Annotated in this window: 37 protein-coding genes and 3 pseudogenes (1 of these 40 only partly in view); 24 read left to right on the plus strand and 16 right to left on the minus strand. The window is 70.0% G+C overall.

Going from position 1 to position 40,668, the window contains the following annotated elements; all coding sequences use genetic code 11:
• The 4 genes in view from ACZ6KF_RS27085 to ACZ6KF_RS27100 are tightly spaced (at most 17 nt apart) and all read right to left on the minus strand, a layout consistent with a single transcriptional unit that may run on beyond the window.
• On the minus strand, window positions 1–4,524 hold the 5' portion of the coding sequence (locus ACZ6KF_RS27085) for an amino acid adenylation domain-containing protein (protein ID WP_469240753.1). The gene continues 579 nt to the left of window position 1, outside the view; the window shows 4,524 of its 5,103 coding nt (coding positions 1–4,524); it begins with the start codon at window positions 4,522–4,524; the stop codon falls past the left edge of the window.
• Window positions 4,521–5,432 (minus strand): sugar phosphate isomerase/epimerase family protein, encoded by a 912-nt coding sequence (locus tag ACZ6KF_RS27090; protein WP_356634855.1) that lies wholly within the window; start codon window positions 5,430–5,432, stop codon window positions 4,521–4,523. The genes ACZ6KF_RS27085 and ACZ6KF_RS27090 overlap by 4 nt, the downstream gene beginning before the upstream one ends.
• Complete coding sequence (locus ACZ6KF_RS27095; protein WP_469240755.1) at window positions 5,429–6,862, minus strand: condensation domain-containing protein; 1,434 nt, start codon at window positions 6,860–6,862, stop codon at window positions 5,429–5,431. Before ACZ6KF_RS27095 ends, ACZ6KF_RS27090 begins: the two co-directional genes overlap by 4 nt.
• 17 nt (window positions 6,863–6,879) lie before the next feature.
• Entirely contained in the window at window positions 6,880–8,673 is a 1,794-nt protein-coding gene (locus ACZ6KF_RS27100; RefSeq protein WP_469240758.1) for a non-ribosomal peptide synthetase, read from the minus strand.
• Between the two features lie 613 nt (window positions 8,674–9,286).
• Here ACZ6KF_RS27100 and ACZ6KF_RS27105 point away from each other — a divergent pair.
• Both ACZ6KF_RS27105 and ACZ6KF_RS27110 read left to right on the plus strand, forming a co-directional pair.
• Window positions 9,287–9,493, plus strand: coding sequence for a hypothetical protein (locus tag ACZ6KF_RS27105; RefSeq protein ID WP_469240760.1), 207 nt, complete (start codon window positions 9,287–9,289; stop codon window positions 9,491–9,493).
• 535 nt (window positions 9,494–10,028) lie between these two features.
• Window positions 10,029–11,279 carry an ATP-binding protein gene (locus ACZ6KF_RS27110; RefSeq protein ID WP_469240797.1) on the plus strand — a complete coding sequence of 417 codons (1,251 nt, stop codon included), beginning with the start codon at window positions 10,029–10,031 and terminating at the stop codon, window positions 11,277–11,279.
• Window positions 11,280–11,694: 415 nt separating this feature from the next.
• Here the strand turns inward: ACZ6KF_RS27110 and ACZ6KF_RS27115 are convergent.
• Both ACZ6KF_RS27115 and ACZ6KF_RS27120 read right to left on the minus strand, forming a co-directional pair.
• Window positions 11,695–11,796, minus strand: a pseudogene (locus ACZ6KF_RS27115) (IS21-like element helper ATPase IstB); the annotation flags it as partial.
• Between the two features lie 36 nt (window positions 11,797–11,832).
• Window positions 11,833–12,399, minus strand: coding sequence for a DUF6492 family protein (locus ACZ6KF_RS27120; RefSeq protein WP_469240762.1), 567 nt, complete (start codon window positions 12,397–12,399; stop codon window positions 11,833–11,835).
• A gap of 162 nt (window positions 12,400–12,561) precedes the next feature.
• On the opposite strand from ACZ6KF_RS27120, the gene ACZ6KF_RS27125 reads away from it, so the two are divergent.
• Both ACZ6KF_RS27125 and ACZ6KF_RS27130 read left to right on the plus strand, forming a co-directional pair.
• The gene (locus ACZ6KF_RS27125; RefSeq protein WP_356634843.1) at window positions 12,562–13,326 is read left to right on the plus strand and encodes a polysaccharide pyruvyl transferase family protein; all 765 of its coding nucleotides are present in this window, start codon (window positions 12,562–12,564) and stop codon (window positions 13,324–13,326) included.
• Window positions 13,311–14,120 (plus strand): aspartyl/asparaginyl beta-hydroxylase domain-containing protein, encoded by an 810-nt coding sequence (locus ACZ6KF_RS27130; protein WP_469240764.1) that lies wholly within the window; start codon window positions 13,311–13,313, stop codon window positions 14,118–14,120. Before ACZ6KF_RS27125 ends, ACZ6KF_RS27130 begins: the two co-directional genes overlap by 16 nt.
• 3 nt (window positions 14,121–14,123) lie before the next feature.
• Here ACZ6KF_RS27130 and ACZ6KF_RS27135 read toward each other — a convergent pair whose 3' ends face one another.
• Together ACZ6KF_RS27135 and ACZ6KF_RS27140 are read right to left on the minus strand one after the other, a co-directional pair.
• The gene (locus ACZ6KF_RS27135) at window positions 14,124–16,307 is read right to left on the minus strand and encodes a sulfotransferase family protein (RefSeq protein ID WP_469240766.1); all 2,184 of its coding nucleotides are present in this window, start codon (window positions 16,305–16,307) and stop codon (window positions 14,124–14,126) included.
• On the minus strand, window positions 16,289–17,650 hold the full coding sequence (locus ACZ6KF_RS27140; RefSeq protein WP_469240768.1) for a 2OG-Fe(II) oxygenase: 1,362 nt from the start codon (window positions 17,648–17,650) through the stop codon (window positions 16,289–16,291). The genes ACZ6KF_RS27135 and ACZ6KF_RS27140 overlap by 19 nt, the downstream gene beginning before the upstream one ends.
• Before the next feature lie 93 nt (window positions 17,651–17,743).
• Between ACZ6KF_RS27140 and ACZ6KF_RS27145 the strand changes: the two genes are divergently transcribed.
• Window positions 17,744–18,637, plus strand: coding sequence for a glycosyltransferase family protein (locus tag ACZ6KF_RS27145; protein WP_469240770.1), 894 nt, complete (start codon window positions 17,744–17,746; stop codon window positions 18,635–18,637).
• Here the strand turns inward: ACZ6KF_RS27145 and ACZ6KF_RS27150 are convergent.
• Window positions 18,588–19,379: a hypothetical protein gene (locus ACZ6KF_RS27150; RefSeq protein ID WP_356634833.1), complete on the minus strand. Its 792-nt coding sequence runs from the start codon at window positions 19,377–19,379 to the stop codon at window positions 18,588–18,590. The genes ACZ6KF_RS27145 and ACZ6KF_RS27150 overlap by 50 nt on opposite strands.
• Window positions 19,380–19,666: 287 nt before the next feature.
• Between ACZ6KF_RS27150 and ACZ6KF_RS27155 the strand changes: the two genes are divergently transcribed.
• From ACZ6KF_RS27155 to ACZ6KF_RS27165, 3 genes are all read left to right on the plus strand, one after another.
• The gene (locus tag ACZ6KF_RS27155) at window positions 19,667–20,008 is read left to right on the plus strand and encodes an Os1348 family NHLP clan protein (protein ID WP_356634831.1); all 342 of its coding nucleotides are present in this window, start codon (window positions 19,667–19,669) and stop codon (window positions 20,006–20,008) included.
• A gap of 20 nt (window positions 20,009–20,028) precedes the next feature.
• Window positions 20,029–20,889, plus strand: coding sequence for an SAM-dependent methyltransferase (locus ACZ6KF_RS27160; protein WP_356634829.1), 861 nt, complete (start codon window positions 20,029–20,031; stop codon window positions 20,887–20,889).
• 167 nt (window positions 20,890–21,056) lie between these two features.
• Window positions 21,057–21,647, plus strand: coding sequence for a DUF6924 domain-containing protein (locus ACZ6KF_RS27165; RefSeq protein ID WP_469240772.1), 591 nt, complete (start codon window positions 21,057–21,059; stop codon window positions 21,645–21,647).
• Here ACZ6KF_RS27165 and ACZ6KF_RS27170 read toward each other — a convergent pair.
• Complete coding sequence (locus tag ACZ6KF_RS27170) at window positions 21,593–22,651, minus strand: helix-turn-helix domain-containing protein (RefSeq protein ID WP_469240774.1); 1,059 nt, start codon at window positions 22,649–22,651, stop codon at window positions 21,593–21,595. The genes ACZ6KF_RS27165 and ACZ6KF_RS27170 overlap by 55 nt on opposite strands.
• 471 nt (window positions 22,652–23,122) lie before the next feature.
• Here ACZ6KF_RS27170 and ACZ6KF_RS27175 point away from each other — a divergent pair, with 471 nt between their 5' ends.
• The 7 genes from ACZ6KF_RS27175 (at window position 23,123) to ACZ6KF_RS27205 (ending at window position 29,147) form a co-directional block, all read left to right on the plus strand.
• Window positions 23,123–23,857: a response regulator transcription factor gene (locus ACZ6KF_RS27175; RefSeq protein WP_469178446.1), complete on the plus strand. Its 735-nt coding sequence runs from the start codon at window positions 23,123–23,125 to the stop codon at window positions 23,855–23,857.
• Between the two features lie 167 nt (window positions 23,858–24,024).
• Entirely contained in the window at window positions 24,025–24,387 is a 363-nt protein-coding gene (locus ACZ6KF_RS27180; RefSeq protein ID WP_469178444.1) for a hypothetical protein, read from the plus strand.
• Window positions 24,388–24,438: 51 nt separating this feature from the next.
• Window positions 24,439–24,930 (plus strand): hypothetical protein, encoded by a 492-nt coding sequence (locus tag ACZ6KF_RS27185; protein WP_469178442.1) that lies wholly within the window; start codon window positions 24,439–24,441, stop codon window positions 24,928–24,930.
• Between the two features lie 188 nt (window positions 24,931–25,118).
• Complete coding sequence (locus tag ACZ6KF_RS27190) at window positions 25,119–25,910, plus strand: hypothetical protein (protein ID WP_469178440.1); 792 nt, start codon at window positions 25,119–25,121, stop codon at window positions 25,908–25,910.
• 71 nt (window positions 25,911–25,981) lie between these two features.
• Window positions 25,982–27,205, plus strand: coding sequence for a peptidoglycan-binding protein (locus ACZ6KF_RS27195; protein WP_469240776.1), 1,224 nt, complete (start codon window positions 25,982–25,984; stop codon window positions 27,203–27,205).
• On the plus strand, window positions 27,202–27,897 hold the full coding sequence (locus ACZ6KF_RS27200; protein WP_469240778.1) for an ABC transporter ATP-binding protein: 696 nt from the start codon (window positions 27,202–27,204) through the stop codon (window positions 27,895–27,897). Before ACZ6KF_RS27195 ends, ACZ6KF_RS27200 begins: the two co-directional genes overlap by 4 nt.
• Window positions 27,894–29,147 carry an ABC transporter permease gene (locus tag ACZ6KF_RS27205; protein WP_469240799.1) on the plus strand — a complete coding sequence of 418 codons (1,254 nt, stop codon included), beginning with the start codon at window positions 27,894–27,896 and terminating at the stop codon, window positions 29,145–29,147. Before ACZ6KF_RS27200 ends, ACZ6KF_RS27205 begins: the two co-directional genes overlap by 4 nt.
• A gap of 262 nt (window positions 29,148–29,409) precedes the next feature.
• Here ACZ6KF_RS27205 and ACZ6KF_RS27210 read toward each other — a convergent pair whose 3' ends face one another.
• The 3 genes from ACZ6KF_RS27210 to ACZ6KF_RS27220 form a co-directional block, all read right to left on the minus strand.
• The gene (locus ACZ6KF_RS27210; protein WP_469178432.1) at window positions 29,410–29,871 is read right to left on the minus strand and encodes a hypothetical protein; all 462 of its coding nucleotides are present in this window, start codon (window positions 29,869–29,871) and stop codon (window positions 29,410–29,412) included.
• Between the two features lie 980 nt (window positions 29,872–30,851).
• Window positions 30,852–31,031: a hypothetical protein gene (locus ACZ6KF_RS27215; protein ID WP_469240780.1), complete on the minus strand. Its 180-nt coding sequence runs from the start codon at window positions 31,029–31,031 to the stop codon at window positions 30,852–30,854.
• Window positions 31,032–31,726: 695 nt separating this feature from the next.
• Window positions 31,727–32,152 carry a CBS domain-containing protein gene (locus tag ACZ6KF_RS27220; protein WP_469178428.1) on the minus strand — a complete coding sequence of 142 codons (426 nt, stop codon included), beginning with the start codon at window positions 32,150–32,152 and terminating at the stop codon, window positions 31,727–31,729.
• Window positions 32,153–32,280: 128 nt separating this feature from the next.
• Here ACZ6KF_RS27220 and ACZ6KF_RS27225 point away from each other — a divergent pair.
• Window positions 32,281–32,520 (plus strand): annotated as a pseudogene (locus tag ACZ6KF_RS27225) (IS982 family transposase); the annotation flags it as partial.
• 292 nt (window positions 32,521–32,812) lie between these two features.
• Complete coding sequence (locus tag ACZ6KF_RS27230; RefSeq protein ID WP_356634823.1) at window positions 32,813–33,646, plus strand: PIG-L family deacetylase; 834 nt, start codon at window positions 32,813–32,815, stop codon at window positions 33,644–33,646.
• 89 nt (window positions 33,647–33,735) lie between these two features.
• On the opposite strand, the gene ACZ6KF_RS27235 is transcribed toward ACZ6KF_RS27230, so the two are convergent.
• Window positions 33,736–34,395 carry a gamma carbonic anhydrase family protein gene (locus ACZ6KF_RS27235; protein ID WP_469240783.1) on the minus strand — a complete coding sequence of 220 codons (660 nt, stop codon included), beginning with the start codon at window positions 34,393–34,395 and terminating at the stop codon, window positions 33,736–33,738.
• A gap of 213 nt (window positions 34,396–34,608) precedes the next feature.
• Between ACZ6KF_RS27235 and ACZ6KF_RS27240 the strand changes: the two genes are divergently transcribed.
• Window positions 34,609–35,910 carry a hypothetical protein gene (locus tag ACZ6KF_RS27240; protein WP_469240785.1) on the plus strand — a complete coding sequence of 434 codons (1,302 nt, stop codon included), beginning with the start codon at window positions 34,609–34,611 and terminating at the stop codon, window positions 35,908–35,910.
• A 208-nt stretch (window positions 35,911–36,118) separates the two neighbouring features.
• Here ACZ6KF_RS27240 and ACZ6KF_RS27245 read toward each other — a convergent pair whose 3' ends face one another.
• On the minus strand, window positions 36,119–36,781 hold the full coding sequence (locus ACZ6KF_RS27245) for a pyridoxine/pyridoxamine 5'-phosphate oxidase (protein WP_469240787.1): 663 nt from the start codon (window positions 36,779–36,781) through the stop codon (window positions 36,119–36,121).
• Between the two features lie 445 nt (window positions 36,782–37,226).
• Between ACZ6KF_RS27245 and ACZ6KF_RS27250 the strand changes: the two genes are divergently transcribed.
• From ACZ6KF_RS27250 to ACZ6KF_RS27265, 4 genes are all read left to right on the plus strand, one after another.
• Window positions 37,227–38,429 (plus strand): cytochrome P450 family protein, encoded by a 1,203-nt coding sequence (locus tag ACZ6KF_RS27250; RefSeq protein WP_469240789.1) that lies wholly within the window; start codon window positions 37,227–37,229, stop codon window positions 38,427–38,429.
• Window positions 38,430–38,555: 126 nt separating this feature from the next.
• Window positions 38,556–38,738, plus strand: a complete 183-nt coding sequence (locus ACZ6KF_RS27255; RefSeq protein WP_469240791.1) for a hypothetical protein — start codon at window positions 38,556–38,558, stop codon at window positions 38,736–38,738.
• 114 nt (window positions 38,739–38,852) lie between these two features.
• Window positions 38,853–39,155 (plus strand): hypothetical protein, encoded by a 303-nt coding sequence (locus ACZ6KF_RS27260; protein WP_469240793.1) that lies wholly within the window; start codon window positions 38,853–38,855, stop codon window positions 39,153–39,155.
• The gene (locus ACZ6KF_RS27265) at window positions 39,145–39,276 is read left to right on the plus strand and encodes a hypothetical protein (RefSeq protein WP_469178414.1); all 132 of its coding nucleotides are present in this window, start codon (window positions 39,145–39,147) and stop codon (window positions 39,274–39,276) included. The genes ACZ6KF_RS27260 and ACZ6KF_RS27265 overlap by 11 nt, the downstream gene beginning before the upstream one ends.
• Window positions 39,277–39,432: 156 nt before the next feature.
• Here the strand turns inward: ACZ6KF_RS27265 and ACZ6KF_RS27270 are convergent, their stop codons facing one another.
• A complete protein-coding gene (locus ACZ6KF_RS27270; RefSeq protein ID WP_469178586.1) occupies window positions 39,433–39,684 on the minus strand; it encodes a hypothetical protein in 252 nt (83 codons plus the stop codon).
• Between ACZ6KF_RS27270 and ACZ6KF_RS27275 the strand changes: the two are divergent.
• Window positions 39,629–39,763 (plus strand): annotated as a pseudogene (locus ACZ6KF_RS27275) (cation transporting ATPase C-terminal domain-containing protein); the annotation flags it as partial. The gene ACZ6KF_RS27270 and the pseudogene ACZ6KF_RS27275 overlap by 56 nt on opposite strands.
• A gap of 123 nt (window positions 39,764–39,886) precedes the next feature.
• Window positions 39,887–40,387: a GNAT family N-acetyltransferase gene (locus ACZ6KF_RS27280; RefSeq protein WP_469178580.1), complete on the plus strand. Its 501-nt coding sequence runs from the start codon at window positions 39,887–39,889 to the stop codon at window positions 40,385–40,387.
• Window positions 40,388–40,668 lie beyond the last annotated feature (281 nt).

Below are 40,668 nucleotides of genomic sequence, written 5' to 3' on the forward strand. Positions count from 1 at the left end.
CTCGTTTCCCCCGCCGTCCATCACGGCGAAGGCGACGAGCCGGCCCTTGTGGGCGAACACTTCGGCCTGACGCACCTCGGGCAGGGCCAGCAACGCGGCGCGGACCTCGCCCAACTCGACCCTGAATCCCCGGATCTTGACCTGGTCGTCCATGCGTCCGTGCAAACGGATGGTGCCATCCGCCGACCGGACCGCCACGTCGCCGGTCCGGTACATGGGCCCGGCCCCGGGGTCGGCGGCCAGGAGGCGGTAGGCGCGCGCCGTCTCGGCGGGGCGGCGCAGGTAGCCGGCCGTCACCTGTGGGCCGCCGATCCAGAGCATCCCGGCTTCGCCGTCCGGCAGCGGGCGCAGGTCCTCGTCCAGGACCAGGACCCTGACGTCCGGCAGCGGCCGGCCCACCGGCGGCGTCCCGGGGACCCCCGCATCCAGCGCGTGGGTCACGGCGCCGATCGTGGTCTCGGTCGGGCCGTAGTGGTTGATCGTCAGCGTGCCCGGCGGGCGCGCCGCGGCAAGCTCCCCGACCAGAGCGGCGGTGATCGGCTCGCCGCCGAGCACCAGCACGTCGACATCGCGCAGCGCGGCGCCGAACGGGGTGCCGAGCAGCCGCGCCGCGTGCGACGGCGTGAGCTTGACGACCTCGATCCGGTGCCGGCGGATCAGCTCGGCCAGCAGACGGCCGTCGAGGCACTCGGCGTCGTCGGCGATGACCGTGGACCCGCCGGTGGCGACCGGGGCGAGTACAACGGTGCCGGAGAAGTCGGTGTCGGCGGTGCTGGCCAGCAGGTGCCGGGTGCCGACCAGGCCCGGGTACGTCCCGTGCAGGGCCGCGATGTACGAGGTCAGATTGCCGTGGGTGACCACGACGCCCTTGGGATTGCCGGTGGTGCCGGAGGTGAACAGGACCGCGGCCGGATCCGTCCCGGTGACCGGTGGCGGCGCGGTCGCCGGCCCGCTCAGGCCGGTGATGTCGATGGTCGCCAGGTCGTCGACGGCGGCGCGAGCCCCGTCGACGACGAGGACCACACGGGCTCGCACCTCCCGGGCGATGTACTCCAGCCGGGGCGGCGGGACGTCGGCGGAGACCGGCGTGTACGCGGCCCCGGCGCGCAGCACGCCCAGCCAGCCGGCCACCATTCCGGGGCCGCGGGCGGCCACGACCGGTACCACGTCGCCGGGACCGATGCCGGCCGCCCGCAGCCGCGTGGCCACGCCCCAGGCCCAGGCGTCGAGTTCGGCGCGGGTGAGCTCGGTGTCGCGGTGGATCAGCACCGTGCCGTCCGGGGCGCCGGGCAGCGCACCGAGCGCCACCGGCAGGGCCGGTCCGGTCTCGGGAAGCCCGAGCCCGGCGGCCGGGTCGGTGACCAGGTCGGTCAGCGCGCGGCCGAGGTCTGCGGCGATCCGGGCGCCGGTGGAGGCGTCGAACAGCGCGGTCACGTAGCCCAGAGCGAGGTCCAGCCCGGCGCCGGTGGTCTGGGCGTCGACGACGAGCTCGTACTTGGCCCGCGCGAACCCGGTGGGCAGCCAGCGGGCCACGACGTCGGCACCGAGGTCCATCGGCGGCAGGGCGCCGTCGGACAGGGAGATCTCGACCGGGGTCAGCGGCGGCCGGCTCAGGTCCCGCTCCGGTTGGAGCCGGGCCACCACGTCGTCGAACGGCACGTCGGCATGCCGGTACGCGGTCAGCGCCGCGATCCGAACACGGGCCAGGACGTCGGTCCAGGTCTGCGCGCCCCGCAGGTCCGCCCTGATGACCAGGGTGTTGACCAGCATCCCGATGACCTCGGCGCGGTCCGCGTCCTCCCGGCCGGCCCACGGCGAGGTGAGGAGGAAATCGCGTTGTCCGGAGCGGCGGGCCAGGGCGACCGCCACGGCCGCCGCCAGCACCATGAACACGCTCACGTCGTGGTCGGCGGCGAAGTCCGCGATCCGGGCCGCCACCGCGGCGTCCAGCGGCACCGGACAGGAGCAGGCGGCGGTGTCGGCGGTCTGCGGCCGCAGTCGGTCGTGCGGCAGCAGCACGTCGGTCGGCGCGCCGCGCAGCGACGCGACCAGGTCGTCGGTGCGCTCCTGGGTCGTCGTCGGCAGCGCCGGCAGCCGTGTGGGGGGCAGCGCCGCGTCCGGCGCGCCGGATCGACGGGCCCGGTACGTCGAGGCGATCTCGCCGAGCAGCAAGCGAAGCGACACCCCGTCCACGGCGATGTGGTGCGCGCACAGCACCAGGAGCACCCGCGTGCCGTGGGTGATCACCTCGGCCCGCACCGGAGCCTGGTTTTGGAGGTCGAATGGGTTGCCGCACAGGGCGTCGATGTGAGCGGCGAGCGCCGCGTCGTCCAGGCCTGCGGCATCGAGGCGGCCGACCTCGGGCGGGGGCCCGAGCCGGCCTTCGACACCGCGGCCGTCGGCGGCCAGACGGAAGCGGGCGCGCAGCATGGGATGCCGTTCCAGCACCCTCCGCACCACCGAGCACACCGTCTTTGGGTCCACCGGTCCGGTCAGCTCCAGCACACCGGGAATCAGATAGGCGGTCCGATAGGAGGGAACTTGGTTGAGGATCCAGAGCCGCCGCTGGGCGCTGTCGGCCGGGAACGTGTCACCGGCTCCGTCGGAGTGTCCGGCGTCCGAGGAAGCGATTAGGGACGATGTGGTGGTTCTCGACGCCGCGGCTTGCGGTGACGAGGACGCCGCAGCGGCCAGCGCCTTGGCGAACCCGCCGACCGTCGGGTCGGCGAGGAAGTCGCGCAGCGCCAGAGCGGGGTGGTCCGGGGTCTGAGCTTCGGTGATCATCCGTGCAGCGAGCATCGACGTGCCGCCGAGGGCGAAGAAGTCGGCGTCCGCCGCCAAGTCGGCGGTCTCCTCGTCCCGGCCCAGGGCTCGGGCGAAGAGACGCACGGACAGAGCGTGGTCGGCGGAGCGGGCCGCCGGGTCGGGACCGTTCTCATCCGCCGCGGCAGCCAGCTCCTGCCACGGGGCCGAGCGCAGCGCAGCGACGTCGAGCTTCCCGTGCGCGGAGCGGGGCATGGTCGCGACGACCCGGACCGACGTGGGGACGACGGCCGCGGGCAGCCAGCGGCGCAGGGCGGTGCGGACGTGCCCAGCGGTCGGCGGGGCGGACTCGTCGACTTCGACATAGCCGACGAGCCGGTCACGGTCGGCCTCGCGACCGGCGAGCACCGCCGCGCTTCGCACGCCCGGTACCGCCTCCAGGAGCGCTTGGACCTCGCCGAGTTCGACGCGGTTCCCGTTCACCTTGACCTGCTGGTCGGCCCGGCCACGGTATTCGAGGCCGCCGTCCGGCCGCAGGACCGCCAGGTCGCGCGAGGCGAACATGCGGGCGCCTGGGATCTGGGACCAGGGGTCGGGGAGAAAGCGCCGCGCTGTCAGGGAGGGACTGCCGAAGTATCCGCCGGCGACCCCGGCGCCGGCGATGTAGAGCTCGCCGACGGCTCCGTCCGGCACCGGTTCCAGGTTCGGGCCGAGCAGGTAGACCCGGGTGTTCGGGACCGGCGTCCCGATGCCGGGCAGCTCCGGATCCGTCTCCGGGTCGGCGGTGTGCGTCGTGGTGATCGCCGGGGCCTCGGTGACGCCCCAGACGTTGGTGACCCGGCAGCCGAGCTTGGCGCGAACCTCGCGTACCCGGCCGCCGGTGAGCACCTCGCCGCCCATGACGACGTGCCGCACCCGGCCGGTGCCGGGGGCGACCTCGGCCAGCGCGGCGTGCACGGCACTGGGGGTCCCGAAGAGCGCACTCACACCGGGCTCGGCGGTCAGCAGTGGAGCCAACAGCGCCGGGTCGCGGCGCTGCGCGTCGGTCGCCAGTATCAGGTCCGTGCCGGACACCAGCGCCGCGGCGATGTCGGCGTTGCCGGCGTCGAAGGACACGGAGGCAGCCGACAGGACGCGGTCGCCGCGCTCGAACGGGAACAGCCAGCACCAGCGCAGCGCCGCCTGGAGCAGCGTGCCGTGATCGATGACCACGCCCTTGGGCCGGCCGGTGCTGCCGGAGGTGTAGAGGACGCACGCCGGGTCGCTCTCGGTCAGCTCGGGACCGGCGGCCGACGCGCCGGCCGGTCCGGTGTCCGCGGCGGGATCCAGGCCCACGGACGGAACCGGCGTCGGCAGATCGTCGATGCTGAGCACTGCCACGCTGGAGTCGAACGCTGCCGTCGGCGCACCCGGAGATGCGTCGACCAGCGCCACCCGCGCCTTGCTGTCGGCGGCCAGGTAGGCGACGCGCTCGTCCGGCAGGTCGACGTCGATCGGCAGGTAGGCGGCCCCGGCGCGCAGCACGCCGAGCCAGCCGGCGACCATGGCGGCGCCCCGGCCGGACGCGACAGGCACGATGTCGCCGCGGCCGACGCCGACGCCTCGCAGAGCGTCGGCGACCTCCCAGGCCCAGGCGTCGATCCGGCTGTAGGGCGTGAAACGGCCGCCGCAGGTGACGCCCGCGGTCGCCGGGGCGGTCGCCAACTGCGCGACGACCAGGTCGAGGAGTTGTGTGCGGGAGTCCGGTGCGCCCGGCGTCACAGATCCGTCCCGCCGCCGGCCGGATCCAGGGGCACACCGAACAGCCGGCGGGTGGCGCCCACCGACGCGGCCACCTTCTCGTAGGCGTTCTCCGGGTCGGCGAACGGGCCGACCACCACCGCGACCAGAGCGTCGTCGGACTGCCGGGCGTTGCTCACTTCGGCGGCGAAGGCCGCCATGTCGCTCACCCCGGTGCCGGGCGGCAGGTGTTCGTGCCAGCGGCCGTTGGAGTCGGAGAAGTTGACGGTGTCCAGTCGGCCCTTCAGGAGCCTGATTCCACTCGGGTGGACCGCGCGGACCACGAGGTGGGAGGTGTCGACGTTCGCCGACAGTACCGGCGAGGCCACATCGTCCAGCAGCTGCACCAAGGAGTACGTGTCGTTGACGTACGCGTTCTCCAGCGCTTCCGGCTCAACGCTCACCATGATCGAGTGCTGCTCCGCGTAGTCGCACAGACGGCGCAGGTTCTCGACGACCAGCTGCCACTGCAGCTCGTTCGACCAGTTGCCCTTCCAGATCCACTCGCCCAGCAGGACCTTCACCCGGCGCGCGCCGACGCCCCGGGCGAAGTCCACCTGGGCCTTGGCCCATTCCAGGTTGAAGGCGCGGACCGCGTCGCGGGGGTCGGCCAGCCCGAAGGCGGGACAGGCGACCAGGTTGATCGGGATGCCGGCCTTGTCGGCGTCGTCGCGCAGCTGGTGGATCCTCTCCGCGGGGAGGTCGTACGCCTCCACGACGACGCTGAGCCACTCCGCGCCGGCCTCCGCAGCCGCGCGCCACGCGTCGACGCCGGTGTACGGCGAGCCCAGGTACGCCTGGTCGACGACCAGGCCCACGCTGGCCTTCCAGGGCTCGGCAATCACCTGGGGGGTTGTCTCGGCACTCTGGTCGGCGGTCTGCTCGGTCATCCGCGTCCTTCCTTCCCCGTGGCCGCCACGCGGCTACGGACCATGGTCACGAGATCCATCTGCGGCCCGATCAACGTTCCCTGTGATCCGCCGCCGGGGCGGGGAGACAGCGGCAGCCGGGACACCGGGACGCCCGGGTCGGCCAGGGCGGCAGCCAACAGGGTTGTGAAGTCGTCATGCAGCGCCGCGACCGTCTGCCGCGGATAGACGGCCGGGTCGAACTCGATCACCCCGGTCGGCCGGCCGCCGCCCGCGGCCACCAGCACGGTGAGGTCGAACGCCGCCTTGCCGAGCGGAGGGACGGGCAACTCTCGCCATGGGCCCACGGATTCGGTCGGCCCGGCCGGCAGCACGCTGAACGCGAGCTGCGTCAGCGGCCGGCCGGCACGGCTCACCGAAAGGCCCCGGACCAGGCGGTCGAACGGCGTCGCCTGGCACCGCATGCCCTCGGTGAACTCCTGGCGGACCACGCCGCAGAGCTCCGCGAAACTCGCGGACGCCCGGACGCGGCAGCGCAGCGGCACCGTATTGAGGAAGTAGCCGACGGTCCGGTCCAGCTCGGCGCCGGAGCGCTGGGTCAACGTGGTGCCGATCAGGAACCGCTCCTGACCGGACCAGCGCCGTACAGTCTCCTGGAAGGCCGCAAACGCCAGGAGGAACGGCGTCGCCCGCAGCTCCCGGGCCCGTCGCGGCAACAGTTCCCGGACGCTCTGAGGGAACATCAGGTCGAGCAGCCCGCGCTCGCTGTCCGGTCCGGCCTGCGCGGCGTCGCCGGGCGGCGCCGCGCCGAGCCGCAGCTGGTACGGGTAACCGCGCAGGTCCGCGATCCGCTGCGATTCCGTCAGGCGCGCCCGATCGGTGCCGAGCGCTTCCCTCTCCCAGGCCGCGAAGTCCGCGAACTGGAGCGGGACCTCGGGAAGCCGGACGTCGGTCCCGGCTTCGACGGCGTCGTAGGCCGTGGCCAGGTCCTCGACCAGAATCGCCAGGGACCACTGGTCGATGGCGATGTGGTGGACGCAGAGCAGTACCGCGTCGCCGGAGGCCAGTCCTTGCCATACGACACAGCGGAGCGGCGACGCGTCCTCCAGATCGAAGGCCGCGGCGGACCGGGCGCGGGCGTCGCGTACCACGAAGCTCTCGGCATCAGGGCGGTCTCGCACGTCGACCACCTCGACGTCGATCGGGCCGGGATCCCCGATCCGCTGTACCGGCCCGCCGTCCCGCACGGGGAAGGTGGTGCGGAGCATCTCGTGACGCACCGCGACCGCGGTCAGGGCGGCACGGAGGGTGCCGACGTCAATACCCCGCGGTCTCTGTAACAGCGTGGGTATGTGATAGGTCGTCGCCTCCGGATCGGCGGCCCGCAGGAACCACAGCGACTCCTGGGCCGACGACAGCGGCGCCGTCCTGGCCGCGCGACGCGTCGGCACCGGCCCGAACTCGCCCCTCACCGTACGGCGTCGGTCGGGTCGAGGAGGCTTCGGCTCAGGTCTCTGAGACTGTCCGCGAAAAGAATCTCCGCGGGGTTCAACAGGACGTCGGACATCAGCGCCTTGCGCAGCCGACTCGCCGCCTGCAGCGCCAGGATGGAGGTGCCGCCGAGGTCGAGGAAGTTGTCCTCGGGCCTCACCTGCGGGAGGTGGAGCACACTGGCCACGACCTCGCACAGGAGGGCGCAGAGTTCTGATTCCGGCTCGACGGAGTCTGTCGCGACGTCGGCGTCCGCGTCGACCGGGGCGGCGCTGCCGCTCGCGCCGTTCGCGACGTCGGCCGCGGTCGCGGACTCCGCCAGGCCGGCCAGCAGCCCGGTCCGGTCCACCTTCCCGTTGGAGCTGATCGGAAGCGTGGGGAAAAGCTGCCACCGGTGGGGGACCATGTACTCGGGCAGGGCCTGACGCAAAGCCCTGATGAGACCGGCGACCGGATCGGTGGGATCGGCCTCGGCGGTGGGGGCCGCGAAGCCCACCAGGTGCGCCTCCGGTCCCTCGCCCACCCGCTCCACCACCACGGCTGCCACGAGACCGGTGCGCAGCGCGGCCGCCTCGACCTCGCCCAGTTCCACCCGGAAGCCGCGCACCTTGACCTGGCGGTCCACGCGGCCCACGAAGTCGAAGGTGCCGTCCGGGAGCAGCCGACCCAGGTCACCGGTCCGGTAGATCCTCTCGCCGTCCGGCAGGACGACGAAGCGCTCCGCCGTCGGCCCGGGCAGGCCGAGGTAGCCCAGTGCGACCTGGGGCCCGCCGATGCAGATCTCGCCGACCTCGCCGGACGGCACCGGTCGCAGGTCCGCGTCGCGCAGCGACAGTGTCGTCGACTGGACCGCCTTGCCGATCGGGACCCGACGAGCGTCGCGCAGCTCCTCGCCTCGGCACACGTGCGAACTGGCGAAGGTGGCCGTCTCAGTCGGGCCGTAGACGTGTACGAGCTCGCGCGGCGGTTCGGCCGCGCAGATCGCACGCAGTGCGCCCGGGTCTACGACGTCGCCGCCGAAAAGCACCGTCCGCACCGAGGCGAAGGCGCCGGGATTCTCCAGGACGATCATCTCCAGCAGCGCCGTGGTCAGGAACAGCATGTCGATCCGCTCCCCGGCCAGCACCGCGGCCCAGTCCGCGATCGGGACGTCGACGGCGTCCGGCAGGATCACCACGGTCCCGCCGCCGGCCAGTGTGGTCCAGACCTCGAAAAGGATGATGTCGAACGCCGGGTTTCCCAGGCACGCGACCCGCAGGCCCGGTTGTAAGCGTACGTAGGTGGGTGCGGTGGCAAAGCGCTCGACGGCACGGTGCGGAATCATGACGCCCTTCGGCCGGCCCGTCGAGCCCGAGGTGAAGCCGATGTAGAAGACGGATTCCGCATCGGAGGCGGGATCCGGGAGCGGGGTGCCCGGGTCCCGGTCGGGCAGCCCGGTGACAACGCGTGTCCGTGTCGGCGGCAGAGCGGGCAACGGATTCGGCGCGGCCAGGATCACGGCGGGTTCGGCGTCCGCCAGGATGCCGTCCACCCGCTCGGGCGGGGCCATCGGGTCCAGCGGGATGTAGGCGGCCCCGGCACGGATCACGCCGAGCACCGCGACCACGAAATCGACCGAGCGCCCCAGGGCCAGCGCGACGCGGTCGCCGGCACCGATCCCGCGGCCGGCCAGCTCGGCGGCGAGCCACCCGGACCGCTCCCAGAGTTCGGCATAGCTGAGCGCCGCGCCCGCGGTGTCACAGACCGCCAAGGCGTCCGGGTGGGCAGCCACCCGCTCCTGGATCAGAGTACGGATTCCACGCGGAGACCAGAGATTTCCGGACAGGTCAGAAGCATAATCAGAAGTCATCGTTACCACTCCCCGTTACCACTTCCCGCGCTGTGGGCCGGCTCCGGCAACGCTGAGCAGCCCTCTGAGCGCGTCGAGGTTCAGTGATTCATCGCGAGGATCCTGATCCGACATCCTCCGTGAAGACGACGAGGTCGAATTCGCGGTTGTTGTCCATCCGACTGCCTCGCCTCCTCACCTGAGTCGCGTGGTTCACGATCATGCTCGCCCCGGCCGGGCGGCACCAGGCAACTCGGGCGGCAACTCGGCTGGCCGGAAGGCCGAAGGCCCGCCCGCGCCGCGTCGAACTTGCCTGTCAGTTGCCGTGTTCGTGTCTGGTCCACGCAATCCGGCACCGGACATCATCGAGCCGTATGGGGAACGAATCGCCGCTGAGGCGGCTGGTCTTCTCCAGCTCCTGCTCGAGGAATCGTGGCATCACGTCCGCAATCCCGGTCCGTGCGTTCCCGCGCCGGTTCTCGCGGAGGCGTGCTCACGGCTCCGTCCTGACGTGCTCGTCCTCGGGACCGTCAACGGTCACGGGACGGAGGACGCGTTGGCAGCCATCGAGCATCTGCGGGCGCCGGGCGCGCCAGTCGGGATGGCTGTCGTCATCGGCGGCGAGCTCAGTACCTCCGGCCGAGGACGACAGGATGTCGAGCGCCTTCTGTCCGCCGGGTTCGACGCGGTGTTCTCCGACAACCCGAGGGTGATCAGGGAATTCACCTCCGCCTTCTGCGCGCTGGTCGGCGGGAAGTCGTGATGGCCCGCGCCGGCCAGCCGTCCGCCCCGCCTTCATTCGGCGCGTACGTCGCGGCTGCACACGCCGCCGGTCGGCTCGTGGTCCAGCGGGACGCCCGCCGGGCCGGGCCAAGGGCAGACGCGCCGGCGCCGCAGGCGCGGCCGTGGCGGAGGTCGACCGGACGGTCGTCAAGCAGCGCCCGTGGCCGAACCGTCAAGCATCTTGAGACCCCACACGCCATATGATCTCTCATGTGATCAACATCACACAGGGATCCTCGGTTGTTGATTACGGAATGAAGTCATCCCTGACAGGAGAGTGTCGAGGGGGTGGCGGGCTGGCGCCAAACTTTGCTAATGCCCAGCGATCAAGGTTCGGCCAAGGGTTGACGCCTGGGTTGCAGACGGGAAGCCTTGGTAGCACGGTTGTTCGTCATCACTTCATTGAGGGTGGCGCGCCGGGGGCCTGTGAGTACTTCTGATTCTCGATGCTGGATGGATTGCTGCGCGAGTTGGTGTGTGCTCGATCTCAGGATTTGGGGCCGAAGGTCTGAATGATGGGACATGGCAATACCCTCGGGGGACTGCTTGCCCGGCAACGTATGGATGCGGGTTGGTCCCAGGAGGAACTTGCTGATCGCTCGGGAGTGAGTGTACGAACTGTCAGGAACATCGAGACCGGTGCGGTGCAGTCGCCCCGGAATTCGTCGCTGTCGCTCGTGGTGGCGGCTTTCCAGGCGGCGGGTCGCTTTGAGGCGGAGTATGTGCTTCGGGATTTCACCGATAGGAACGGGATAGAGATATCTGTAGCCCTGCCCGGTCGGTCGGCAGGGGTGTCGGCGTCGAACGGCGTGCGCGCCGGAGACGATCACGACTCGTTGGTTGGGCGGAAGAACGACATCTCCCGCATGTGCGAAAGTCTGCATCGAGACCGGTGGACCACCTTGGTCGGGCCTGGGGGAGTCGGCAAGACGAAGTTGGCGTTCGCCGTCGCGGACCGTTCACGAAGTCAGTTCGCAGGAGGCGTATCGGTCGTCGACCTCGGAGAGAAGTCCGAGGACCACGACGAGACGGCTATCTGGCGCGCGGTCTGCGAGGCTCTGCTGAGCGAGGGATCGCCGGGCGACGATTCCGAAGCGATGCGGCGGCTGGTGGTCATCGACAACATCGAGCATCTGCAGACGCCTGCGGTCCGGGCGTGCCAGCGGCTACTGGCGGAGTTCCCTGATTTATGGATCTTGATCACTTCTCGACATGCCGTGGCCGCAGCCGGGGTCAAGACCGTGGAGGTTCGACCGCTGTCCCCGGTCGATGCCGAGCGGCTGTTCCTCCACCGCGCGCAGGCCGCATGCCCGGACCTGGACCTGACCGGCCGCGGGTCCGCTGTCACGGAGATCTGCCGCAAGCTGGACGGACTGCCGTTCGCGCTGGAGGTGGCGGCGCTGCGGCTGCGCTCGTTATCGATCGACACATTACTCGAGGCACCGGTTCGCCAGATCGTCGCCCAACCGAGCGTTGCCGGCCTTCCCCATCAGCGAACCCTCGTCGAGAGCGTCACCTGGAGCTACGGGATGCTCGGGGAGGAGCAGCGCCGCCTTCTGCACTGGCTGTCGGCGTTCCTCGAAGCCTTCACGGTCAGGGATCTCCTCGGTCGCCCGGACCGGGAGGCCGTCGCCGACGACTTCCCGCATCTGTTCGACCTCGTCTCCGATCTCGTCGATCGATCCATGCTCCAGGTCTGCCGCGGAGCGGAGTACCGCTACTCCATGCTGGGGCACATCCGTGAAGTGATCGGCATTCTCCAGTGATCGGACGCGGCCCCGTCCGGGCGCGACGCCGCCATCACCCGTCGTCCGGCCAGTGGCTGCGCGGATGGACCACCGGGCGACGGCGAGCGCGATGCCGGCACTCTGTCCTCGCTCGGCGATGACCGGGTGGATGCCGCGCCGCCACCGCGGACGCCGGTACGTGTCATGGTCGTAGCCGCAGTCGGCCAGGAGGGCGTCGGGTCGGCGCCGGGCCCGACCGACGAGTCCGGCCACGGCCGGAACCTTGCCCAGCAGGGGTGGCGCGCCGCCCTCCGGCACGCGACCGCGCCGGCCAAACAGGCCGTCATCACGCCGGCCGCGCTCAGCCTGCTCTACCCATCCGATGGCATCGACGGGTACCACCGTGAAGCCTTCCTCGACGACCGCACCACCGAAGCCGAAGCAGTATCTGGACGGCGAGGTCGGGGATCCGGGAGCGGACGGTGGGCAGCCGGAGCATGCGGCATGCCTGGTCGACGGCGGTGGTGGCGGCCTGCTCGTCGAGTCTTCGCCGACGGACGTCTGCCTCGCCGTGCTCCCTGCCTGGCTGGCGTCAGTCCCGGTGGACCGTCCGGTCCAGTTCCCTGCGCAGGTCGGCATCGATGCCCGCTCTGCTCCAGTACCAGCGGCACAGTCGGGGCGCCTGGCCGCTGGTCGCCTCGTACCAGGTGAACGAGGCGGGGTGGGCGGTGTGGGCGTGGGCGCCCAGGACGTTGAACTCGGAGAAGCCCCGGGGGCGCTGTCCCATGACGTAGCGGTCGAGGGGCAGGCCGTGGCGTTCGACGCACAGGGCCCGCAGTTCGGGGTAGATCCAGCGCGGGTACGTGAACGGGGGCTGCTGCATGAAGTCGTGGGTGACGGGCTGGCCGAGGAAGGTCTCGGTGGGAGCGAGCCAGGGCCGGTGACGGCCGAGGTCGCTGACCGGGCGGCGGGCGATCCAGGGGCGGCCGTCGGCGAACAGGGCCGCCGGGGTGACGGGGCGGGTGAAGATGACGTCCGAGTCGACGTGGCAGATGAATTCCGACGCGGTGAAGTCGTCCGCGTACAGTTTGGTGACCTGCTGTCCCAGGTAGTCGTCGCGGTAGTCCGGGCAGACTTCGAGGCGGACGTCGCCGCTCACGGCGCGGCGTACGGCGGATGATCCGGTGCGCGGGGTGACGACAACGACTTCGGTGAAGCCCCGGCACCACGTCCGGATGGCGGTCAGCGCGTAGTGCAACCAGGCGACATCCCGGTGGTAGGTGCGGATCAGCAGCGTCGTACGGCGGTTAAGGTCGCCCGTGTGGTCGAGGCCGTACCCGCGTTCTGGTGCCGGGCGCCCAGCCAGGGCAATGTCGGTGACCGGCTCACTCCTTGGCTGATCCGGCGGATCTGCGGCGTCCCCGCGCGCTGGGTCGCACCGGGTTGGCCGGGGCGCAAGCATTTCGTCACGGGGAGCGTCATCAGCCTGGCGGGGCCGGGTGCCCTCGTGTGGGGAGCGGGTGTGATGGACGCCGGTGAGGTGGTCGATCCGCGGGCGGAGCTGATCGGCGTCCGCGGGCCGCTCACGCGTGAGGCCGCACTGCGCTCGGGTGCCGTCTGCCCGCCCGTGTACGGTGATCCCGCCCTGCTCGTGCCGCGTTTCCTTCCCTGTGCGGGGGGTTCGCGGGGCGGGCCTGTCGCACTGGTGCCGCACTTCTCGGACAAGGCACGCGCTCTGGCGGGAGTTCCGGACGGCTGGCGGTTCGTCGATGTGCAGCAGCCGGTGGAGGACGTCGTCGACCGGCTGTCGGGAGCCTCTCTGGTCGCTTCGTCCAGTCTGCACGGCATCATCCTGAGCCACGCGTACGGCATCCCGGCCGTGTGGATCACCTACGGGCCGCTTCCCGCGGGGGATGACAGCAAGTTCCACGACTACTTCCTCTCCGTCGGTGTGCCCGTCCCACCGCCATGCCCCGTGGGCCGTTTCGGTGCGGGGCTGGTTCCGGCCCGTCTCGCGGATTTCGCGACCCTGCCCGTCGAGCTGCCCGACCTCGATCTGCTCCTGGAGAGATGTCCGTTCCGGTGAACGACCACGGATTGCGCCGTGTCCTGGAAGGCATCCGGGACGCCAACTACCACCGCCCCGGTATCCGGTGCATGCGGCTGATGACCGCGGACGCGGCCACGGTCGCGGGCCTGTTGAGGGAGGTGGCTCGTCTTCGTGCCGGGCAGCGCCCGTCTCGTGCCGGGGCGGTCGGGCATGTGACCCGGTGGGCAGGGCCCACGGGGCGGGTCGAGCAGTTCAGTCTGCTCAACGCCTCGGGGCGGGCCGACGACTTCTCCCGCGACCATGATCTGTCCTGTTTCGGCAAACGCTTCCATCACGGGGAGCGGCTGCCGGTGCTGGCTTCCTTGATCGGTTCGCTTCCCCACCTGGTGAACTTCCGGGTCAACGTGCTGGGGCAAGGGGCCGCGCTGGCCCCGCACGAGGAGCACAGCGTGGTGCATTCGCGGGACGGCCAGGTGGGTGTGCGGGCCCGCTTCCATCTGCCGCTCGTGACGCATCCTGCGGCGGTGGTGGTCCTCGACGGTGAGGTGCACCACCTGGCGGCGGGGGCGGTCTACCTGGTCAACCACGGCTGTGTGCACGCCGCGGAGAACGGTGGGGCGGGTGAGCGGATTCATCTGGTGTGGGACATGCTCATGACGGCGGACGCCTGTGCGGCGATGTTCGGGCAGGGGCCGCCCCCGGCCGGCTTCACGCGTGCCCCGGCCGTCGCCGAACCGGTCGGCCGGCGTGCAGTCAGGCGGTGGGAGCGCATCGCTCCCGGTGTCCGCGAGGCCGAGGCCCGTCACATCGGGTTCCTGGACGTCCAGTAGCCGTCAGTACAGGGTTCCGCGGAACTCCGCGGGGACGTAGTGGAAGAGCAGTGAGGTGTGGGTGCTGCCGTCGGGCAGTGGTGGACGCCAGTGCGGTACCCGGGTTCCTCTGAACAGCACCGCCTCACCGGGCTGCTGGATGACCGAGACGCGGCCCTGCGGGGTGTCCAGCAACAGGGGCCAGCCTCCGTCGATGCCGGGACCCGACTCCCCGAGCAGCAGCGAGACGGTGTACTCGCACTGTTCGCGGTCGGTGTGCCGGTCGAGGACGGCACCGCCCCGGTAGGCGGAGACGTAGGAGTAGGACGGCCGTACGGGCCGTCCGGCAAGCCGGCTGACGAGGTCGCGGAACTGGTGGTGGAAGAAGCGGGAGAGTGATTCGTTGTGCCATCCGTAGCGTCCGCGCACCTGGGCGTCGCCCAGCGGCCGGGCGCCGGTGGAGATGAGCCGCTCGTAGTAGTCGAGGAGCGTGGTGCGGTGCGCGGGGTGGATGGCCCGGCCGATGCGGCACATGTCCGTGTGCGCGAAGTCCTCGGCGGCTCGGGACAGGGTGGAGTCGGCCGCTGCCCGCGTTCGGGCGCGGTGACCGGCCGGGCCCAGCGCCCCGGCCGCTGTCATGGCGGTCCTGAGCCGGTCGGGGAAGGCGGCCGGGAGGGGCTGCCCGGGTTCGAGGTCGCGCAGCAGCCACAGGTCCTCCGGGCGGACCCAGAACGGTGTCAGGGCGCCGGTGCGGGCGTCCTGCGTCCACAGGATCGGGCAGCCGGGCAGGAACCGGTCTCTGAACCGGGCGCGGCGGGTGAGGCCCAGCGGGATGGTGACGCCCGTCTGGAGCACGGCTGTCGGGTCGACCCGGGCAGTGTCGCACTCGTGCTCGGACGGGGAAGCGCCTTCAGCTTGGCCGGTGTCGTTCGGGAGGGCTTCTTGGCCGGTGTCGTTCGGGAGGGCTTCTTGGCCGGTGTCGTTCGGGAGGGCTTCGCTCAGCCAGCAGGCGTAGGCGGGCGGGCGGCGGGGCGGGGGCTGGGGAGGGGGCATGGGGGCGCGTCCGTTCTCGGGTGGGTGCCGGATCTGCTGGACGGCGTCGAGCGCTGCCGGGTCGAAGCCGGGAGTGCGGCGCCACTTGCCGGGGCGCGGCGGGCTGATGGTGCTGGCGGACAGCGGCAGGTCCCAGGCGTGGCGGGCGGGGGGCAGCCCGAGCGCCGCCTCCAGTCGGCGGATCGTCCTGGCGGGGGCGGCGCACAGTTCGGCGTAGTCGACGTCCAGCCAGCGCTCCGGCGGCAGCAGCGCCCGGGCGTGATGGGCCGCCTCCACGGCGGCGCCCCACTGCCGGACCGCGACGCGTGACAGGTCGTCGTCTCGCCATGCCTGCCAGCCCGGTGGCAGGAGCAGATGCCATGCGCGGCGGGGCCAGCCGGGCAGGTCCGGGATGTTGACGAACGCGGGATGGGTCCAGGCTCGCACCATGCTGGCCACGGTGTCGCGGGCGTCGCGATGCAGGTGGATGACCGTGGCGTCCGGGAACAGCCGGAGCAGGAACGGCAGGCGCAGGGTGTTCTCCGGTGTCTTCTCCAGCAGCCTCGGGCTGGGGAGGCGGGCGGCTGGCGGAGCGGGCCGGCGCGGTGCGGTGGTGTCCCGCAGGCCGGCCATGAACCCCGCCCGCACGGCTGCCCCGTGCTGGTCGGCGTCTTCGGCGCCCAGCGCGTGGGAGGCGTAGTGGCGGGCAGCGGGATGGAGTTGCGGCACCCCCTCGATCACGCCCTCGCTCTCGCTGCCTGTCGTGCACAGGCCGGGATGGCGGGCCAGGGCGTCGAACAGGGCGGTGCTGCCCGAGCGGGGCGGCGCGATGATGAGGACGGGCGCGGTGAGATCGGCCGCCGGGACCGCGCGGACGCGTCCTGTGCGGGGGGAACCGAACGGGCTGAGCGCGGTGTCGGTGCCCGCGTCGAAGGCCGCGGCGGCCGCCTCTGTCGCGAAGAGGTAGCGCACGCGCAGGCCGTGGGCGTCGGGTGTCACCGCACGGGCGAGCAGGTGCGGCGACGTGGGAAAGGGGGCGTGATGCACCAGGCGCGCCGCCTGCCGGGCGCGTGCGGGTGCCAACGCGGCGTGGACGCAGACGGTCCAGGCCACGTCGGCGTGCTCGGGCGCTCCTGGTGTCGGGGGCCGGGGGTCGCTCACTGCCGGTGGATCCATCCGGTGACGCTGAATCGGCTGTCGGGGAAGGCCTTGCTCGGCACCCGGACCGGGAGGACTTCGTGGTCGTGGCGGCTGGGGAAGAACACCGCCAGGTTGGCTCGGGGCACGATCGTCTGGCTGCGGTCGGTGGGCACGATCTGCCCGTTCTCGGTGACCGTCTCGAAGATGCGCAGCTCCCCGCCGGAGAACCGGCGGGGCTCGGGCGAGAAGAAGTAGACGAAGGTGAGCTCTCGCGTGTCCCCGTCGTCGCTGTCGCGGTGCATGCCGAAGAAGTCTCGGTCGCCGTTGGCCGCCAGCTGCAGTTCGATGCGGCCCAGCGGGAAGGCGGGATGGTTCAGACGGGCGCGGACGGTTTCCAGGTGCTCCTTGATGCGTTCGGTGAACAGCCGCTCGAAGTGCGCGAGGTCGTCGAGGATCAGCGTGCTGCGGACCCGCTCGTCGACCACCGCGGTGTTCGTGCCGCGCGGCTGGATGGCGGCGGGCGTGAAGTCGTCCTTCCTGCGCAGCGCGTACGCCAGCAGGTCGCTGTGTTCCGCTTCGGTGAGGAACTCCCTGACGCCCTGAGCCACCTCGGCGATCGTGCCCCTCTCGAAGCGTCCGGTGCCGGTGGGGACGCCGGCCGGTTTGCTGTAGTGGCCGCCGCGGACCAGACGGGCGATCTCGGAGGGGATCGAGACCCGGTCCACGACCCACTCGGCCCGCGAGGCGAGGTAGACGGTGCTGTGGAACGCGGCGTTAGTTTCGAACGCCGTGTCGTCGAGGGCGCCCGCGAGGACGTCGATGGTGTCCAGGTCGGCCAGGCCGAGGCTGGCCAGCAGTTCGCCGACCGGGGCGCGGTAGGTGAGGTAGCGGGCGGCCTCGGTGAGGAAGACGTCCTCGGTGCATTCGAAGCCGACACGGCGCAGTACGAGGTCGGCCAGCCGGGAGTCCTCGCCGAGGAGGTAGTGCACCTCCGCGGTGGGGTCGACCGACAGGGCCTCGAGGGCCTCCTTGTAGAGGGCCGCGATCAGGCCCACGTTCGTCAGGTCCTCGTCGGCCACCTGTACCGGGCTCAGTCCCCAGCAGCCGTCCGCCACGAGGTGGGTCTGGAGGACGGCGACGATATTGCGGGCTCCCAGTCCCCACGGCGGCCACGGCCTGTCGCGGACGGCGGCGAAGATCTGCGAGTCGCCGTCGCAGAAGAGGGGCACCACGACCTCGTCCATGAGGTGGTGCGCTCCCATGCGGCGGAAGAACACGTGCAGGGCGGCTTTGGCGGTGTCGCTGAGTTCGTCGAAGATCTCGATCCGCGTGCCGCCGTTGAGATCCGAGAAGAAGTCGCGTCTGATGGGCTGGGTCATGGCTCTCCTGCTGGTGCCGTTGTGCTGAGTGAAGGTGCCGTTTTGGCTGACGGACGACGGACGGATCCCGTAGCGGACACCCCGTTCCTACGGGTGACCACTCCCCGCGGGGGCGTGCTGCCCTGGGTGCTGGTCCGGGCCCCGGTGGTCACCCGGGCGCATCATGTGCGGCTGGGTGGCCTGGTGCGGGAGGGCTGCCGGTTCGCGGGCGTCACCAGCTATCTGGGCTTTCCCGGGGAGGGGTTCCGCGACGAACGCGACTACGGTCTGTTGTGCGAGGCGTGGCTGCACTGCTTCCGGGACCCGGATCGTTTCCTGCCTGGTGACGGGCCTCGTCGCCTGGTCAGCGAGTCCGACTTCACGGACCCGCTGCGAGTGGACCCGCGCCGGATGACGGCTGCCCTGCCGCGGGACCTGCGGGCGGACGTGGTGCACGTCTCGGGGCGGGACCCCTGGAAGCAGGAGGCCAAGAACTGGCCGCTGGCCGCGCGTTGCCTTCGCCGCCTGGCCCGGGAGACGGGGCTGCGGGTCCTGGTCATCGACGCGCCGTCCACGGCCCAGTCGGTCCCGGGCGTACGCCTGACCGGTCCCCTGCCCTGGCCGTTGCTCCTCGCGGTGCTCGGCGCTGCGCGCTGTCTGTTCGTACCGGCCGTGCTGGACCCCTCGCCCCGGGTGCTCGCGGAGGCGTTGTGCCTCGGTGTCCCCGTCGTGGTCAACCGGGCGGTCCTCGGCGGATGGCACTACGTGAACCCGTTCACCGGCGCCTTCTTCGACGGCGAGGACGACGTGGTGACAGTGGTCGAGGACGTGCTGGGCCGGAGTCACCGGCCTCGGGCCTGGTTCACCGCTCACCACGGGCCGGCGCGAGCCGGCGCGCGGGTGCACGCCCTGCTGCGGGGACTCGACGCCTCCCTGCCCGATCTCACGCACGTCCTGCTCACCGCCGACCGGGGCGAACCGCACGCGGGTCGGCCGGGGACACGTTGAGGACCAGCCGCTGCCCGCCGCGCATCGGGGAGCGGTGGATCCACGCGTCCCGGACCGGATGCGGCGACCAGTGGCGCCGGACGTCGATGTGCCGGAAGTAGACGGTGGCGTCCGAGGGCACCTGGCGGATCACCGCCCCCGGACGCAGGAACGACGGATCCGCGTCCATGGCCCGGAGTTCGTCGAGCGCCGCCTGCCGCGTCCGCTCCCCTCGTCGGGCGTCGGCGACCATCCGGGACAGGCGCTCCCTGCGGGCCAGGTAGGCGTAGAACTCGGCCGTCCCCCGCACGTCGTCGCCGTGCACGTACTGCGTCGTCGGGCCGTTGTAGACCCGGACGGCGCCCACGGTGGGCGCCTGGGGCGGCACGGTGTCCACGTGGAAGCCGCACCGGCACGTCGGAGCCTCGGTGAACACACGCACCATCACCCGGTTCCCGCGCGCCGCGCCCATGACCCGCCTCAGGATTTCGGTCATGTCGTCCAGGAGCGGCCCGGTGAGGGCGGGCGGCGCCTGGGCGAGGGCTTCACGCGTCCAACGCGTGAAGCCGTCCAGGTCGACCGAGTCCAGGGTGGTGCGGGCAATGACCAGCCGCCGCTCGGTCACGGCCGCGTCCAGCTCCGCCAGCCAGGGCGGACGCTCGGGCGGCACGACGACGACCGCGCTCCGTGCACGATCCGCCAGCAGCTCGATGTCGCCGTGCGCCGACCCGTGCACGACGTCGGACGGGCGAACCGATGTCATCCCGCGAGCCCGGGCGCGCCGCGACGCCCGCAGTTCTGGCACACGTTCACGCGGCAAGAGGAGGGGATCACGAACGGCAAGGTAGCCGGGCCTGCGCTCCCGGCCCTGCACGACGTGCAGGATCGGCGGCCCGACGAACCCATACGGCGTACAGGTCCGCCCGGTGCCTCCCTGTTCGGCGGCGTCGGGCAGGCGCACCCGCCCGCGGCGTGCCAAGGATGAGACGACAGGACCCGGCCTTCTGCCGACCGGAACATCCGGCGCCCGTCCGAGCCGAGGAGAGACGTATGTCCCGTACGGTCATGAAGGAGGTCCTTGACCGGGCGCTCCTGGACGAACAGTTCCGGGCCGACGTCGAGTCGGACCCTGACCATGCCCTGAAGGACTACGACCTGACCGGCGAGGAACGCGAGGTCCTGCTCTCGCGGGACCTCTCCCGGGTGGAAGCGCTCTTCCCCGGCTTCCTGCACGTCACCATCAGGTTCGCCCTGATCAACCACGACATCGTGGCGCTGGCTCCCTCCGATCACGCACGCAGGGCGGAGATCGAGCGTCTGGGCCGCCGGATCACCGAGTCGCCGGGGGACCGCTTCGAACAGCTCAAGCAACTGCTGCTTCTTTTCCGATGACGGCACGCAGGGAAACCGACATGACTTCGCGCACGGACCGCAGGGAGCCTGACGTCTACATCGTCGGGCTGGGCATCAAAGGCATCGAACACATCACCAGGGAGACGGAATCCGCCTGTCGGCGGTCACAGGAGATCCTGGCCGTTCCCACCCTGCCCGCGGGCATGACCTTCCTGCGCAGCCTCTGCGACCGGGTCACCGACCTTCACCCGGTCAGTTACAAGGAGGACGAGAACCGGCTCAACGCGTACGACACCATGAGCGCCATGGTGCTCGAGGCGGCACTCGATCATCCTCCGGTGACGTTCGCAACCTACGGCCACCCGCTGGTCTACGTGTATCCGACCCGTCAGATCCTCGACGCCGCACCGTACCTGGGACTGAACGTCAGGGTTCTCCCCGCTGTCTCCGCGCTGGACACGATGATCATCGATCTGGACTTCGATCCGGCCATCGACGGTCTTCAGATGTACGAGGCCACGGACCTGCTGGTCCGCCAGCGCCCGCTGCAAACCGACGTGCCCTGCATGCTGTGGCAGGTAGGGGCGGTGGAGTCGGTCCTGTACTCCAGCGCGCCCAACAGCCCCGAGCGGTTCTTCCGCATCAAGGACTACCTGCTCCGCTTCTACCCGCCGGAGCACGAGGTCGCCGCGGTCTACAGCAGCCCGCACCCGCTGTTCGAAGCCTCCGTCGTCAGGTTCACGCTGGGTGCCATGGAGCAGCATCACGACCAGCTGCACCAGGGGCTCACGCTCTACATCCCGCCGCTCACCAGACGCTCCGTGGCCGACACGGACCTGATCGAGAGAATCGAGTCGGTGGACCACCTCAGGGCCATCACGCACGACACCGCCGCACCAGGATCCGGTGCACGGGGATAGTCCCCGCCACCGCGCCCGGCTCCTGCACAGGCACAGGCCCCCACGGGACTGGCGCGGCGGCCGCCGGGGCGGATCCCCCGACGCCGGTAAGATCAGCGCTCTCATGGGGCGTGAGACGCGAACATCGGGACTGGGTGGCGAGGGGCAGAAGTACGCGCTGACCTTGGATGAGGACGACAGCGATTTCTGGGGCTTCACTCACTTTGCAAGCCCTCGTTGTGCGCAACGACTTCTCCGCAGACGGTGCGTGGGACGCTCTGCGGGCGTCGCTGTTATCGCCCAGCAAGGACGGTTTCTTGGCCAACGTCGCAGTCGTCGATGACCGGAGGTACGAGGGTTTGACATCCGATCAGGCCCTCGACCTGATCCCCGCGGAGTATCAGCATCCGCTTCTTGTCTTAGCGGACTCTCTAGCCCTCGCTTCGACTGAACCTCCGCTCCTCGTGTTGGACCTGCAGGGTAAGCGTGGGCGTGGTGTCCGCGTTGTGGCAGCCCAGCTGTGGAACATTGAGAACAACCTCTCGGGCGCGAACATGGACTTCGAGGAGTTCGCCCGCGCCGTCGATGAGGACGGCGCCGTCCAGGCGCGCCCCGTCCAGCCGCGGGTCCGGCCGTCGGGGCGGCAAGCGGTGTTACGAGGTGCGGCGTCTTGTTCGCCGACACCCTTGGGAGCGGCATCAGCCCAGCCAGGACGAACCGCACATCACACCGGCGGTTGCACACAGGGCGCAGGATACGAATGCTGTGTCACGACGTAAGGCAGGCACGCCTTCTTCTCGGGCGCGTACGCCATCAGATAGTCCCGCACCCGCTGCGTGTAAGGACGAATGCGGTTGGGGACGCCGTTTTCCTTGTGGACCACGAATGTGGCCGTCCGGTAGGCCGCGGCGAGGTTGAGTACTGGGTCGCCCGCCACGCCCTCAAGTTGGGGGGCCAGTGTACACAGCATCCGTCCCAAGGCCAGAATGGACTCCGTCGGGTCAAGAGGAGGTTCCGGTACTCGATGCTGCTGGTCGTCGGGTAGGTAATATCGAAGAACCCGCGGCGTCCAGCGCGCGATTCCGTACTCCTGCGCGGCCGGATCGTGCAGGTTGGCGTCGAAGTCGCTTTCCACCTTCAGCATGGCTGCGATCAGTGCCGGGGTCACCTGGGGTGCGGTGCACATTGTGCCGGCCTCGACGATCACGGACCGGTAGTGGTGCGGTATGTCCGCGGCGGGGTGTAACCAGGCGGAGAAGTCGACTCCCGCCCCGGTGGGTGCCTCGGGGGACTGGGACGCCGTGCCGGTGATCATGAGGAGTGCCACGGTAATCATGCTGAGAAGACGGTGGCGACGCCGCGAGCGTCTGTCGGCCGTCCGCACCGCTTCCCCCGGCGTGTGGCCGTCCGCTGTATCGGCTCTCTCCCGTTCGAGCCGGTCGGTCCGCGGCTGCTGTCGTACGGCATCCTCACCGCCAGGGTCGGCGGCCGTCGTCCTTGACGGCTCTTCCCGCGTGCCGAGCTGCGCGTGCGCCTGGAGCCGACGCTGCTCCCATTCCTCGGTGTCGCCTCCGCAGGCAGAGACGTACGCCGCGAGAACCATTGCGCTGGGAAGTCTCCTTCCCGAGGCGCAGGCGGCCAGTGTGGAGGCGGCGAAGTGTGTACGTCGTGCGAGTTCTTGGTATGACGGTGACCCGGCGGAGCGACGCAGCTCACGCAGGTCATGAGCGAATCGCGGCAGTGGTCCGCTGCGCGGGTCAAGAGGGCTCTCGCGCCGTCCCATGACTCATCCCTCGGCTGTGGAGGCCGCCGCCTGCTCTGGCGGGCCATGTCTGAGGATTGTCTATCGATTGTCTGTGGGGCGGCAAGCAGCGTCCCGCACGCCGTCCTTGCGGTTTCATGGGCTCGCCGCCGCTGGCGCAAAGCGATCCAGCGGCGAGCGGAGGTTCTCCATTCTTTGTCCACGGGGGAAGACGCGAAGTGACAGGACGGCGAAAGACGACGGGGAGAGCCACAGCCGTCGGGCCCTTGCGCACCGATCGGCCCACGGTGCCCGCTGCGTAGGGGGTTCGTGGAGCCCGACACAAGCCTGTGGGGCGGGCCACTGTCGACTCGGGCGCCGTCGCCGTCGGCATCCCTGTGAACGTGCCGCACGACCAGCAGTGAACTCCGATGCGGGGGCGTAGCCCCGTCGTACCGGCCAGTCCTTCCACGTCCTCTGCGGGCGTCTGAGGTTGTCGTTTTGGGGGGTTGCATGGACACACTCAATGCGCTGTCCGGAGTCCGGGCGGTCCGGTCCGATACCGGGCGTACGCGTGTCGCTTTCGGAATCCGGGACCGTGCCGTGCGGGAGAGGCTGCGGGCTGATCTCTGCGCGGACGCGGAGATCAGGGTGGTCGGAGCCGTGGGAGACCTGGGAGAACTGACGGCACTCCTGCGGGAGCGCGCCGCCGATGTCGTCGTCGCCGACATCGCGCTGCGATCCGGGAATTTCACCGGCTTGCTCGGCAAGCTTCGCGGGCTCACCGAAGTGCAGCCGACCGAACTGGCCCTGTTCAGCCTTCATGTCCCAGCGCTCGAGGTGGTGGAGTACGCGGCGGAAGCGGGGGTTCGCTCCTTCCTCTGCGGTGACGACCTGCGCTGCGACGCCACCGCGGTGATCAGGACGCTGCGGTCAGAAACCGGTTGGGTGAGCCCAGCGATCGGTGCTGTGCTTCTGCGCCATCGATCCGACTGCAAGACCGACCTGGCAACCGTCGATGAGAGCCGCTTCATCAAACTGACAACGCGTGAACAGACGATCCTGCCTTTGATCAACCTGGGGCTCACCGACGCTCAGATCGCACAGCGGCTCCAGCTGAGCGAGAGCACTGTCAAGTACCACGTCGGGAATCTGCTTTCCAAGTGGGGAGCCCGCAACCGCACGCACCTGGTCCATCTGGCCGGACAGTCGGCCAGGCGCAGCGCTGAGACCTGTTCGAACGACTAGTCGGAATCTGGCCGGTCGACCGGGGACATCTGAACGCCCGCGGACAAGACTGCCGATCGCAGCCCGACGGATTCGGGAACATGAGCCTCAGGGAGCGGCCCGTGAAAAGGACACAGGGAAGAGCAGCGGCGGTATTCGTCAGTTTCGGTGCCGTCATGGGGCTGGCCATGAGCATGGCGCCGGCCGCCTCCGCCGACCAGGGTGACGGATACGTCATCTGCAATCGCGGTGAGATCTGCTTCAAGGAGTGGGCGCACGACAGCGGTGGCCCCGGAAAGCGGCACTTCTACTGGAACGACGACAACCATCACAACGATGTGTGGCACAACGGCAAAGCGTTCTGGGACGACGCCACGTACATCCTGAACCGCGACACACAGTGCTCTGTCCGGGTGCACGAGCACGTCGGTTACGGCGGCTACTCGCAGACGTTCCTGCCGAAGCCGGGCAACGAGGACTACCCCGTGAACTACGAGCACTTCCTGCCGGGGCTGTACGAGAAGAACTCGGCACACCAGCGCATTTGCTGATCGGACGGGAACTTCCTCAAGCGCGTCTTCGGTCCTACTGAAAGGAATTCGATGAGCCTTTTCCTGAGAAAGGCGACCGCCGCTGTGGCGGCCGGTTTCGCATTCGCCGCCTTGCTGATCGGTGGGGCGGCACCCGCACAGGCCGACACTGGCAACGGCTGGCTGAACTGCGTTCCGGGAGAGATCTGTTACTCCTCGACCTGGAGCAATTACTGCTACGGATCAGGCGACTACGAGAACGTCTGGACCAAGGCGTGCGGACACCAGCGCCACTACTACTACGACGACTCCAGTCACCACGACGACCAGTGGAGCAGCGGTCAGGGCCACATCGGCACCTGTAGGGAGCTCAACAGGACGACCGGGTTCTGGGACTGCGCCGAGGCCATCGCCAACCGGGATACCGCGTGTTACGTGCGGGTGTACGCGGAGGTGGGCTACTGGGGGAACTCCGACTGGGTTGCCAACGACCCGAACAGCTACGGCGTTCGCAAGCTCATTGACGGAGTGTACGAGCAGAACTCCTCGCACAAGCGTTGCTGACGAGCCACACGGGGGTCGGCGGCACCGCCCGCCGGCCCCCTCACCTGGGAGAACAGATGCCACCTCGCCCACGTACTCCGAAGAGGCTGCTCATCGCCGGGGTCGTCGCCACCATCGTGGGGTCGACGGCGTGCGCCGCGGACGACGGCGGATCCGCTTCGCTGCCTGCCAGCCCGCCCGGATCGACCATGCCGTTCGACCTCTACCTCGGACAGGACGTCACGTTCATCCTGTATGCCGAGCGGCGTCTGCAGGCGATCTGCATGAAGGATGCGGGCTATCCCCAGTTCGTCGGCGTCGGGGACCGGCTCGGCGACAATATGTTCGGCGATCTGGTGAAGCCGCCGTACCGTCCCAGAACCGAGGACGAAGCCCGTGCGAACGGTTTTCACGGGCCCGTGTCCGGAGCGCCCGCACCGGTCGTCAGTTTCGATGCGGGCTTCGACCGGGCTCTCGATACCTGCCGAGCCCGGGGCGAGCGCACCCTGGGGACGAGCCGGGACCTTGTCGCCAACTACGTTGAGCAGCTCGGCAACTCCCTCAACCGGGAGATCTGGCAGAAGCTGCAGCCAGTGGAGGTCAAGAGCGCCGACCGTCTTCTGGACTGCCTGACCGCCAAGGGTTTCGAACCGGACAGCCGGGACGCGTACAAGAAGGACCCCAACCCGCACGAACGCTTCGGCGTTCCCCTCGGCGCCTACGAACCGGAGGCGCCGCAGTGGAAGCCGCCCCGGAAGCCGGGAACCGTCGCGGTCGGGCCGCCGGACCCAGACCGTCGGTACGTACCGACGAAAGAAGAGACACGCCTGGCAGTCGCCATGGTGCAGTGCCGCAAGGCGACGGGCTTCTTCACGGAGATCGACCGAGTCAATCATGAGGCGCAGCGGGCGATTGTCGAAGCCCACGCGGTCGAGTTCGCCGAACTCAATCCGAAGATCAAGGCGGCGGCCAAGCGTGCGGCGAAAGCGCTGGACCGATGACCGAGCCCTTGGGAAAGGACACGGCTCCGACCAGTCCTTCGGACTCCGCTCGTGCTCGTCGCCGGAAGTGGGTGGTCGCCGTCGTCGGGTTCACCACGGTGACACTGACGGCCGCCCTGACCGGCTTGATGACCGGTTCGGGTCTGAAGTCCCCCGAGCAGGCTGTGGCCGACGCACGGCCGCCCGAGGCGTCCTTTGTGACGGCCGAGGTGGAGCAGCGGGTGATCCATACCTCGGTGTTGCTCAGGGGGAAAGTGGAGCCCGGGCCCTCGGAGCCGGTGCGGGCGCCGGCCGAACTTCCGGGCGATCCGGCGGTGGTGACGGCGACCCCGCTGCGGCCGGGCTCCCGACTGGCGGAGGGCGCCGTCCTGCTGGAGGTTGCCGGTGAGCCGGTGTTCGCAGTGGTCACGAAATTCCCGATGTACCGGGACATCACCCCGGGCATGTCGGGGCCTGATGTACGGCAGGTCCAGGCGGTGCTGGCCAGACTGGGTTACGCGGTGCCCCGGGCAGGGGTGTTCGACCGGGACACCCAGGCTGCCGTGAGCCGCTTCTACGAGGACCGGGGCTATCCCGTTCCCGTGCTGGGCGCGCCGCAGGGTAGCGTCGCCGCCGGGAACGCGGACACGCAGAGCGGTGCGGGGGCCGACGCGGACAGCGGCAGCCCTGTGAACCCGCCCGCGGCCACCGCTGAACCATTCCTGCCGAAAAGACACCTCGCGCGCATCGACCGGGCCGGCCGCGCCGTATCCGCCGTACGAGTACGGGTGGGAGACACCGTCGACCGGCCGGGTGCGACCATCCTGTCGCTGGACGCCGGCCGGAACGTCGTCAAGGCGACCGTCCCGGCCGACCAGCTTGCCGACGTTCCGGTCGGCGCCACGGCCGAGGTGACCGACAAGGTTTCGGGCCAAGTGACCGCACGAGCGACGGTGAAGGCGGTGGGAGACAAGCCCGGTGACGGGGAGACTGGCGGGGGCTATCCCGTGCTGCTGAAGTTCACCGGCGCGACGCTGGCGGCCACGCCCCACCACACCGTGGAGATTTCCGTGGGGGGATCCTCCTCGCGAAAGAGGGTTCTCGCCGTACCGGAGACCGCCCTCTACGCGCGGCATGACGGACAGCGGTATGTCACGGTGCTGGACGGAAGAGCCACGTTCGACGTCGAGGTGCGCACCGGGGCGACGGGCGACGGATGGGTCGCCGTCACCCCCGTCGGAGGATCGCTGGCTGCCAGGACCAGGGTCGTCGTCGGCGTGGCCGGGGGAGCACCGAGGGAGAGGAACACACCGTGAGCACCGGGCGACCGGTACTGGAACTGACCGGCGTGAGCCGGACCTACGACGACGGCGTCCCCGTGCACGCCCTACGCCCTGTGGATCTGATCGTCCGGCACGGGGACTATGTGACGATCACCGGGCCCTCCGGAGCGGGAAAGTCGACCCTGCTGAACGTCCTCGGACTGCTAGACCGCCCATCTACAGGCAGCTACCGGGTGGCGGGCGTCGAGACCACCGTCGTGGACGAGCGAACACGCGTCACGATCCGCAGCCAGTTGTTCGGCTTCGTCTTCCAGGCATTCCACCTTTTGCCCGGCCGCTCGGCCAAGGAAAACGTCGAACTGAGCATGGTGTACGGCCCCTGGTCGGTCAGAGAACGCAGAAAGCGCGCGGCCGAGGCACTGGAGCGCATCGGGATGTCGGCACGCAGGGACGCCGATCCACGCACGCTTTCCGGGGGTGAGCGACAACGCGTCGCCATTGCCCGGGCGATAGCCGCGCGACCCGCCGTACTCTTCTGTGACGAGCCCACCGGAAATCTGGACTCCGTCAACACAGCCAATGTTCTGACGGTGTTGGACGAGCTTCACCACGAGGGGATAACCGTCGTCGTCGTGACGCATGACGACGATGTCGCCGCCCAGGGCACGCGCGGACTCGACGTCCGGGACGGAACCGTGTTGGAGGATCTGGCGTGCGGAAGGTGAAACCCGCGGCAACAGGGCTGGCGAAGGGCAGGTTCCGGCTGCGGGACCTGCTTACGGAGTCGTACCGCTCCGTCGCAGGACATCCGGTCCGCTCTCTGCTCACCACGGTGGGAACAGTCCTGGGCGCAGCGGCGTTCGTGGCGACCCTTGGTCTGTCGTCGACTCTTTCCCAGCAGGTCACGGCGACCTTCGATGTCAAGCGTGCGACCGAGGTCACGGTGACGTACCGCGACGACACCGCCCCGAAAACCCCCGCCCCGCCGAGCGGTGATGCCCGCGAGGGGGTGCCGGAGTGGCAGAGCGACCAGGCGCTGCGACGCCTCCTTCCGCTGGCCGGGGTGGATGCGGCGGGCCGTCGGCTCCTGCTGGAGGGGCGCACCATCGCGGCCGGCACCGACCCCGCCGCTCCATTGGTGAGCGGAACCGTGATCGGAATGGACTCCAGCGCGTTCGGTGCGGTGGAGCCGCATGTCACGGTGGGGCGGACCTACGACGAATTCCACGACCGCGCGGGCTCGCGGGTCGTCCTCCTGCCTTCAGGGATGGCCGAGCGGCTAGGCGTCACCCGCATCGGGAGTGCGGTGTTCATCGAGGACAGGGCCTTCACCGTGATCGGGATCTTCGACGACGTCGAACGCAGGACGGAGATGCTGCCTGCGGCTGTCGTTCCCTTCGCCCCTTTGCAGCCCCTCGCGGCGAGCACAGCCGGCCAGCCCCCTGAGCGAGACGTGATCGTGCGGACCTCGCCGGGCGCCGCGCAACTGATCGGGCGGCAGGCGCCACTCGCACTGGCCCCGGCGGCCCCCAGGGACCTGCGGGCCCTCGCCCCACCGGACCCGCAGAGCCTGCGTAGAGACGTGGAGGACAGTGTCACCCGCATGGCCGTCGTGCTCTCGGCTGTCGCACTGGCGATCGGGGCGGTGTCCATCGGAAACGCGGCGACCGCCGGGATCGCCGCGCGGGTCCCCGAGATCGGCCTCCGCCGCGCGCTGGGCGCCAGGCGCACGCACGTCTTCGCTCAGTTGATGACCGAGACCACCCTGCTGGGCGGAGTCGGCGGGCTCATCGGTGCGATGACCGGTCTTCTCGTCACCGTGTTGGTATCGCTCCTGAACTCCTGGCAGCCTGTGCTGGGCGTGTGGAGTGCCCTGGTCGCCACCGGGGGTGGTGTCGTGGCTGGACTGCTGGCTGGACTGTTGCCCGCGGTCCGCGCCGTACGCGTCCAACCCGTCACCGCGCTACAGCGCTGATCAACTGGTGCTGTGGCCAGGCAGAGCCAGCACCTCAGCGCCCGTGTCGTGAATGGTCAACCGACACAAACGCTCTGGCCGCGCCATGGCGGATCCACGCTCTGGGAGCGTCGGCTGGGGCTGTGGCGGGTGGTGCTGACCTGCTGCTGACCGCCTTCGGCCTGGCACCGCTCAGCCTGGCGGCCGACGAAGCGCTCGGCGTCCCCGTAGCGGCACCTACCTCGCAGCGTCGTTCGCCACCAGGCCAACGCCCGGAGAGCGATCAGGGCGCCGAAGTCGTGGTCGAAGACGGGACCGGCTCGCGGGTGCGGCGGATCTCCAGGAAGCGGAGTACCGACAGGTCGAGGTGGAGAGGCAGGCCGTGGGACCGGCCGGTGATCACCTGGCGGACCTCGGCGCTGATGAAGGGCTGGCCGTCGCGGGAGAGCCGGCGGGCGCGATAGTCGTCGCAGTCCTCGGAGGAGAAGTCCCCGACCAGTACCTGCCGCCCGCGCCCTCGTGCGGCGCCTGCTGCCCTTGCGGCGGGGATCGCGGAGGCGAGTGCGGCCAGGCCGGGCCAGGCGGTCGGCCCGGTGTAGTCGAGCTGGCCCCGCAGGGCGGGATCGGTCCACTGCCGGCGCGAGCGGCCGGTGACGACGAAGAAGGCGTCCGGCATGAGCCACACCACCCGCTGGATGAGGCGTTCCAGGTCGCAGTAGTGGGGGCGATGCTGAGTCCGAGGCATTCGGCGGCATCCGCGGTGCTCTTGCCGAGAGCTCGCCGGACGAGGAAGGCGGAGGTTGTGCGCCGTAGGACCGGCATGCTGAGGGCGATGGTGAAGGCGTCCAGGGGACGTTGTGCCCACTCCAGGGGGAGGAATGCCGGAGCCGTGCTGGGGGCCGTAGTCGAGGCCGCGGTGTGGCAGCCGGTTTCCGCCCCTGCCGCTTCTGCGGCGGGTGAAGACCGGGTATTCAGCGGCGTCTCGGAATCGCTGGGAACAGTCGCCCTGGTAGTGGCGGAAGCCGGTGTCCCAGCCGCGGTGGCGTTTTGGGGCGATGCCGCTGCGGGTGCGGTTCTCGACCGGCGCCAGTGGAGCCAGTGCGGTCTGCAGATCGGCGGCCGACAGGATGGTGACGGCGGCGAGGAGGATGCTCGCGCAGGCCCGGGCATCCTCGGGCGGCGTGCTGACATGGATGGAGAGCGAGGGGTCCTGCCGGGTGGCCAGCACCTGATCTGTGCGGCGGGTGTCGACGCCCGGGGCAGTGGGGCGAGCCCTCGGCCAGGTGATCGCGACGAGTCCGCTGACCATCTGCAGATCGGTGAAGTACTCGCTGGCCGTCTCGGCGGGGTTGTCCGGGCCGAGCCTGGTGGTGCTTCTTCTGCAGTGCGGTGAGTTCCCTGGGCAAGGGGTCTGCTGGTCCGGGCGGGCACCGCAAAGGTGGGCCGTTCGCTGTATGCGGCGCGACCCGTGGGCGAGGTGTGCTCGGCACTGGGCCGGATGGAATCCGGCGATGGTCGGGCGGCGAACAGCTGTCCGGGGCGGTCGGTGAGGCGTCGCTGGCATTCGGGACAGAGATGTTCGAGAAGGCGCTGGGGGTGCGGGCATGCGGGTACGACGGGCAGTCTCCAGTCGGTCTTCCAGGGGCCGCCGTGGTCCGCCCGCAGCGCGGGATCCTGTCGCCGGCTGGGCAGTCGGGGGCAGCAGCGGGCTGCTGTGGGGAAGAGTCAGTCGAGTGCGGGGATGCGCTTGTCGGCGCGAACGACGTCAAGGCCGTGGGCGATGGGCGGGTAGCGGGGTGCGAGCGGCAGCAGGATCAGGGCCGTGGCTTTGGCGGCGGTGAGCCGGGTGGCGTTCCGGAAGTCGTTCATCCGCGGGGCGGGCAGGTCGAGGGAGAGGGCGTCCAAGATCGTGGCCCTTTCGGCACGGCGCAGGAGGGCGCTCGGTAATCACACCGCTGCCCTGGAGCCTGGACCTGTTGCCCGGCGAACTGCTGGCCGGCTATGTGATGCGGCTCGCCCATCGCCTGGACGTCGCACCGGACATCGTCCTGCGACGCACCGGCCTGGCCGAGTACCAGCCCAACACCCAGACCGTCACCCGCACACGTTCTCGCTCCCATCGTCCCGCAACCCGAGGCAGAACCAGATGCGGCAGTTGAGTCCGCGACCGCACCATGGACGACCAGCAGCCGATTTGCCGACCGCACCAGGGCTAGGCACGCCGCGATCCACACCCTGATCGAGGCCGGGCATAGCCGGCGCTCGATCCAGCGGCAACTCGGCATGACCTATCGCACTGTCCAGCGTTTCGCCGACGCCGCACGGCCGGAAGACCGGGGTAGTCACCAACGTAGGCAGGCTCATTGTCACCAGGGTCGCAGGAGGGGCCCGCTGAGGGCGGCCGACGGGATGACAGCCAGAGACGGCCAGCGGTGGAAGTGCCGGCGCGGGGTGTCGCCGTCGGGTCACCGCACGAGGGCGGGGCCGGCGGGCCTCGAATCCGGACGCGGCGCCCTTTCGCAACCGGCCGTTGTCGGCCCGCCCGTCCGTGGGCCTCTGGGCCTGTCCCCCGGTCCCGGCCGGGTTGCGGCCCGGCTCGCTCAGGCGTACACGCGTTCCACGAACTGTGCGAGTTGATCGTCGCTCAGGTGATGGGCCAGATCGGACTCGCTGATCATGCCGACGAGGCGCTTGTTCTCGTCGATGACCGGCAGGCGGCGGATCTGGTTGTTCTCCATCTCCCTGAGCACGTCCTCCACGCCGGCGTCGGCGCTGATCCAGCGTGGGGTGCCCTTGCACAGGTCTCCGGCGGTGGTCTGCGCCGGATCGTGTCCTGCAGCGATACAGCCGACCACGATGTCGCGGTCGGTGATGATCCCGCACATCCGCTCGTTCGTGTCGGTGGGATCGCTGACCGGCATGGCGCCCACGTCGAGCTCCCGCATGAGCTGGGCCACCCGGTCCAGGGTCTCGGTCGCCGGTACCCACTGGGCCCCGGGGTGCATGATGTCGGCGGCGGTGGTCATGGATGCTCCTTCTGTCGGTGTCGGCCGGTTCCAGTCTCCGAAGGTGTGCGCCGCACGTCGCCCGGGACAAGTCATCCGAGTGACGCCCGGGCCCGCCCTCTCCCGGGCCGCGGCGTGCCAGCCGCATGCCATGGCCTCCGGCCGTCGGCTCGCCCCGCAGCTCACCGATGCCGAACTCGTCACGCCGGCAATGCTGCAGACGACGCTCGGCTTCATCTCCGAGGCCGGGTGGTTCCGCCACGCCCGCGGTCACATGCGGCACCTCTTCCCGTACCTGCTCCCAACGGCCTGGCCGCGACAAGGGCCTACGCCGGGCCGCCGTGCTGCCGCTGCGGGTCACCCGGCTGCTGGCCGCCGACAACTCGGTGACGGTGACGCCCTGCGCGAAGTGGGCGCGGCCGGTGTGCGCGTCGCCCTTCGGGTCGGTGTCGGGGTACGGGGCCGACCGGTCCCAGGTGCCGGTGGTGACCGCCCCAGGAATCGAGCGCACCGGGAACAGACGGGCCAACTGGGAGAGTTGCAGTGACCGAGGGACCGGCCCGCACGGGACTGGACACGGTGGCCACAGGGTCGTTTGCCGTACCAGGAGCCGGGCCGCAAGACCGCAGCACGCCCGTCGTGCACTCGGACCAAGACATATGTCTGCAGGAGGACTGTTTCATGACTGGCCGGCCTTTGACGCTCATGGCAGTACACGCCCACCCCGACGACGAGGCGACCGGAACCGGAGGGGTGCTCGCGCGGTATGCGGCGGAAGGCATCCGCACGGTTCTCGTGACGTGCACCGACGGCGGTTGCGGTGACGGTCCGGGAGGTGTCAAGCCGGGTGATCCCGGGCACGACCCGGCGGCCGTCGCCTTGATGCGCCGTCAGGAACTCGAAGCGAGCTGTGACGTCCTGAAGGTCAGCGATCTGGAGACGCTGGACTATGCCGACTCCGGAATGATGGGCTGGCCGAGCAACGACGCCCCTGGATCCTTCTGGCAGACTCCCGTGCGGGAAGGCGCGGCCAGACTCGCGGAGCTCATGCGGCACTACCGACCTGATGTGGTCGTCACCTATGACGAGAACGGCTTCTACGGTCACCCCGACCACATTCAGGCGCACCGCATCACGATGGCGGCGCTGGAGATGACGGCGCTGACACCGAAGGTGTACTGGACCACGATGCCCCGCTCGATGATGCAGCGGTTCGGCGAGATCATGCGCGAGTTTCATGAGGACATGCCGGAGCCGGATTCGGCCGAGGCCGCCGCGATGGCCGAGATCGGACTCCCCGACGAGGACATCACCACGTGGGTGGACACGACCGGGTTCAGCGGTCAGAAGTTCGACGCGTTGGCCGCGCACGCCAGTCAGGGCGAGAACATCTTCTTCCTCAAGATGGGGAAGGAGAGGTTCGGCGAATTGATGGGCATGGAGACCTTCGTGCGTGTCAAGGACACCACCGGCGCGGCTACCCCCGAAGACGATCTCTTCGCCGGACTGCGCTGATCGACCAAGCCGGACCGGCTGGGAAAGGCATCGACCGCGCGTCCGGACGGAGCGTCACCTCGGACGGCACACGAGTCGCCGAGGCGACGTCAGCCGGGATTCACGACCTCGTCGTCCGTGTGCGCGCCGAACTCGGCGACGCGCACTTCCGCGATGCGCTCGTACCGGCTGACCCGGTCGGTCCATTCCGCGTCGACACCGAACGCCACCTTGGCGAAACCCACCCGGCCGACGGCCTCGGCCAGACCCGGATCGCCAGGGGCCAGCAGACGCACCGGCTCGTCGAGCGCCACGGTGTGCGGCGGCACGAAGTACTCGTCCGGCACAACGGTGCGCGCATGGACGAGCGCGCCGACGGCGACGACCGAGCCGGCCCGCAGCCGTGCGCGTTGCAGGACCGTCGCCGTGGTCGCCACATACACGCACCTGTCGACCTCACAGCCCAGCAGCGTGGCATGAGGTCCCACGAACACGTGGTCGCCGACGAGCACCGGCTGGTCACCGGCGACCGCGGACCCGCGCAGCACCGCGTTCTCGCAGATCACGGTCGCCTCCCCGACCTCGATCCGGGATCCCTCGGCATCGAGCACGGCGCCGTACATCACCCTGGCTCTCGGCCCCACGCGGACATCACCGACCAACGTGGCCGTCGGGGCGACGTAGGCGGTGGGATGGACCTGCGGTTCATGCCCGCGATGCCGGATGCGGATTCCCTGCGTTTCAGCAATCATGAGCAGATTCTCGCCCACAAAGCAGCCGTACCGGGCGATCCGCTCAGCGCCGAACTGCGCGTCAGCCTCGTCCGCACAGCGGCACGACGACCTGGACATCACAGCCGCGTCTGGCGTGACTTGGGACTGACTTGACCGCCACGGCTCCGGCAGGGCGGTGGGGGAGGCGCTGTCAGTGCCGCGCCCTAGGCTGCCGGACACAGACCTTCATGGCGAAAACGGGGGGCAACGGTGCGCAGGCCGGTCACGGGCGAGGTCCATGTTCACTACGGCCAGATCTACGTCGAGAGTGATCCGGACAGCTACGGCCCCGGCCTCGCGGAAGCGTTCGCCGGGCAGAGCGCCGGGCTGTGCGGGGCGGCACTCCCCGGCACGCTCTGGCTGCACACCGGCCTGCACACGGGCAGGGTCGGCTTCACCGTCGAAGTGCACGAACAGGCCCCGCCTGTGGATCAGGCGTGGGAGGACGTCGTGGAGGTGTCCTTCCGCCCCGCGTCGGCCAGGAACGCGCTCGTGCAGTGGGCAGGGGAGGCCTCCTGGGAACTCGGCCTGGAGGAGGTCGACTACCGGGTGCGCTATTGCGCCAGGGGCATGGACGAGGCACGCCGCAAGGACACGCGACTGGATGAGGAGCCCCAGCTGGACTGCTATCTCCTGCAGTTCTGGCCCGCACCGCCGGCAGCGGATCGCGTCCTGAAGCAGACCTCCGCCATCGCCGCGTACTGGCACGACTACGCCCGTCGGCAACCGCCCCTTCCGACACGGGCCGAACGCGCGGAAGCCGAACGTCAGGCACGTCTCGCGCACGAACGAGCCGAGACGGAACGCCTGCTGGCGTATGAGCGGTGGCGGTGGGGCGGTCGGTTGCCGAGCCGGGCCTTGCGCGACGTCGGCGGCGACGTGCGCGGCCTGGTCGCCTTCGACCCGTCCCTCGTCCATGCCATCGACGCGGCCGGCCCCGAAGTCCAGAGGGCCCTGGCCCTGCTGGCGGCGCGCCGCGCCTGCGAGGCCGCCGGTCTCGCCGAGCTGGACTGGATCGCCGCAGGGCTCAACGCGCTCGCCGAGAGCCTCCCGCTGCCGCCGCCCCTCGACGACCCGGCCCGGGCCTGGCGGGCCCTGGAGTCCGACCCCGAAATGCCCGACAGGACGGTCGGCCGGGCCGTCCCACCCGAGCGGCCCCCCTTTCAGTCGCCCGCCCGTGACGACGCGCACGCGCCGATGCACAAACCCGCCTCCGGCCCGCGTCTCGAGGGTCCTGCGGCCTTCATGGCGCAGTTGTCGAGTCCTCCCGCGCCGTCGGCATCGAAGACAGGGAAAGACATGGGGTCCGCGATGCGGGTCACGCTCGGCCCGCCTGATCCGTCCCTGCGGATGTCCCAGCCCCACATGGCTCTGCCCGCGCTGCTCGCCGCGGCCGGGGCTGATCCCCTGCGGGCGGCCCTGGACGCGGTGTATGCGGGTGTGACGGCGTATGGAGAGGACTACCCGACCCTTCTGCAGGAGATCCGATCCGTATGCCGGGGCGGTCACTAGGCTGCAGCCCTCAACGGGAAGTCAGCCGGTGATGGATTGCCCGCAGATCCACGATGTATCCCGTAACGCACCTTCCATTCTGCGGGAACAACCGCTTAGACCATCTCGCCCTTGAGATCTGGGCGCGACGGGACGACGGGACGAAGGGACGCCGGGAGCGTGTTCATCGTTCGATGGAGCAATTGTCGGTACTCGTGGGCCGGGGGAATCAGGGCCACAGCATCTGCTTGGTCCACCCGATGGGTGAGGACTGGTAGACGAGGCGGGTGTGTCGGCGTTGCTTGTCGCCCTGCCAGAACTCCACCGACTCCGGGCGCACCGAGTACAGCGTCCAGCCTGGGGCCACGAGATCCGGCTCGCCCTCGATCCGCGCGATCGATGCCCCCACTTGCGCATCCCTCTCGGCCAGGTCCGCGAGTGGCTGCGACTGCCGTCCGAGCAGAGCTTCGGCCCGTGCCCCCACGCTGCGGGCGAGGAAGTCCGCAGCGCACAGTTCGGGGCTCTCCCGCACCACCGGTCCGCGCACCCGGACCTGACGGGCGAGCGGTGCCCAGTAGAAGGTCAGCGCCGCATAGGGGCGGGCAGCAAGATCGCGGCCCTTGCGGCTGTTCGCGTCCGTGGCGAACTGCCAGCCCTCGGGGCTCACGTCCTTGAGGATCAGCACGCGAGCCGTCGGATCACCGCCGGCGTCCGCCGTGGCCAGCGTCATGGCATGCGGCTCCCGCACCCCGGCGCTCAACGCCGCGAGCAACCACTCGGTGAACAACTCGACCGGCGTGTCCGGCGCGATCGACGGGTCGAACCCGGGAAGGTCGCCCGCGAAGACCTCTATGTCCCGCAGCGTTTGACGCAGGTTGGCCGCACCGGTCACGTTCCACTCCCTCAGCCGTGAACGCTCAAGTGGAACCGAACCTATCAACCTGCTTGATTGAGCAGCAGGTTGTGGTCAAGCACGCCGCAGCCGCCCTCTGCGTCGCAGTTGGCGATCTTCGCGACGGCCTCGGGGAGTTCGGTCCCGCAGGTCGCTTGACTCCTGCGCAGCCGATGCCTGGGCTGTTGAGGCCCGCGGTGATTGTTGTGGCTGTGGGAGGGGCGCAGGGGGCGTCGCATGCCGGGTTGGGTTGGGTGGGGGTGGGGGTGGGTAGTGGCGGGGCGGGGTGGGGGGTTGGGTGTGTGGTGGGGGTCGTGTGTTGTGTTCGTCGGTTGGTGACGTGGGAGGAATGGTGTCGGGGATGGATGGGGCATCGGGGGTGGCCGGGGTGTCGGGGATGGCCGGGGTCGCGGTGTCGGGCGCGAGTGGGTCGTCGTGTCCGTATGTGCTGGATGTCTTGGGGAGTGATCTGCCGGGGGAGATGGGGCTGCTGCGGTCGGGAGGGCCGGCGGTGCGGGTGATGTTGCCGGGGGGCGTGGCGGCGTGGGCCGTGGTGGGTCAGAGGTATGTGGAGCGGTTGTTGACGGATTGGCGGGTGTCGAAGGATGCGCGGTTGCACTGGCCGGAGTTCATCGAGGGGCGGGTGACGGAGGAGTGGCCGCTTTATCCCTGGGTGGCGAACGAGAACATGTTGTTCGCTTACGGGGAGAGCCATCGGCGGTTGCGGCGGCTGGTGGCCGGAGCGTTCACGGTGCGGCGGGCGGAGGCGTTGCGGCCGCGGGTGCGGCGGATCGCGGGGGAGCTGGTTGAAGGGCTGGCGGACTCGGGGGAGGTGGTGGATGTACGGGCGGGGTTCGCGGAAGTGCTGCCGATGCGGGTGATCTGTGAGTTGTTCGGGGTGGCGCAGGGGGAGGCGACGGATGCGTTGTGCGCGGCCTTGCACCGGGTGTTCGCGACGGCCGTGCCCGGGCGGGAGATTGAGGCGGCGCGGCAGGAGGCGTTCGCTCTGCTGGCGCAGTTGGTGCGGGACAAGCGGGCCGAGCCGGGGGATGATCTGACGTCGTCGTTGATCCAGGCGAGGGATGAGGAGGACCGTCTCAGCGAGGAGGAGTTGCTGGGGACGTTGTTCTTGATGATTGCGGGAGGTCAGGACACGACGGCTGCGCTGATCACGAATGCGGTGGGGGCGCTGTTGCGTTTTCCGGAGCAGCTCGAGCACGTGCGGGCGGGCCGGGCGTCCTGGCAGGACGTGTGCGCGGAGACGATGAGGGTGCATACGCCAGGTGCGTATTCACCGATGCGGTTCGCCGTGGAGGACATCGATCTGGACGGGGTGCTGATACGCAAGGGGGAGGCGATACTGGTGAACTTCGCGGCCGGGGGGCTGGATCCGGAGCGTTATGGTCCCGATGCCGACCGGTTCGATGTACTGCGCACGGATCGGGACGGTCTGGGTTTCGGGCATGGGGTGCACCGCTGCCTGGGGGCTCCGCTGGCGGAGGTGGAGGCGGTGGAGGCGTTCGCGGCGCTGTTTACGCGTTTCCCGAGGATGCGGCTGGCGTGTGCGCCGGAGGAGCTGCGGCCCATGGAGAGTTTCCTGGTGAATTCCTACCGCGCTCTGCCTGTGCGTCTGGCTCCTGCGGGTTGATTCCGTCCGGCGTGGGTCGGCGGGGCGCGGCGTCCGCGTCCGGGTGGCACCGTGGCCGCTCGCCGCTCGCCGCTCGCCGCTCGCACGCGGCCCGGGCCCGTCTGCTCGATCTGTACGCGCCCGCGCGTGGGCGAGCTGCCCTTCGACGCGAACACCACGTACCTGGCCATCTTCCACACCGAACCCGACGGCCGCTCGCGTCTACTCAAGGGTGCCGTCGGCGTGTTGCTGGGCCTGTGCACCGATGTCCGCGCCGAGGACGGTGTGCAGGGCCTCGACGACGAACACGCATCGGCGTCCTCACCGTGACGTCGCAACCTGCCGGTACCGGACTTTGCGTCCTGCGGGCGGCGACCGACCTCGCGGACGGAGCGCCGCCCGCACCCACCGCCCAAGCTGCCCGCGCTGTCCGCACTGACACTGGTGTCGATCGCCGGCATCGCCGATCCACCTCGATCGCAGGCACGGGATGCGATGGCGCTGTGCCGTACGGCCGGGGTCGCCGTGAGGATGCTCACCGGTGACCATGCCGCCACCGCGGCGGTCATCGCGCGGGAACTCCACATCTCCGGCGGAGTCATGACCGGCGCTGAGCTGGACCGGATGACCGAGGACGAACTCGGCGCGTGCGTCGACGACATCGGAGTGTTCGCCCGGGTGACCCCACAAGGTCGCGATCGTTCGGGCCCTGTTGAGCCAGGGCCACATCGTCGCCATGACGGGTGACGGCGTCGACGACGCGGCGGCGCTGCGGGCCGCTCACATCGGCGTGGCCGTGGGCACCACCGGCACGGACGTGGGGCACCACCGGCACGGACGTGGCCAAGGAAGCACGACCTGGTCCTGACCGACGTCAACTTCTTCACGATCGTGCGAGCCGTCCGCGAAGGGCGTGCCGTCTACGACAACATCGTCAAGTTCGTCCGGTTCCAGCCGGCCACCAACATAGGCACCATCCCTGACCGGATGGCCGGCCCGGCTCACGGCTGCCCAACTCGATGGGTCACCGGCGATGGCCCTGGTCGTGGACTTCGCCCGCGATGACGTGATGCGCCACCCACTGCGCGACCCGGGGGCGCGGATGCTGGGCGCCCGACGGCTTTTCGCCGCCGACCGGGCCGGCGCGGTCATGGCCCTGGGCACTGTGGGCCTGCTCGCCCCCGCCCCGCTCGTACGTCGACCCGGACACCGCCCTGACGATGGCGTTCACCGCGTTCGTGCTCATCCAGCTCTTGAATGCGCTGAGTGCATGCACAGACGATGGCTCCCTGCTGGGGTGGCACCAGTTTCGCAACCGCACCTTGTGGCTATGCCTGGGCGGCGTCCTCGTCGTGCGAGGTCTCGCCGTGCACCTGCCGTGGGCCCGCACGGCCTTCGGTTGCGTGCCACTGAGACGCTGTGTCGGAGTGCTTTCGTGGGCTGGGGTGGGCGGTGAATGCCGTGTGATGCTGGCGGGCATGACTGATCGCCTTGAGGTTGCCGTTGTCCGCTGGTCCGGTGGGTCTCGTGTGGTGGGGGAGGGGCTGTCCGCCTTGCTGGCGGCCTACCATCTGCGGACCGAGGCTGAGAAGGGGGAGCCGGTAGCGGATGTGGGCGGGTTGCCGGATCGCTACCGGGCAGAGATCGCCGATCCTGGGACCGCCTTTGACGGAGATGTCGTATTGGTGGCTGTCCAGGGGGACGCTGCTGTGGGATGTGTGGTGGTGACCTTCCTGGCGGATGGGCAGTCGGAGATCAAGAGACTCTGGACGGACCCTGGGTTCCGTGGCCGGGGTGTTGCGTCCGCCTTGCTCTCCGTTGCGTTGGCTCATGTCGCCGAGAGCGGCGTGAACATCGTCCGGCTCTCGGTATGGGAATGGCGCACCCCGGCGATCGCCCTGTACGAACGACTCGGTTTCACTGTCGCCCGGTCATGGGATGAGCGGGACCGGCTGGTGTGCATGCAACGTGCTGTCTGAGCGGTCCCGGCCTAGTCGATGGCCGCGCCGGGGGCAGGTCCTCATGGCGGACTGCGGGCTCTTGTCGCTTGTTCTGGCGACGAGGTGGTGTCTCTTGAGCGTGAAAGGGAGGAGGAGCAGGTCCCGGGGCTCGGTTGGGGCGGGTGTGCGGGGCCAGCGGGGGGTGCGGCCGCCGTCGGCGAAGGGGGCTTGGGTGTGGTGGTGGGGGTGGGTCTGGTAAATATACCAAGCGTGCGGTTTGTTGGTGGTGTTGGGTGTTGGGTGTGGGGTTGGGGGTTGTG

It is taken from the genome of Streptomyces sp. NPDC046379 (genome assembly GCF_055587785.1).

Excerpts from the sequence above, each read along its gene's own strand:
- ACZ6KF_RS27230 (WP_356634823.1), top strand. The coding sequence starts at position 32,813 with ATGACTGGCCGGCCTTTGACGCTCATGGCAGTACACGCCCACCCCGAC.
- ACZ6KF_RS27220 (WP_469178428.1), bottom strand. The coding sequence starts at position 32,152 with ATGACCACCGCCGCCGACATCATGCACCCCGGGGCCCAGTGGGTACCG.
- ACZ6KF_RS27155 (WP_356634831.1), top strand. The coding sequence starts at position 19,667 with ATGTCCCGTACGGTCATGAAGGAGGTCCTTGACCGGGCGCTCCTGGAC.
- ACZ6KF_RS27110 (WP_469240797.1), top strand. The coding sequence starts at position 10,029 with ATGGGACATGGCAATACCCTCGGGGGACTGCTTGCCCGGCAACGTATG.
- ACZ6KF_RS27130 (WP_469240764.1), top strand. The coding sequence starts at position 13,311 with ATGTCCGTTCCGGTGAACGACCACGGATTGCGCCGTGTCCTGGAAGGC.
- ACZ6KF_RS27210 (WP_469178432.1), bottom strand. The coding sequence starts at position 29,871 with ATGCCTCGGACTCAGCATCGCCCCCACTACTGCGACCTGGAACGCCTC.
- ACZ6KF_RS27175 (WP_469178446.1), top strand. The coding sequence starts at position 23,123 with ATGGACACACTCAATGCGCTGTCCGGAGTCCGGGCGGTCCGGTCCGAT.
- ACZ6KF_RS27090 (WP_356634855.1), bottom strand. The coding sequence starts at position 5,432 with ATGACCGAGCAGACCGCCGACCAGAGTGCCGAGACAACCCCCCAGGTG.
- ACZ6KF_RS27190 (WP_469178440.1), top strand. The coding sequence starts at position 25,119 with ATGCCGTTCGACCTCTACCTCGGACAGGACGTCACGTTCATCCTGTAT.
- ACZ6KF_RS27180 (WP_469178444.1), top strand. The coding sequence starts at position 24,025 with ATGAGCATGGCGCCGGCCGCCTCCGCCGACCAGGGTGACGGATACGTC.
- ACZ6KF_RS27140 (WP_469240768.1), bottom strand. The coding sequence starts at position 17,650 with ATGACCCAGCCCATCAGACGCGACTTCTTCTCGGATCTCAACGGCGGC.
- ACZ6KF_RS27165 (WP_469240772.1), top strand. The coding sequence starts at position 21,057 with ATGAGGACGACAGCGATTTCTGGGGCTTCACTCACTTTGCAAGCCCTC.
- ACZ6KF_RS27185 (WP_469178442.1), top strand. The coding sequence starts at position 24,439 with ATGAGCCTTTTCCTGAGAAAGGCGACCGCCGCTGTGGCGGCCGGTTTC.
- ACZ6KF_RS27170 (WP_469240774.1), bottom strand. The coding sequence starts at position 22,651 with ATGGGACGGCGCGAGAGCCCTCTTGACCCGCGCAGCGGACCACTGCCG.
- ACZ6KF_RS27160 (WP_356634829.1), top strand. The coding sequence starts at position 20,029 with ATGACTTCGCGCACGGACCGCAGGGAGCCTGACGTCTACATCGTCGGG.
- ACZ6KF_RS27135 (WP_469240766.1), bottom strand. The coding sequence starts at position 16,307 with ATGGATCCACCGGCAGTGAGCGACCCCCGGCCCCCGACACCAGGAGCG.
- ACZ6KF_RS27150 (WP_356634833.1), bottom strand. The coding sequence starts at position 19,379 with ATGACATCGGTTCGCCCGTCCGACGTCGTGCACGGGTCGGCGCACGGC.
- ACZ6KF_RS27280 (WP_469178580.1), top strand. The coding sequence starts at position 39,887 with ATGACTGATCGCCTTGAGGTTGCCGTTGTCCGCTGGTCCGGTGGGTCT.
- ACZ6KF_RS27265 (WP_469178414.1), top strand. The coding sequence starts at position 39,145 with ATGACGGGTGACGGCGTCGACGACGCGGCGGCGCTGCGGGCCGCTCAC.